General features: G+C 36.8%; 61 protein-coding genes and 1 pseudogene (2 of these 62 only partly in view). 23 read left to right on the forward strand and 39 right to left on the reverse strand.

What is annotated here, in order from left to right; all coding sequences use genetic code 11:
- The 3 genes from pyc to CKK03_RS13845 form a co-directional block, all read right to left on the reverse strand.
- On the reverse strand, positions 1-2,920 hold the 5' portion of the coding sequence (pyc, locus tag CKK03_RS13835) for a pyruvate carboxylase (RefSeq protein WP_099363133.1). Its footprint begins 521 nt before the window's first position; 2,920 of the gene's 3,441 nt are visible here — the first part of the coding sequence; its start codon is at positions 2,918-2,920; its stop codon lies beyond the left edge, outside the window.
- Between the two features lie 54 nt (positions 2,921-2,974).
- Positions 2,975-4,192: a putative lipid II flippase FtsW gene (gene ftsW / locus CKK03_RS13840; protein WP_099363134.1), complete on the reverse strand. Its 1,218-nt coding sequence runs from the start codon at positions 4,190-4,192 to the stop codon at positions 2,975-2,977.
- A 231-nt stretch (positions 4,193-4,423) separates the two neighbouring features.
- The gene (locus CKK03_RS13845) at positions 4,424-4,705 is read right to left on the reverse strand and encodes an Fpa/YlaN family protein (RefSeq protein ID WP_099363135.1); all 282 of its coding nucleotides are present in this window, start codon (positions 4,703-4,705) and stop codon (positions 4,424-4,426) included.
- A 221-nt stretch (positions 4,706-4,926) separates the two neighbouring features.
- Between CKK03_RS13845 and CKK03_RS13850 the strand changes: the two genes are divergently transcribed.
- Positions 4,927-5,418: a hypothetical protein gene (locus CKK03_RS13850; RefSeq protein WP_099363136.1), complete on the forward strand. Its 492-nt coding sequence runs from the start codon at positions 4,927-4,929 to the stop codon at positions 5,416-5,418.
- Positions 5,419-5,476: 58 nt separating this feature from the next.
- Here CKK03_RS13850 and CKK03_RS13855 read toward each other — a convergent pair whose 3' ends face one another.
- On the reverse strand, positions 5,477-6,805 hold the full coding sequence (locus tag CKK03_RS13855) for a PhoH family protein (RefSeq protein ID WP_099353579.1): 1,329 nt from the start codon (positions 6,803-6,805) through the stop codon (positions 5,477-5,479).
- A 217-nt stretch (positions 6,806-7,022) separates the two neighbouring features.
- Here CKK03_RS13855 and CKK03_RS13860 point away from each other — a divergent pair, with 217 nt between their 5' ends.
- Positions 7,023-7,622 (forward strand): YhcN/YlaJ family sporulation lipoprotein, encoded by a 600-nt coding sequence (locus tag CKK03_RS13860; RefSeq protein ID WP_425432866.1) that lies wholly within the window; start codon positions 7,023-7,025, stop codon positions 7,620-7,622.
- Positions 7,623-8,374: 752 nt separating this feature from the next.
- Positions 8,375-8,578: a YlaI family protein gene (locus CKK03_RS13865; RefSeq protein WP_099353580.1), complete on the forward strand. Its 204-nt coding sequence runs from the start codon at positions 8,375-8,377 to the stop codon at positions 8,576-8,578.
- 92 nt (positions 8,579-8,670) lie between these two features.
- On the opposite strand, the gene CKK03_RS13870 is transcribed toward CKK03_RS13865, so the two are convergent.
- From CKK03_RS13870 to typA, 3 genes are all read right to left on the reverse strand, one after another.
- Positions 8,671-8,955 (reverse strand): hypothetical protein, encoded by a 285-nt coding sequence (locus tag CKK03_RS13870; protein ID WP_099363137.1) that lies wholly within the window; start codon positions 8,953-8,955, stop codon positions 8,671-8,673.
- Between the two features lie 17 nt (positions 8,956-8,972).
- Positions 8,973-9,278, reverse strand: a complete 306-nt coding sequence (locus tag CKK03_RS13875; protein ID WP_099363138.1) for a YlaH-like family protein — start codon at positions 9,276-9,278, stop codon at positions 8,973-8,975.
- 64 nt (positions 9,279-9,342) lie between these two features.
- Positions 9,343-11,184 carry a translational GTPase TypA gene (gene typA / locus CKK03_RS13880; RefSeq protein WP_099363139.1) on the reverse strand — a complete coding sequence of 614 codons (1,842 nt, stop codon included), beginning with the start codon at positions 11,182-11,184 and terminating at the stop codon, positions 9,343-9,345.
- 151 nt (positions 11,185-11,335) lie between these two features.
- Here typA and CKK03_RS13885 point away from each other — a divergent pair, with 151 nt between their 5' ends.
- The gene (locus tag CKK03_RS13885; RefSeq protein WP_099353584.1) at positions 11,336-11,521 is read left to right on the forward strand and encodes a YlaF family protein; all 186 of its coding nucleotides are present in this window, start codon (positions 11,336-11,338) and stop codon (positions 11,519-11,521) included.
- Between the two features lie 30 nt (positions 11,522-11,551).
- Here CKK03_RS13885 and CKK03_RS13890 read toward each other — a convergent pair whose 3' ends face one another.
- Positions 11,552-12,346, reverse strand: coding sequence for an inositol monophosphatase family protein (locus CKK03_RS13890; RefSeq protein ID WP_099363140.1), 795 nt, complete (start codon positions 12,344-12,346; stop codon positions 11,552-11,554).
- 133 nt (positions 12,347-12,479) lie between these two features.
- Positions 12,480-12,668, reverse strand: coding sequence for a YkzI domain-containing protein (locus CKK03_RS13895; RefSeq protein WP_099353586.1), 189 nt, complete (start codon positions 12,666-12,668; stop codon positions 12,480-12,482).
- Positions 12,669-12,880: 212 nt separating this feature from the next.
- On the opposite strand from CKK03_RS13895, the gene CKK03_RS13900 reads away from it, so the two are divergent.
- Positions 12,881-13,516 carry a YktB family protein gene (locus tag CKK03_RS13900; RefSeq protein WP_099363141.1) on the forward strand — a complete coding sequence of 212 codons (636 nt, stop codon included), beginning with the start codon at positions 12,881-12,883 and terminating at the stop codon, positions 13,514-13,516.
- A gap of 77 nt (positions 13,517-13,593) precedes the next feature.
- Here CKK03_RS13900 and CKK03_RS13905 read toward each other — a convergent pair whose 3' ends face one another.
- Together CKK03_RS13905 and CKK03_RS13910 are read right to left on the reverse strand one after the other, a co-directional pair.
- Positions 13,594-13,857, reverse strand: coding sequence for a UPF0223 family protein (locus tag CKK03_RS13905; protein ID WP_099363142.1), 264 nt, complete (start codon positions 13,855-13,857; stop codon positions 13,594-13,596).
- A 12-nt stretch (positions 13,858-13,869) separates the two neighbouring features.
- Positions 13,870-14,829: an NAD(P)H-dependent flavin oxidoreductase gene (locus CKK03_RS13910; RefSeq protein WP_099363143.1), complete on the reverse strand. Its 960-nt coding sequence runs from the start codon at positions 14,827-14,829 to the stop codon at positions 13,870-13,872.
- A gap of 291 nt (positions 14,830-15,120) precedes the next feature.
- Here CKK03_RS13910 and CKK03_RS13915 point away from each other — a divergent pair, with 291 nt between their 5' ends.
- Positions 15,121-16,593: an aminotransferase class I/II-fold pyridoxal phosphate-dependent enzyme gene (locus tag CKK03_RS13915; RefSeq protein WP_099363144.1), complete on the forward strand. Its 1,473-nt coding sequence runs from the start codon at positions 15,121-15,123 to the stop codon at positions 16,591-16,593.
- A 53-nt stretch (positions 16,594-16,646) separates the two neighbouring features.
- Here the strand turns inward: CKK03_RS13915 and CKK03_RS13920 are convergent, their stop codons facing one another.
- Positions 16,647-16,763, reverse strand: a complete 117-nt coding sequence (locus CKK03_RS13920; RefSeq protein ID WP_099363145.1) for a GapA-binding peptide SR1P — start codon at positions 16,761-16,763, stop codon at positions 16,647-16,649.
- A gap of 280 nt (positions 16,764-17,043) precedes the next feature.
- On the opposite strand from CKK03_RS13920, the gene CKK03_RS13925 reads away from it, so the two are divergent.
- On the forward strand, positions 17,044-17,472 hold the full coding sequence (locus CKK03_RS13925) for a DUF1885 family protein (protein WP_099363146.1): 429 nt from the start codon (positions 17,044-17,046) through the stop codon (positions 17,470-17,472).
- A gap of 82 nt (positions 17,473-17,554) precedes the next feature.
- Here CKK03_RS13925 and CKK03_RS13930 read toward each other — a convergent pair whose 3' ends face one another.
- Positions 17,555-17,794, reverse strand: coding sequence for a hypothetical protein (locus tag CKK03_RS13930; protein ID WP_099363147.1), 240 nt, complete (start codon positions 17,792-17,794; stop codon positions 17,555-17,557).
- Positions 17,795-18,059: 265 nt separating this feature from the next.
- Between CKK03_RS13930 and CKK03_RS13935 the strand changes: the two genes are divergently transcribed.
- Positions 18,060-18,440: a thioredoxin domain-containing protein gene (locus CKK03_RS13935; RefSeq protein ID WP_099363148.1), complete on the forward strand. Its 381-nt coding sequence runs from the start codon at positions 18,060-18,062 to the stop codon at positions 18,438-18,440.
- 44 nt (positions 18,441-18,484) lie between these two features.
- On the opposite strand, the gene lpdA is transcribed toward CKK03_RS13935, so the two are convergent.
- The 5 genes from lpdA to CKK03_RS13960 form a co-directional block, all read right to left on the reverse strand.
- The gene (gene lpdA, locus CKK03_RS13940; RefSeq protein WP_099363149.1) at positions 18,485-19,894 is read right to left on the reverse strand and encodes a dihydrolipoyl dehydrogenase; all 1,410 of its coding nucleotides are present in this window, start codon (positions 19,892-19,894) and stop codon (positions 18,485-18,487) included.
- A gap of 6 nt (positions 19,895-19,900) precedes the next feature.
- Positions 19,901-21,193 (reverse strand): dihydrolipoamide acetyltransferase family protein, encoded by a 1,293-nt coding sequence (locus CKK03_RS13945; protein WP_099363150.1) that lies wholly within the window; start codon positions 21,191-21,193, stop codon positions 19,901-19,903.
- A 149-nt stretch (positions 21,194-21,342) separates the two neighbouring features.
- Positions 21,343-22,320, reverse strand: coding sequence for an alpha-ketoacid dehydrogenase subunit beta (locus CKK03_RS13950; protein ID WP_099363151.1), 978 nt, complete (start codon positions 22,318-22,320; stop codon positions 21,343-21,345).
- 3 nt (positions 22,321-22,323) lie between these two features.
- Positions 22,324-23,433: a pyruvate dehydrogenase (acetyl-transferring) E1 component subunit alpha gene (pdhA, locus tag CKK03_RS13955; RefSeq protein ID WP_099363152.1), complete on the reverse strand. Its 1,110-nt coding sequence runs from the start codon at positions 23,431-23,433 to the stop codon at positions 22,324-22,326.
- Between the two features lie 711 nt (positions 23,434-24,144).
- A complete protein-coding gene (locus CKK03_RS13960; protein WP_099363153.1) occupies positions 24,145-24,813 on the reverse strand; it encodes a YkyA family protein in 669 nt (222 codons plus the stop codon).
- 194 nt (positions 24,814-25,007) lie between these two features.
- Here CKK03_RS13960 and def point away from each other — a divergent pair, with 194 nt between their 5' ends.
- From def to rnjA, 3 genes are all read left to right on the forward strand, one after another.
- Positions 25,008-25,562 (forward strand): peptide deformylase, encoded by a 555-nt coding sequence (gene def, locus CKK03_RS13965; protein ID WP_099363154.1) that lies wholly within the window; start codon positions 25,008-25,010, stop codon positions 25,560-25,562.
- Positions 25,563-26,139: 577 nt separating this feature from the next.
- Complete coding sequence (locus CKK03_RS13970; RefSeq protein WP_099363155.1) at positions 26,140-26,349, forward strand: DNA-dependent RNA polymerase subunit epsilon; 210 nt, start codon at positions 26,140-26,142, stop codon at positions 26,347-26,349.
- Positions 26,350-26,355: 6 nt separating this feature from the next.
- Positions 26,356-28,023 (forward strand): ribonuclease J1, encoded by a 1,668-nt coding sequence (gene rnjA / locus CKK03_RS13975; RefSeq protein WP_099363156.1) that lies wholly within the window; start codon positions 26,356-26,358, stop codon positions 28,021-28,023.
- 103 nt (positions 28,024-28,126) lie between these two features.
- Here rnjA and CKK03_RS13980 read toward each other — a convergent pair whose 3' ends face one another.
- The 6 genes from CKK03_RS13980 to CKK03_RS14005 form a co-directional block, all read right to left on the reverse strand.
- Positions 28,127-28,792 carry a potassium channel family protein gene (locus tag CKK03_RS13980; protein WP_099363157.1) on the reverse strand — a complete coding sequence of 222 codons (666 nt, stop codon included), beginning with the start codon at positions 28,790-28,792 and terminating at the stop codon, positions 28,127-28,129.
- A 138-nt stretch (positions 28,793-28,930) separates the two neighbouring features.
- Complete coding sequence (locus CKK03_RS13985) at positions 28,931-30,748, reverse strand: ABC transporter ATP-binding protein (RefSeq protein ID WP_099363158.1); 1,818 nt, start codon at positions 30,746-30,748, stop codon at positions 28,931-28,933.
- A 14-nt stretch (positions 30,749-30,762) separates the two neighbouring features.
- On the reverse strand, positions 30,763-32,517 hold the full coding sequence (locus tag CKK03_RS13990) for an ABC transporter ATP-binding protein (protein ID WP_099363159.1): 1,755 nt from the start codon (positions 32,515-32,517) through the stop codon (positions 30,763-30,765).
- 181 nt (positions 32,518-32,698) lie between these two features.
- Positions 32,699-33,154 carry a TlpA disulfide reductase family protein gene (locus CKK03_RS13995; RefSeq protein WP_099363160.1) on the reverse strand — a complete coding sequence of 152 codons (456 nt, stop codon included), beginning with the start codon at positions 33,152-33,154 and terminating at the stop codon, positions 32,699-32,701.
- A 70-nt stretch (positions 33,155-33,224) separates the two neighbouring features.
- Positions 33,225-33,773 carry a peroxiredoxin gene (locus tag CKK03_RS14000; RefSeq protein ID WP_099363161.1) on the reverse strand — a complete coding sequence of 183 codons (549 nt, stop codon included), beginning with the start codon at positions 33,771-33,773 and terminating at the stop codon, positions 33,225-33,227.
- 271 nt (positions 33,774-34,044) lie between these two features.
- Positions 34,045-34,293, reverse strand: a complete 249-nt coding sequence (locus CKK03_RS14005; RefSeq protein WP_099363162.1) for a YkuS family protein — start codon at positions 34,291-34,293, stop codon at positions 34,045-34,047.
- 239 nt (positions 34,294-34,532) lie between these two features.
- Between CKK03_RS14005 and CKK03_RS14010 the strand changes: the two genes are divergently transcribed.
- Positions 34,533-35,981 (forward strand): RNA-guided endonuclease InsQ/TnpB family protein, encoded by a 1,449-nt coding sequence (locus CKK03_RS14010; RefSeq protein WP_099363163.1) that lies wholly within the window; start codon positions 34,533-34,535, stop codon positions 35,979-35,981.
- Positions 35,982-36,019: 38 nt separating this feature from the next.
- On the opposite strand, the gene ccpC is transcribed toward CKK03_RS14010, so the two are convergent.
- From ccpC to CKK03_RS14025, 3 genes are all read right to left on the reverse strand, one after another.
- Positions 36,020-36,898 carry a transcriptional regulator CcpC gene (ccpC, locus tag CKK03_RS14015; RefSeq protein ID WP_099353609.1) on the reverse strand — a complete coding sequence of 293 codons (879 nt, stop codon included), beginning with the start codon at positions 36,896-36,898 and terminating at the stop codon, positions 36,020-36,022.
- 116 nt (positions 36,899-37,014) lie between these two features.
- On the reverse strand, positions 37,015-37,452 hold the full coding sequence (cbpB, locus tag CKK03_RS14020; RefSeq protein ID WP_099363164.1) for a cyclic-di-AMP-binding protein CbpB: 438 nt from the start codon (positions 37,450-37,452) through the stop codon (positions 37,015-37,017).
- Between the two features lie 181 nt (positions 37,453-37,633).
- Positions 37,634-37,870: a YkuJ family protein gene (locus CKK03_RS14025; RefSeq protein ID WP_099363165.1), complete on the reverse strand. Its 237-nt coding sequence runs from the start codon at positions 37,868-37,870 to the stop codon at positions 37,634-37,636.
- Between the two features lie 181 nt (positions 37,871-38,051).
- Between CKK03_RS14025 and CKK03_RS14030 the strand changes: the two genes are divergently transcribed.
- Positions 38,052-39,008, forward strand: coding sequence for an MBL fold metallo-hydrolase (locus tag CKK03_RS14030; RefSeq protein WP_099363166.1), 957 nt, complete (start codon positions 38,052-38,054; stop codon positions 39,006-39,008).
- Between the two features lie 35 nt (positions 39,009-39,043).
- Here CKK03_RS14030 and CKK03_RS14035 read toward each other — a convergent pair whose 3' ends face one another.
- Positions 39,044-39,685, reverse strand: a complete 642-nt coding sequence (locus tag CKK03_RS14035; protein ID WP_099363167.1) for a DUF3993 domain-containing protein — start codon at positions 39,683-39,685, stop codon at positions 39,044-39,046.
- 306 nt (positions 39,686-39,991) lie between these two features.
- On the opposite strand from CKK03_RS14035, the gene CKK03_RS14040 reads away from it, so the two are divergent.
- On the forward strand, positions 39,992-40,855 hold the full coding sequence (locus CKK03_RS14040; RefSeq protein ID WP_099363168.1) for a metallophosphoesterase: 864 nt from the start codon (positions 39,992-39,994) through the stop codon (positions 40,853-40,855).
- A 29-nt stretch (positions 40,856-40,884) separates the two neighbouring features.
- Here the strand turns inward: CKK03_RS14040 and CKK03_RS14045 are convergent, their stop codons facing one another.
- Complete coding sequence (locus CKK03_RS14045) at positions 40,885-42,615, reverse strand: sensor domain-containing protein (protein WP_099363169.1); 1,731 nt, start codon at positions 42,613-42,615, stop codon at positions 40,885-40,887.
- Positions 42,616-42,795: 180 nt separating this feature from the next.
- Here CKK03_RS14045 and CKK03_RS14050 point away from each other — a divergent pair, with 180 nt between their 5' ends.
- Positions 42,796-43,263: a YkyB family protein gene (locus tag CKK03_RS14050; RefSeq protein ID WP_099363170.1), complete on the forward strand. Its 468-nt coding sequence runs from the start codon at positions 42,796-42,798 to the stop codon at positions 43,261-43,263.
- A 38-nt stretch (positions 43,264-43,301) separates the two neighbouring features.
- Here the strand turns inward: CKK03_RS14050 and CKK03_RS14055 are convergent, their stop codons facing one another.
- Both CKK03_RS14055 and CKK03_RS14060 read right to left on the reverse strand, forming a co-directional pair.
- Positions 43,302-43,952: a glycoside hydrolase domain-containing protein gene (locus tag CKK03_RS14055; RefSeq protein WP_099363171.1), complete on the reverse strand. Its 651-nt coding sequence runs from the start codon at positions 43,950-43,952 to the stop codon at positions 43,302-43,304.
- 25 nt (positions 43,953-43,977) lie between these two features.
- Complete coding sequence (locus CKK03_RS14060) at positions 43,978-45,246, reverse strand: PLL family lectin (RefSeq protein ID WP_099363172.1); 1,269 nt, start codon at positions 45,244-45,246, stop codon at positions 43,978-43,980.
- Positions 45,247-45,565: 319 nt separating this feature from the next.
- Here CKK03_RS14060 and CKK03_RS14065 point away from each other — a divergent pair, with 319 nt between their 5' ends.
- Positions 45,566-45,802 (forward strand): IDEAL domain-containing protein, encoded by a 237-nt coding sequence (locus CKK03_RS14065; RefSeq protein ID WP_099363173.1) that lies wholly within the window; start codon positions 45,566-45,568, stop codon positions 45,800-45,802.
- A 241-nt stretch (positions 45,803-46,043) separates the two neighbouring features.
- Here the strand turns inward: CKK03_RS14065 and CKK03_RS14070 are convergent, their stop codons facing one another.
- From CKK03_RS14070 to CKK03_RS14080, 3 genes are all read right to left on the reverse strand, one after another.
- On the reverse strand, positions 46,044-47,900 hold the full coding sequence (locus CKK03_RS14070) for a PAS domain S-box protein (RefSeq protein WP_099363174.1): 1,857 nt from the start codon (positions 47,898-47,900) through the stop codon (positions 46,044-46,046).
- A gap of 221 nt (positions 47,901-48,121) precedes the next feature.
- Positions 48,122-48,304, reverse strand: a complete 183-nt coding sequence (locus CKK03_RS14075; RefSeq protein ID WP_010282879.1) for a hypothetical protein — start codon at positions 48,302-48,304, stop codon at positions 48,122-48,124.
- Between the two features lie 151 nt (positions 48,305-48,455).
- A complete protein-coding gene (locus tag CKK03_RS14080) occupies positions 48,456-49,343 on the reverse strand; it encodes an NAD(P)-dependent oxidoreductase (protein ID WP_099363175.1) in 888 nt (295 codons plus the stop codon).
- A 137-nt stretch (positions 49,344-49,480) separates the two neighbouring features.
- Here CKK03_RS14080 and CKK03_RS14085 point away from each other — a divergent pair, with 137 nt between their 5' ends.
- Positions 49,481-49,582 (forward strand): YjcZ family sporulation protein, encoded by a 102-nt coding sequence (locus tag CKK03_RS14085; RefSeq protein ID WP_099363176.1) that lies wholly within the window; start codon positions 49,481-49,483, stop codon positions 49,580-49,582.
- Between the two features lie 107 nt (positions 49,583-49,689).
- Positions 49,690-49,773: pseudogene (locus CKK03_RS24245) on the forward strand (YjcZ family sporulation protein); the annotation flags it as partial.
- 63 nt (positions 49,774-49,836) lie between these two features.
- Here the strand turns inward: CKK03_RS24245 and CKK03_RS14095 are convergent.
- Positions 49,837-50,049 carry a hypothetical protein gene (locus tag CKK03_RS14095; protein WP_099363178.1) on the reverse strand — a complete coding sequence of 71 codons (213 nt, stop codon included), beginning with the start codon at positions 50,047-50,049 and terminating at the stop codon, positions 49,837-49,839.
- Between the two features lie 110 nt (positions 50,050-50,159).
- On the opposite strand from CKK03_RS14095, the gene CKK03_RS14100 reads away from it, so the two are divergent.
- The gene (locus CKK03_RS14100; protein ID WP_099363179.1) at positions 50,160-50,351 is read left to right on the forward strand and encodes a DUF5370 family protein; all 192 of its coding nucleotides are present in this window, start codon (positions 50,160-50,162) and stop codon (positions 50,349-50,351) included.
- A 59-nt stretch (positions 50,352-50,410) separates the two neighbouring features.
- Positions 50,411-51,091, forward strand: a complete 681-nt coding sequence (locus CKK03_RS14105) for a GNAT family N-acetyltransferase (protein WP_099363180.1) — start codon at positions 50,411-50,413, stop codon at positions 51,089-51,091.
- Between the two features lie 24 nt (positions 51,092-51,115).
- On the opposite strand, the gene ptsP is transcribed toward CKK03_RS14105, so the two are convergent.
- Together ptsP and CKK03_RS14115 are read right to left on the reverse strand one after the other, a co-directional pair.
- Positions 51,116-52,834: a phosphoenolpyruvate--protein phosphotransferase gene (gene ptsP / locus CKK03_RS14110; RefSeq protein ID WP_099363181.1), complete on the reverse strand. Its 1,719-nt coding sequence runs from the start codon at positions 52,832-52,834 to the stop codon at positions 51,116-51,118.
- Entirely contained in the window at positions 52,834-53,100 is a 267-nt protein-coding gene (locus CKK03_RS14115) for a phosphocarrier protein HPr (RefSeq protein WP_099363182.1), read from the reverse strand. The genes ptsP and CKK03_RS14115 overlap by 1 nt, the downstream gene beginning before the upstream one ends.
- 503 nt (positions 53,101-53,603) lie before the next feature.
- Between CKK03_RS14115 and CKK03_RS14120 the strand changes: the two genes are divergently transcribed.
- The 3 genes from CKK03_RS14120 (at position 53,604) to CKK03_RS24145 (ending at position 55,471) form a co-directional block, all read left to right on the forward strand.
- The gene (locus tag CKK03_RS14120; protein ID WP_180271251.1) at positions 53,604-54,401 is read left to right on the forward strand and encodes an HAD family hydrolase; all 798 of its coding nucleotides are present in this window, start codon (positions 53,604-53,606) and stop codon (positions 54,399-54,401) included.
- A gap of 101 nt (positions 54,402-54,502) precedes the next feature.
- Positions 54,503-55,270, forward strand: a complete 768-nt coding sequence (locus tag CKK03_RS14125; RefSeq protein ID WP_099363184.1) for an alpha/beta fold hydrolase — start codon at positions 54,503-54,505, stop codon at positions 55,268-55,270.
- A gap of 75 nt (positions 55,271-55,345) precedes the next feature.
- The gene (locus tag CKK03_RS24145) at positions 55,346-55,471 is read left to right on the forward strand and encodes a hypothetical protein (protein ID WP_257215775.1); all 126 of its coding nucleotides are present in this window, start codon (positions 55,346-55,348) and stop codon (positions 55,469-55,471) included.
- 40 nt (positions 55,472-55,511) lie between these two features.
- On the opposite strand, the gene CKK03_RS14130 is transcribed toward CKK03_RS24145, so the two are convergent.
- Complete coding sequence (locus tag CKK03_RS14130) at positions 55,512-56,729, reverse strand: DUF4129 domain-containing protein (RefSeq protein WP_099363185.1); 1,218 nt, start codon at positions 56,727-56,729, stop codon at positions 55,512-55,514.
- A protein-coding gene (locus tag CKK03_RS14135; RefSeq protein WP_099363186.1) for a DUF58 domain-containing protein crosses the window boundary here: on the reverse strand, positions 56,719-57,671 show its 3' portion. Its footprint extends 238 nt past the window's final position; the window shows 953 of its 1,191 coding nt (coding positions 239-1,191); its start codon lies beyond the right edge, outside the window; the stop codon is at positions 56,719-56,721. The genes CKK03_RS14130 and CKK03_RS14135 overlap by 11 nt, the downstream gene beginning before the upstream one ends.

Here is a 57,671-nt window from a genome sequence, read left to right on the forward strand (position 1 = left end):
TCTCTTTATTCGTTACATCGCGGTGTAAGCTATGTGTTAAAGTATCTTTTATCTCGCTAAAATTAACAGACTCTAGTAATTCTCCAGGGCGAACTGTAATTGGTTCGCGTCCTTTAAGGATAATTCGTTGAAGTTCCTTAGGGAAACCACCATGCGGTTGACCTAAAAATCCTTCAAAGAGTTCAACTACTGAATCAGGGAAATCTAGTGTTTCTCCTCTTTCATAAATATCATCTTCAGTCAGATTGTTTTGAACCATGTATAGCGCCATATCTCCAACTACTTTTGAAGAAGGGGTTACTTTCACAATGTCACCAAACATATCATTTACACGGCGATACATTTCTTTAACCTCTTCCCATCTTGTACCGAGGCCAACTCCCTTCGCTTGTTGTTGAAGGTTACTATACTGTCCACCTGGCATTTCATGCTGATAGATTTCAGTATGTGGCGACGTCATCCCACTTTCAAAATCGTGATAATATTTACGAGCACCTTCCCAGTAACGAGCTATCTCTTCATATGCTGTTACAGAAAGTTCAGGTTTTCTTTCTGTACCTTCTAATGCATATAATAATGAGTTTGCACTTGGTTGAGACGTAAGACCTGCCATTGAACTCACTGCTACGTCAACAATATCAACACCAGCTTCAATCGCTTTTGCATACGTAAAGAGTCCATTACCACTAGTATCATGTGTGTGTAAATGAATAGGAATTGAAACTGTTTCCTTCAATGCTGAGATTAAAGTATAAGCCGCTTGTGGCTTAAGTAAGCCTGCCATATCCTTAATTCCTAGCATATGTGCACCTGATTTCTCAAGCTCCTTAGCTAAGTCTTTGTAATATTGTAAATCATATTTTGAACGTGTTGGATCTGTTATGTCACCTGTGTAACAAATCGCTGCTTCTGCAATTTTTCCATTGTTACGAACAGAATCGATAGCAAGTGTCATACCTTTAACCCAGTTCAAGCTGTCAAATATACGGAATACATCGATTCCTGATTCCGCTGATTCTTTTACGAATTCACGAATTAGATTATCAGGGTAGTTTTTGTAACCAACCGCATTTGATGCACGAAGCAACATTTGGAATAAAATATTTGGTGCTTGTTTGCGTAATGTTGCAAGTCGATCCCATGGCTCTTCATTTAAGAAGCGGTACGCAACATCAAATGTTGCCCCACCCCACATCTCGAGTGAGAATAATTCTGGTAATAATCTTGCAGTTGGGTCTGCAATATGCTTAATATCATTTGTCCTAAATCTAGTTGCAAGTAGTGATTGGTGAGCATCACGGAATGTTGTATCAGTGAAGAGAACTTGTTTTTGTTCTTTTACCCAATTCACTACGCCTTCTGGACCATGTTGATCTAGAATTTGTTTGGTTCCTGAAGGTACTGGTTCATTATGTTTTACTTTTGGTAAAAACGGCTTATCAAACACGGGCTTTCTCTTCTTTTCGACGCCAGGGAAACCGTTGACAGTTACATTTCCGATATAGGAAAGCATTTTTGTACCACGGTCCTTTGGTTTAGGAAAGATAAATAGCTCAGGTGAAGAATCAATAAAGGATGTATCGTACTCTCCTGATAGGAATTTTTCATGTTTAACAACGTTTTCTAAGAACGGGATATTGGTTTTAATTCCACGGATTCTGAATTCCTTCAAGTTTCTGACCATTTTGGATGCAGCTTGTTCAAAAGTTAAGGCCTGAGTAGATAACTTAACTAATAATGAATCATAATATGGTGTGATAACTGCACCTTGGAATCCATTTCCTGCATCAAGACGAACACCAAATCCGCCACCACTTCGATAAGCACTAATTTTACCTGTGTCAGGCATAAAGTTATTTAAAGGATCTTCTGTTGTAACACGGGATTGAATTGCATACCCATGGGTTTTGATATCTTCTTGTGCCGGAATGCCAATCGCATTACTATGTATCGAATGACCTTCAGCAACTTGGATTTGTGTTTGTACAATATCAATTCCTGTAATCATTTCTGTAATTGTATGTTCAACCTGTACGCGTGGGTTTACTTCAATAAAGTAAAACTCACCTTTCGCAACTAAGAATTCAACAGTTCCAGCATTCAAATACTGTACATTTTTCATTAATTTGACAGCAGCGTCACAAATGTCTTGGCGTAATTTTTCTGATAACGATACACTTGGTGCTACTTCAACAACTTTTTGGTGGCGTCGTTGAACAGAGCAATCGCGTTCATATAGATGAACAATATTACCTTGACTGTCACCGATAATTTGGACTTCAATGTGCTTTGGATTTTCAATGAGCTTTTCGATATATACTTCATCATTACCAAATGCAGCCTTAGCTTCTGATTTAGCACGTTCGTATGACTCTTTTAATCCAGCCTTACTTCGGACAATCCGCATTCCACGTCCGCCACCACCAAGAGATGCTTTGATAATGACTGGATAACCGTGTTCTTCTCCAAATCGTACAGCCTCTTCTAAATTTTTCAATGGGCCATCACTACCAGGAATAACCGGGATCTCCGCTTTTTCCGCTTGATGTCTAGCTTTAACCTTGTCTCCAAACATATCTAAATGAGAGGATTTTGGTCCTATGAAAATAATATTCTCTTCTTCACATCTTCTTGCAAAATCAATATTCTCAGATAAGAATCCATAACCTGGATGAATTGCATCTACATCATTTTCTTTTGCGATTTCAATAATTCCTTCAATATCCAAATATGCATCAATTGGTTTTTTTCCTTCACCAACTAAATAAGCCTCATCAGCTTTATAACGATGGTATGAGCCTGCATCTTCCTTGGAATATATTGCAACTGTACGAATATGCAACTCCGTACAAGCCCTAAATACACGTATTGCGATTTCTCCACGATTGGCAACTAGTACCTTCTTGATGCGTTTCTCCATATAAATCCTCCTTTAAATAAGAACGTTAATTTATCATCAACATATAGATAATAGTTATCTATAAGAGACATAGTTTTTTTGATAAGTACGAGCTGGTTGATTTTGTGGTTTCTTTTCTTTTGTACTATACATAGAATGATAGTTTGTAAACATCGAAACATTGATTAGAATTCCCATAGATGCCATTAATAACAATAACGATGATCCACCATAACTAATAAATGGCAATGTAACACCCGTGATTGGAATAAGGCCCGTCAAACCACCTAAATTGATAAAAGTTTGAATGGCAACCATGGATGATATACCGACTGCTAGTAAACTGCCAAATGGGTCAGTACATTTTCTAGCAATTTGGAATCCTCGAAAAACAATATATGCTAACAATATTAATACAAATAAGACTCCAAATAAACCTAATTCTTCTGCAATAACTGCCATAATGAAATCGGTATGTGCTTCAGGAAGGTAATTAAACTTTTGAATACTTTGTCCAAGGCCAAGGCCTTTCCAACCACCAGCTCCTAAAGCAATGTAAGAGTTAACTAATTGATGTCCATCATCTTCCGCTTCCCCAAATGGGTCTAAAAATCCGACAAACCGACCAATTCTTTCTTGAGAAAAAATCTCATCTGATAGAAAGAAAATAACCGGTGATAAAAGTACAGCGGTTATGAGACCTAGCAACAATAATTTCCCTAAGCTTCTAATGCCCATCCCTGAACATACGATAACAGTTAAGGCAATTAATCCAATAATAAATGCTGTACCGTAGTCGGGCTGAATGGCAACTGTAATACAAATAAATAGAGTGAATATGATAGGTGGCATGACAGCCTTATCAAATTGATCGATATAGGATTGTTTTTTAGAATAGACTGCAGCAAGATAAATAATAACACTTAGCTTTGTAAACTCGGAGGGCTGAATTCCTCTTGCACCGACCATGATCCAGCTTTGGGCATTATTGGCTGTATGTCCAACGACAAATACCAATAAAAGCATTGCAACTGAACCTAGGACAATTAAAAGAAGAATTTTTTTTGTAGCATATAGTTTATAAGGTAAAATCATGGTTACGAAAAATGCAACTGCACCTACTAGTAAGGCCATCCTTTGTCTATCAAAAAAGAATGATGGGTTTTCTCCAAACTTAGGTGCTGAGGCAATGACCATGCTTGCACTATAGACCATGACTAGTCCAAAAGAACATAAAAGAAAAACAGCAAGTACTAAAGTATAATCATATGATTTTAAAATTTTCTTAAGCATTGGGCATCTTCCTCTAAATACAAGGTATAATTATTTATTGTACTATATTTTTGCAATATATATTGCAAAAAACCTGCATTTTCTTTTTATCTTATAACCTATTAAAACTAAATTAAGTGAAATCCTTTAATAAAAAATACTGTAAAATGCGAAAACTGTAAACCCAAATTATAAAAAAACTCAAATTATCCTAAAGTCATGATAATTTGAGTTAATTTATCTATAAAATTCCTACTTTCGGGTAGAAGCTTCATGTAGAACGGATAATTCACGCTCAAGTTTTGAGATGAGCTCTTTACCTTCATTGCTCTCTATTAATCCCAATCTTACCGCAAAGTCTATTTCTCTGGATAATCCGAACATTTGCGTATCCAGTACTTCTTCGTATAATGGGCATTGAGGCATTGTTAAATTATCCATTTGAACTTTGATAAGTTTTAATATTTTTTCAGCATCTGCTTGTAGTAAAGACAGTGCTTTTTCACGGTGATTCACCGAAATCTCTGAAGTCAATTCATAACCCCTCCGTTTGCGAAGCGATACCTAATCCTATCTATAAATATTAACCTGTATACAGTAAAATTGCAAGAATAAATAGAAAAGACTAGTACTCTTATAAAAGGAACTAATTAACAATTAGGCATTTATAAGGTTTCACTCCAATAATAAAAGTGCTGATACTTCCTATTACGTTTCAAAACCTCTATAATATTTATGAAAGGAATGATTTATCGATGATTATTATGATTGAAGGAAAGACTAAGTTTAACATTACACTTGATCCTAGTGTGTGGATTTTTGATGATCGTAGAGTAGATTTACTTACATATTTCGATTCAAATCAAAAAGTAGAAGAAGATTTAAGCGAATACACAAAGTCAGTTTCAAAGCATTGGGATAGAGAAATCCGCGAAGGTGCGATCTACCCTCCAACTCTTAAAACAGAAAAGAAATTTTTGAAAGAAAAAATTTTAACGGGTACATACGGTATTCCATTTGGTGATTTTATAAAAAATGCAGAACCATTAGAAGATGCTACAATTTTAAAAATCGTACAAAAGGAACAAGAAACAACAATTCCACTTAGTGAAGCATATGATGCGATCCTTGGATTTTCAAATGTAGGTAAACCATTACGTGAAGATGGTCCTGTCCATTTTTATTTTGGCAATGGCTCAAACCGTGAGAACCCAATAAAGCATATAACTCGTTTTATCATTGAATAATGAAAATAGAGCCTGTCACTAACCCTTTAATCGAGGAAACATGACAGGCTTTTATTATTTAAAGAATATCAGCAGCTAATTGGGCAAGGCCAGATCTTTCTCCCTTTACTAATCGAATATGCCCGCCTATTTTTTGGTCCTTAAACTTCTCTACCACATATGTTAAGCCATTATTGTATTCATCCAAATAGGGATGGTCAATTTGTTCAGTATCACCCATAAACACGATTTTACTTTTTTCCCCTACTCTAGTGAGGATTGTTTTTACCTCATGCTTGGTTAAATTTTGAGCCTCATCAATAATGATAAACTGCTCAGGGATGCTTCTTCCTCGAATATAAGTCAAAGCCTCCACCTCAATCGAACCCATTCCAGCTAAAATGGCATCAAGTTCTCCTGGCTTTTTCGTATTAAACAAATATTCAAGATTATCATAAATTGGCTGCATCCACGGCCTCAGCTTTTCCTGCTTTTCTCCTGGTAAGAATCCGATGTCTTTACCAACTGGTACGATTGGACGCGCGACTAAAAGCTTTTTATACTTGCCCATATCCTCTGTCTGCATCAAACCAGCCGCAAGGGCCAACAAGGTTTTTCCTGTACCGGCCTTGCCTATTAAAGTCACCAATGGAATATCATCTCTTAATAACAGCTCAAACGCCATTGTTTGCTGTACATTTCTAGGTTTAATGCCCCAAATATGATCCTGTTTAAAATTAAGCTTTCTAACGACTTTGCCTGTCTTATCGACGATTCCAATAGCAGATGAGGAACCTCCAAGGGCATCTTTTAATAAGATAAATTGATTTGGATAAAATGGGTGGTTAACTAACTCTGTAACGTGAAGCTCCCCTTTTTCATAAAAAAGGTCAAGTAGGTTACGGTTTATATAAATCTCGAGGAACCCCGAGTATATATGATCAACCTCAACGACACGGTCATTCAGAAAATCTTCAGATTGTAATCCTAATGCATCTGCCTTCACACGAACCAGTGCATCTTTACTAACTAAAATGACCTGTTTCCCATTTTCTTTTTCTTGTTCTTCTAATGAGAGATTTTTGGCAACAGCCAAAATGCGATTATCATTTGTTTTTTCAACAAAGATATCTTGTAATTCATGAAAGGATCTGTGGTTTAATTCAATCCTTAAGCTACCACCCGTTTCAAGCTGTATTTTTTCGTGGAGCTTCCCTGTTTTTCGCAAGTTATCAATGAGTTTTGAAACTTGCCTTGCATTTCTACCTATTTCATCCATATAACGTTTTTTTGAGTCTACCTCTTCTAACACAACCGCTGGTATAACAACCTCATTATCTTTAAATGAATATATTGCTCTGGGATCTTGCAGTAATACATTCGTGTCTAATACATAAATTTTCCCCAAAATCACGCCTCCTACTCAAGTCGGTTTCATTTTTTGTTTTAGGAGTGAAACAGGTTATCCATTCGAGTGAGAATTTTTTATTTTATTATATTAGCCAATCCTCTTTTTGTTCGTATAAGGACGACCTTTGATAAAAATATATGTCTGAATGCATAAAGATAGAAGAATAATTGAACAATAAAAAAAGAAAACACATTGAGCGATAGGAGGCAAAACGGTGAGATATATTAATATCCTTCTGTTCTTAACTATAATTTTTATTATTTCTGGTTGCGGTACAACAAATAATGCTGGAGAAAATGAGAAAGATACGCGTGTAAAAGTTCAAAATTCAGTTGAAAATCATGTTGACAGAAAAACAGGACAAGAAATCGCGAGTCATCTTGTCGAACTTGCGAGTAGTGTCCCGAATGTAAATGATGCAACCGCCGTTGTTCTTGGGAAGTATGCAATAGTTGGAATTGATGTGAATGCAAAATTAGAACGGTCAAGAGTACAAACGATTAAGTACTCGGTTGCTGAAAGTCTGCAGCATGACCCTCATGGAGCAAATGCAATTGTAATTGCTGACGCTGATACGTATGAGCGTCTAAAACAAATGAGAAAGCAAATTGAAGATGGACGACCTGTTACAGGTATTTTGGACGAATTGGCCCAGATTGTCGGCAGATTAGTCCCTGACATTCCAAGCGATTTAATTGATAATAACAATACAGAACCAACGAAAACCAATGATAACCAGCTTAAACAAGGAGAACAACAGAAATTTGATAAAGAGCAGGAAGATCAGTCCAATAATAAAATGGGTAATAAATAAAAGATATTGCAGCACGAGAAGATGGTTTCTCGTGCTGATTTTATTTTTGAGTATTTGTACTAAGTTTTTGTGATGATAAAGGACTAATAGCGTGAAATAAGTGAAAGTCGGTTTTGCTTTCATTAAGGTTATGAAGGACTTTACGCAAGTGTCTGGGCTGCGTGCGGGACTTCATCTATCCTATGAAGGACTTTACGCACCTGTCTATGCTTCGTGCGGGACTTCATCCATCCTCGGAAGGACTTTACGCAAGTGCCTGTGCTTCGTGCGGGACTTCATCTACCCTATGAAGTACTTTACGCACACGTCTATGCTTCGTGCGGGACTTCATCCACCCTATGAACGACTTTACGAACCTGCCTGATCTTCATTCGGGACTTCATCCTCCCCATGAAGGACTTTACGAACCTGCCTGAGCTTCGTGCGGGACTTCATCCACCCCCTTAAGGACTTTACTCACCTGACTGAGCTTGATACGGGACTTCATCCACCCTATGAAGGACTTTACTCACCCGACTGAGTTTCATGCGGGACTTCATCCACCCTATGAACGACTTTACGCACTGTCTGTGCTCCGTACGGGACTTCATCCACCCTATTGAAATCCATGATTCAATGTGGGTTTCCCCTCACCCCTGTTACAACTGACTAAAATAAAAAACTTCCTAAAAAAGACAAACTTTGTCAGAAAAGTGTGGGTTGTTGTATAATGGGAAAAAAGATACTTGATAATACTAGAGGGGTTCATAAAAATGAAAGTAAAATGTGTAATTTGTGATAAAATCGAAGACATCGAGGATGAATCAAGCCAAGCTAAACGTTTGAGAAATCGACCAATCCATACATATATGTGCCAAGAATGCCATGAGCGCATTGAAACAAGAACAAAAGAACGTATTGCAACAAATAAATTCAAGCTATACCGAAAAAAGAAAACAGACGATGATTGGTGGTAATTCATAATTCGGATTGCACCTGTTTATTGGGGTGACTGGCGCCCGAAGCTAGATATAAATAAAGGCCGAGCATATCCGCTCGGCCTTTTGTTTTATTCGTAGTTCTGATATCTATCAGGATGTTGCTGAATTTGGTCGTGCATGATGTCGATTAATTCAATCGGAAACCTTGCACTTTTTGCTTCCCCATCAATTGTATACTTCACAAAGTACATAACATCATCTTTTTCAATTTTGATATCCTTTAGTTTAAACTCATTCACTAAAATATCCTCAAAAAGATCGTACGTTTCCTTTGCGGCTTTATCATCAGGTCTTGCCTCAGCCACAACTTTAATCGTTAACCAATTATAGATTGCATCCTGCAAGGATTTCATTAAATTGCCCCCTTATCTTACGCTTCACTTTTCTTTGATTGGTGAAGTCGGATTTTATAAATGATTAAAATAAGAGCGGCAATCCCCAATCCTTCTGCTATTGGTAGGAATGCACCTAAAAACGTTAAAATTGTACACCCTAAGGCAAGAAATAAATAAATCACAATATTTTTTAACAATGGCAACTTCTTTGCAAAACCTAACTTAAAGACAATAATTGTCAAAAGCAAGATCACAATGTATAACATATTTGAACCGACACTTGGAGTTGTCGAACTATAGATTGTTTTTGCAACTGGCCACATATGTTCGTATACATCCATTCATACCCCTCCTTCTCACACTTTCCTAACATAAAAGTATCAGAAAGGGACAAGGTTCACAACATTATTGATTCACTTCAGCAAGTTTTTTTCGTTTTGCTGATTTTTCACGTTCATTCTTATCAAGAACTTTCTTACGTAAACGGATGGATTCTGGTGTTACCTCACAGTACTCATCATCGTTTAGGTATTCAAGTGATTCTTCTAATGACATGATGCGAGGCTTCTTCATAGTTGTTGTTTGGTCTTTGTTCGCTGAACGCATGTTTGTCATTTGTTTCATTTTCACGATATTAACGGTTAAGTCATTTTCACGAGTGTGTTCACCAACAATCATACCTTCATAAACTTCTGTACCTGGTTCAACGAAGATAGTTCCACGGTCTTCAACACCCATAATACCGTATTGAGAAGCTTTTCCTGATTCCATTGAAACAAGAACCCCTTGTCTACGTCCACCAACATTACCCGATGCCATTGGTTTGTAGCTATCGAAGGTATGATTCAAAATACCAAATCCTCTTGTTAAAGTTAAGAATTCAGTTGTGTATCCAATTAGACCACGTGCAGGCACCATAAAGATGAGTCGTACTTGACCATTACCATTGTTGATCATGTCTAACATTTCGCCTTTACGAGCTCCAATCGACTCCATAATGGAACCAGTGTGCTCTTCAGGTACATCGATTTGAACACGCTCAACTGGCTCACAACGAACGCCATCAATTTCTCTTACAATAACTTCTGGCTTCGAAACCTGAAGCTCATATCCTTCACGGCGCATATTTTCAATTAAAATTGATAAGTGCAACTCTCCACGACCAGAAACAACCCATGCATCTGGTGAATCAGTGTTCTCAACTCGTAAGCTTACATCTGTTTGAAGCTGTGAACGCAAGCGCTCTTCAATTTTACGAGAAGTTATATATTTCCCTTCACGTCCAGCAAAAGGACTATTGTTAACTAAAAACGTCATTTGTAGAGTTGGTTCGTCAATATGAAGGATTGGTAAAGCATCTTGGTGTTCAATTGGACATACTGTTTCACCAACATTGATATCTTCCATACCAGAAACCGCAACGAGATCTCCTGCTTTTGCTTCCTGGATTTCAATACGTTTTAAGCCTGAGAAACCAAATATCTTTGTCACACGGAATTGTTTAACACTTCCATCTAATTTCATTAAGGCAACTTGCTGTCCTACGTGCATGGTTCCTCTGAATACACGGCCAATTCCAATTCTACCTACATAATCATTATAATCAAGCAATGCTACTTGGAATTGTAGTGGTTCTTCACTATTATCAACTGGAGCAGGAATGTTTTCGATGATACAGTTGAATAATGCTTCCATATTTTCATCTTGTTGATGTGGATCTCTACTTGCAGTTCCATTTATAGCTGAAGCATACACAACTGGGAATTCTAATTGTTCCTCAGAAGCGTCAAGTTCGATAAATAAGTCAATTACTTCATCTACTACTTCTTCTGGTCGAGCAAAGTCACGGTCAATTTTATTAACAACTACGATAGGTGTAAGATTTTGTTCCAATGCTTTTTTCAATACAAAACGAGTTTGTGGCATACAGCCTTCATAAGCATCAACAACTAATAATACTCCATCAACCATTTTCATAATACGCTCAACTTCTCCACCGAAGTCAGCGTGTCCAGGTGTATCCATGATATTAATTCGTGTATCTTTATAATTAATTGCCGTATTTTTGGCGAGAATGGTGATACCACGTTCACGTTCTATGTCATTTGAATCCATCGCACGTTCTTCTACATGCTCATTTGTACGGAATGTTCCTGATTGGTGAAGCATTGTATCAACCAGTGTTGTTTTACCATGGTCTACGTGAGCGATAATTGCTATATTTCGTAAATCATTTCGTATAGTCACTATTTACACATCTCCTAGTATCAATTTAAGGATAAATTAATTTTTACATTTTTTTACTTTCGAAAAGAACCGGAACTAAAACATTATATACCAAACAGTAGAAATAATACACATTTATCTGTAAAATAAATTATGGAAAGGGGCCCATACTATGAAAAACGTAAATTTGCCAATGCTCTTGTTCGCGATTGCAACTGCAGTTTGCATAATGTTAATTGGAGTATCAATTGCTGAAAGAAGTCTGTTAGGTATTATTCTGTCTATTATTGCTGTAATTATTGTGACAGGTTTAGGATTTACCACAAAGAAAAAAATGCGTGAGAATGGCAGAATCTAAATTCTGCTTTCCTCACGCTTTATTTTGATTTTATTTCCTTTTTAAAAATTGGGTAAAGATTTCTTTATGTAAATTCGGTCTTGCAACAAATACACTGTTTTCCTTTAAGAAGTTTAATGGCTCTCCATCAAGTGTTGTTACGACCCCACCTACTTCATTTAAAAGAACAACCCCAGCTGCAAAATCCCAAGGTGATAAACGCATTGTAATGTAGACATCAATTCTGCCAGTCACAACATAAGCCAGCTCCAGTGCTGCTGAGCCATAAGAACGAGTGCCACGAACAGCATTGACAATCGGTATCAAAATTTTAGGATCAATTCGTTTATTTTCGGTTACCCATGTTGCATTTATGGCAACAATTGCTTTTTCCAGAGGGACTTCCCCTAACGGTTCAATTTTTGTGGCGTTAAAATACGCACCATGGCCTCTACGTGCATGATATAGCTCATCATGTACAACATCATAAATAAGGCCAATTTGCCCCACTCCATCTTCATATACTGCAACCGAAATGACAAAATTACGTTGTTGATGAATAAAATTCATTGTACCGTCAATCGGATCGATAATCCAAGTGATGCCATTTAAGGATTGGAGCTTATCTCCAAAGCCTTCCTCCCCAAGAATTTGGTGAGACGGAAATGTCTCATGAATCTTTCCAATAAAAAATTGTTCTGTTTCCTTATCCATGTTAGTCACGAGGTCATCTGGGTTTGATTTTGATTCAACTACAAGCTTTGTTTTAAAAGAATCCCGAATTCGCTCCCCCGCCTCTTTTATCCAATGTTTTGCATATTTATCTATTTCGTCCCAATTTACCATATCAGTACCTCACTTTTTTCATCTCAAAGGATAGTATGTGCTATGTATCTTTCTTTAAAAGCATACTTTACTTATTTATGGACATGCAAGCAATAAGGAAAGCGAACCATCTCAGGTTCGCTTTCGCACCTTTTTATACTTCAATTTTAATCATTTCTTGGCTTAATTTTTGTAATTTCTTTTTACATTCTGCTTTTTTCTCTTCATCTTTTTCAATCATCGCATCATAAAGGGTTGCCAATTCATAATCTACTTCTAAACGTAACACAGCCAAGCGTTTTTCTCCGTCTTTTCGCTTTAAGTCATTTATCACTTGTTTCAATTTCCGCACCCCTTTCCACTATTTCGATCTTCCACTTTCCCATATTGACTAATTCTGCTAGTTACTTTTATCTTATGAAAAAACTAGAGCATTGTAACAAATATGTGCGTATACCTAGTTAAGCTTTAAGTTCAATTTTCGAGCATGCTAGTTTAGCTTTTTAAATGTTTTTGCTAAAATATAAGAAGGAATATCATTAGGAGGAAAATTCAATGGCTTTTACAGGGTTTACAAAAGAAGACTTTAATGTGTTTACAATAGATGGACTTGAAGACCGCATGGATGCACTAATTAAACATGTTCGACCAAAACTAGAGGAGTTAGGGAATCATTTTGCCCCTACACTCTCGAGTCTCTCAGGAGATGAAATGTTTGCTCATGTTGCAAAACATGCAAGAAGGACGATTAATCCACCTAAAGATACTTGGGTAGCTTTTGCAAATAATAAGCGTGGGTATAAAATGCTGCCTCATTTTCAAATCGGATTATGGAATACACATCTAATTGTTTGGTTTGCTGTCATTTATGAGGCACCTATCAAGGCCGAATTTGGTCATGTATTAATGGAGCACTCGAAAAAAATTAGAGAAAGTGTCCCGAACCATTTTGTATGGTCAGTCGATCACACAAAACCAGAAACTCTTATACATCAGGAGTTGAGCGAACAAGAACTTGAATCAATGTTCACAAGACTACAAACTGTTAAAAAGGCTGAAATCCTATGTGGAATTAACATTCCTCGAGACGAAGTGGTTGATATGAACGCTGAAGAATTAGCACGAGTAATTGATGGAACTTTCAGAAAGTTACTTCCATTATACCAGTTAGCGCAAGAAAGTTCAAAGTAAGTTTCAAAAAGGAATTCAGTTTTCGACAAGCTTACATGACAAAAAGGATGTCTTATTTTAAAAGACATCCTTTTTGTTTACATTTTAATTATTTCCGTATTTTCTTTTGCTTTTTGAATAACACGGTATGCAGAATACCCGCTTGTTTCTTCAAATTCTCCACAAACTTGTTTTTCTTCTGCTTTGCTTGGGACAATTTCTTTAAAGCGTTTATAAGCCTGCATCATTTTTTCCCTTGCGATTCCCTTCTCATATGCACTTTCAACACATTCAAAAAAGGCAATCACATCGACTACCTCGTCTGTGCTCCATTCATATGAAATCGGGTATTGATAATCCAAACGACTTCACCTCTATTTACTCCACTTAGACCTAATTTGCTCAGCTTCAGTAATCATTCGCTCAAACAGCTCAGCGACTGTTGGTTCATCCTTGATGAGCCCCATTACTTGACCAGCCCAAGCAAATCCTCCATCTAGTTTACCATCATAGATATAGCTCATATTAGCTTGACCACTTATGTATGCCTTTAATCCTTCATATCCACTGTTTGCAGCTTCCAACTCTAGGATTTTTGAGGACCATTCATTTGAAATGACACGACCCGGCGCACCAAGTGATCGTTTAATTACGACTGTATCATTTTCTGTTCCTTGAATCAATGCATCCTTATATCCTTGATGGGCATGAACACATTCTTTCGTCGCAATAAAGCGTGTACCCATTTCAATACCTTCTGCACCCAAGCTTAACGCAGCCATCAAACCTCGACCATCACCGATACCACCAGAAGCGATAACTGGAATGGAAACTGCATCTACAACTTGCGGAATAAGAACCATTGTTCCAATATCCTGTCTACCAAGATGGCCACCACCTTCTTGACCAACTACCATAACAGCGTCTGCCCCTAACTCCTCTGCTTTTTCTGCTTGTCTTCTGGCAGCAACCAGAACAAGCTTCTTCATATTAACACCCTTTAATTGTTCAAAAATAGGAGCAGGATTTCCGCCAGTCATTGTGATAACAGGAACTTCTTCCTCAATTGCTACTTCAAGCATGTCCGAGAACGGTCTTCCATGTTGTCCAATCGCATAATTAACCCCAAACGGTTTGTTTGTAAGTTCTTTTACCTTTTTAATTTCAGTGCGAAGATCTTCTGGTGTGTCAAGTGACATCGCTGTGATTTGACCAAGACCACCTGCATTTGATACTGCTGCTGCAAGTTCCGAATAGGCTAAATACGCAAGTCCTCCTTGAATGATTGGATACTTAATTCCTAATAAAGTTGAAACCTTTGTTTCCCAATTCATAATACTCCCACCTTTCATTAATCCTTTTCGATATCACTACTTGAAACTCCTCTTTTTTTCCATTAGTCAAAGTTAAATCGCGAATTATAACTATCTGGTAAAAGTTATAAGCAAAGTTTAACAGTCCAAAAAAGGTTTAATAATTACTGGTTGTGACAATTTAAAAGTAAGAAATATTTTTATATGCAAACGGTAAGAGAAATGCTATAATTCATTTGTTTTATGTAGAAAAAAGTAGAATAAAACACTCGATTTTATTCTGAAATATAAATAAAGAGGTGTGGTTATCAATTGTCGCAAAATGAAACACCATTATTTACTGGTCTTGTTGAACACTCAAAAAAGAATCCAACTCAATTCCATATACCTGGACATAAAAAAGGCGCTGGGATTGATCCAGAATTTCGAAACTTTATCGGGGACAATGCCCTTTCAATCGATCTCATTAATATCGGACCCTTAGATGATCTCCATCAACCTAAAGGCATTATTAAGCAAGCTCAGGACCTTGCAGCTAAAGCCTTTGGTGCAGATCACACTTTCTTTTCCGTTCAAGGTACAAGTGGGGCAATTATGACAATGGTCATGGCTGTATGTGGACCTGGAGACAAAATTATTGTACCTAGAAATGTCCATAAGTCTGTTATGTCGGCCATAGTATTTTCCGGAGCAGTCCCAATTTTCATTCATCCAGAGATTGATAATAACTTGGGAATTTCACATGGAATCACCACAGACTCTGTTAAAAAAGCACTTGAACAGCATCCAGACGCAAAAGGATTACTTGTGATTAATCCAACCTATTTCGGCGTTGCTGCCGACCTAAAGAAAATTGTAGATATTGCTCATTCTTATGAAGTACCAGTACTCGTTGACGAAGCACATGGTGTTCATATTCACTTCCATGATGGGCTACCACTATCTGCCATGCAGGCTGGTGCAGATATGGCTGCAACAAGCGTCCATAAGCTAGGTGGTTCAATGACACAAAGCTCTATTTTAAATGTAAGAGAGGGCTTAGTGTCAGCTAACAGGGTTCAAACGATCTTAAGTATGCTCACAACAACGTCAACATCTTATTTATTATTAGCATCTTTGGATGTTGCGAGAAGACGCTTAGTAACTGAAGGATATGACCTGATTGAAAAAACAATTCAATTAGCCAACTATATGCGGGACAAGATCAATGAAATAGAAAAACTGAAATGTATCGGACGTGAAATTTTAGGCTCTAAAGCAACATTTGACTTCGATCCAACAAAATTATTAATTTCTGTAAAAGACCTTGGAATTACAGGTTCAGATGCAGAAGTTTGGCTTCGTGAAAAATATAATATCGAAGTGGAAATGTCCGACCTCTACAATATTCTTTGTATCGTAACACCTGGTGATACGAAGAAAGAAGCTGAATTACTAATTGCTGCACTTGCGAATTTATCAGACGAAGTTTCACATCTTTCAGAATCTAGAATTGTACCAGAAGTTTTACTTCCAGATATCCCGGTACTTGCTTTATCACCTCGGGATGCATTTTATTCTGAAACAGAAATTGTTCCATTTGAAGAATCCGCTGGCAGAGTAATTGCTGAGTTTATCATGGTGTACCCACCAGGCATCCCAATTTTTATCCCTGGAGAAATTATAACTGAGGAGAACTTAACATATATTCAAACCAATATTGAAGCAGGTCTCCCGGTCCAAGGACCAGAGGATTATGAATTAAAATACTTGCGAGTGATCAAAGAACACAAAGCCATTAAATAAAGACGAAAAAGAAGCATGCAATTTTTATTGCATGCTTTTAATTATTTATAAAGTTATTTCTCTTCGTGATTGCAATCGCAGTGGTCGCATGTTGAATAAAGTGTTGTAACCTTCTCATACTCAAAATGTTCAATTGTTTCACTACATGTTTGACAGATGATTGTACCCATTATTCAAAGCCCCTTTCGAAAAGTAGATTCTTAAACTTCCTTTGAAAACGTTTTATGTTATGTTATTTATATAATAGTATGTCACAATTGGTTCGTCAATAGTTAATTGTATAACATTTTAAATTCTTTTTAGTTATTTTTTATCATATTTGTCGAATTACGATGTATATTCACGTCATACAACACAAAGTTGTAAGTATTACCCATTAAATGCTAGAATAGTAGTAACTTAGAGATAGAAACATACATAATTAATCAATCTGGAGTAGGAGTGAAGAGTTTGGAAAACGCATTCATAAAGCTTGTTCCTGCATCAAACACACAAAGTGTATCACTAGATGTTGTAAATGATCTCTTTAGCTATTACAAGGAAATTACAAGTAAAACAGGACAGCAGCTAGATTGGGATTACGACAATGCTGCCTTTCCATACCACATAAAAGAGATAAACCAAGAACATAATTGGTTTTATTTAAAATCCGATCATCAAAAATATAATGCGATCGTGGTGGGCGTTGGCCAAGAGGAGCTTGAAAGTGAAAACGGTGAGACAATCGAGCAACCATATATCCAAGTCAGCCTTCCACAAGTGTCAACCACTGGCGATAAAGGAAAAGCTAATGAGTTCTGTAAGTTTTTAGCCAAAAAACTTGAAGGAGAATTACATCTATTTAACGGAAGAATCATGTATTTTTACAAACGAAAATAACCATTAAGGTTATCTGTTTTCTTTAGCTTTAATTATCTAGATTAAGGAAGAAAAGACCATATCATTAAGATGTGGTCTATTTCTATGTAAACGCCCAAAAAACTTTTTCAAATGAGAAAAAAAATAAAAACGAAATGGCTGTAATCAAGAAGGAACTCTTTCGTGTTAGTCCAATTTTGTTAGCGATTAAAAAAGCAAGATAACAAAAGATCCCCAATAAAATACCTTTCGCAAAAAGACTATCAGAACGTGATAACCATGTAACTAAAGAAAATGTACTCCATATTAATACCTGGATTAATCCAATTACATATACCTTCATGAAGAAACTCCCCTTTTATCAGCAATAAAGGAACTAAGACCTCGTGCGCATGCTTGTCTCTATGAATTTCTTTTTACTATATTAATTAATATGCACAGAAATATGGTAGTATTTTTCATTTATGTAACAAATCGATGACATTGGAAAGAATTTTATGAATACATGATAAAATGAATTTAAATTGAAAAATAGGTGTTTTGTATTATACAAATTTAGAAGTAAAGACCTATACTTTTGACTATTTTATGGAAGAGTGATTAACAAAATGAAAGCATTTACCCTAATCATACTTTCTTTTATTTTCCTTTCCTCATGTTCTTCATACCAAACGCAGCCTACATTGCCAGAAACCGAAGAAAAACAAATCATCTTTTTTTCCGATGAAGATAATCTTCACAATGAAAGTAATTATTATGATGCCTTACTGGAGCTTAGAAATAAATTCCCAACTGAAATCGCAAATATGAAGGTTGTTTCTTCTGAAGATAATAGATTGTATACGAAGTATAAAGTTGAAGAATATCCTTCTTTATTAATTATTGAACAAGATAAAGTCCTTGAAAAAATTGAAGGGAATGTCGACAAAGAAGAAATTATCATTCCCCTTGAAAACGTCTTGTCGACTTCAACAAGTTCAAAAAAATAAGTAAAAAAAATCGCCCAGAATTCGGAGCGATTTTTTTACATTTATTATTTCACAATGTGAATTGGAGATCCTAAAGCAACTTCCGCTGCTTCCATTGTAATTTCACCTAGAGTTGGGTGAGCATGAATTGTCATTGCGATATCTTCAGCTGTCATACCAGCTTCAACTGCAAGGCCTAATTCAGAAATAATATCTGATGCACTTTCACCAGCTACCTGAGCACCGATTAGTAGTCCATCCTCTTTACGAGTAATTAACTTTACAAAACCGTCAGTAGCATCAAGTGCAAGCGCACGACCATTTGCTGCATATGGGAATTTAGCTGCTACAATTTCAATTCCTTCGTCTTTTGCTTGTTGCTCATTGTATCCAACTGTAGCTAATTCAGGTTCAGAGAATACAACAGCAGGAATGCCTAAGTAGTCGATTTCTGATGGCTCACCAGCAATTGCTTCTGCTGCAATTTTACCTTCATATGAAGCTTTATGTGCTAATTGAGGTCCAGGAACAATATCACCGATTGCGTAGATATTACTTACACTTGTACGGCATTGTTTATCGATTTCAATTACGCCTCTTTCATTCATTTTAACACCAGCAAGCTCTAAACCAAGCTCATCAGTATTAGCACGACGGCCGACCATTACAAATACATAGTCTGCGTCAATTGAATGTTCTTCGCCTTTTGCTTCATACTTCACTGTTACACCATTTTCAGTCTCTTCTACACCTTTAGCAAGAGCCTTCGTGATGATTTCCGCACCTTTTTTCTTAAGGTTCTTTTTAACAATAGAAGTCATTTGCTTCTCAAAACCAAGAAGGATGTCATCTGCTCCTTCTAGAATTGTTACTTGTGATCCAAAGTTTGCATAAGCACCACCAAGTTCAATACCAATTACACCACCGCCGATTACAACGATTTTTTCTGGTACTTCCTTAAGTCCTAGTGCGCCAGTTGAATCAAGAACACGTTTTGAATATTTAAAAGATGGTATTTCGATTGGACGAGAACCTGTAGCAATAATTGCATTTTTGAAGTTGTAAGTTTGTGCAGAGTTTTCACTCATAACACGTAAAGAGTTTGCATCTACGAAATATGCTTCCCCTTGTACAACTTCAACCTTATTGCCTTTTAATAGTCCTGCAACTCCACCAGTTAATTTCTTAACAACACTATCTTTAAAAGCTTGAACTTTTGAAAAATCAAGTGTTACATTTTCAGCTTTGATTCCCATTGATTCAGAATTCTTAGCTGTTTCATAACGGTGTCCAGCGGAGATTAGCGCCTTAGAAGGGATACATCCAACGTTAAGACAAACACCACCAACAGTGTCTTTCTCTACAATCGTAACTTTTTGTCCTAGTTGTGCTGCACGAATCGCTGCAACATATCCACCAGGTCCAGCACCAATAACTATTGTGTCTGTTTCAATTGGGAAATCTCCTACTACCATGTTGTATTACGCCTCCATTAATAATAATTGTGGATCATTTAACAAACGTTTGATTTGGTTGAGTGCGTTCTGTGCAGTAGCACCATCAATCATACGGTGGTCAAAGCTTAATGATAAAGCAAGGACTGGAGCTACAACAATTTCACCATTTTTAACAACAGGCTTCTCTGCAATTCGGCCAACCCCTAAGATAGCAACTTCTGGGTGGTTAATAACAGGAGTGAACCATTGTCCACCAGCAGAACCAATGTTACTGATGGTACATGAAGCACCCTTCATCTCATTAGGAGCTAACTTGCCATCACGAGCTTTTCCAGCTAATTCATTGATTTCATTAGAGATAGAGAAAATTGACTTACGATCCGCATCTTTAACAACAGGAACAAGAAGACCTTTTTCTGTATCAGCAGCAATACCAATATTGAAGTAGTGCTTATGAATGATTTCGCTAGTTGCATCATCAAGTGATGTATTTAACGCAGGGAAATCACGTAATGCTGCAGTTAAAGCTTTTACGATATATGGTAGGTACGTTAATTTAATACCTTTTTCAGCTGCAACAGCCTTAAACTTCTTACGGTGTGCAACCAACTCTGTCACATCTACTTCGTCCATTAATGTAACATGTGGAGCTGTATGTTTTGAGTTAACCATTGCTTTAGCGATTGCTTTACGAATTCCACTCATCTTTTCACGAGTTTCAGGGTATTCGCCCGCAGGGATTGGTTGTTTTGCAGGTGCTGTCGCTGCTTCTGCCGCTGCTTTTGGAGCTTCAGCTGCAGGTGTTTCTGTAGCAACAGGTGCACCGCCAGAAGTGAACGCATCAATATCCGACTTCATTATTCTACCATTTTCGCCACTTCCTGCAACCTTTTTGATGTCAATTCCTTTTTCTCGTGCATATTTTCGAACAGAAGGCATAGCAATGATACGACGATTTTCATCAACGTCTGCAGCAGGTGCTGTTGCTTCTGGAGTAGCCGCAACTGGTTGTTCTTCTTGAGCTTCTTGTTTAGGAGCTTCGTCAGATTCATCGCCTTTAAATTTAAGGTCCTCATATCCAGGAGCATCAAACTTAATTAGTGTATCACCTACAATTGCAACAGTACCTTCTTCTACAAGTACTTCAAGTACTTTCCCTTTAACAGGAGAAGGGATTTCTACTACCGCTTTATCATTTTGGACCTCACAAAGAACATCGTCCTCATTTACTTCATCGCCTGGTTTTACAAACCATTTTACGATTTCACCTTCATGGATACCTTCACCGATATCTGGCAACTTAAATTCAAATGCCACGGTTTTCGCCTCCTAAAATTGTTAGTTTCTTGTCAAAGATGCCTTGGCGCATGTTTACTTTGTTGAACCTCTTATCTAGTGAACTCTCATACGCCACAGGCTTATTTATTCCGATAAGGATTGTTAATCCTCTTTTGATAAATTAATAATTAGAAGTTCATTACTTTCTTAGCTGTTTCAATTACATCCTTGAAGTTTGGTAACCAAACTGATTCTGCTTGTGAGAATGGATATACCGTATCAGCTGCAGCTACACGTAATACTGGAGCTTCTAAACTTAAGATTGCACGATCGTTGATTTCAGCAACAACGTTAGCTGCAATTCCAGCTTGTTTTTGAGCTTCTTGAACAACGATAGCTCGTCCTGTTTTTTCAACAGAACCAATGATTGTTGGAATATCTAACGGGCTTACTGTACGTAAGTCAATAACTTCTGCAGAAATGCCCTCTTTCTCTAACTCAGTTGCAGCTTTCAAGCACTCATGTACCATCGCACCATATGAAATCATAGTGATGTCTGTACCTTCGCGCTTAACTTCTGCTTTCCCAAGCTCAATTGTATATTCGCCCTCTGGAACCTCCTGGCGGAATGAACGATAAAGCTTCATATGCTCAAGGAAAACAACTGGGTCGTTATCGCGAATTGCGGAAATTAATAGACCTTTTGCATCATAAGGTGTTGATGGAATAACAACCTTAACACCAGGCTGTTGAGCAATTAGTCCTTCTAAGCTATCTGCATGAAGTTCTGGTGTATGTACACCACCACCAAATGGTGAACGAATAGTAACTGGAGCAGTGTAACGACCACCTGAACGATAACGCATACGAGCTAATTGGCCACTTATGGAATCCATTACTTCGTAAACAAATCCGAAGAACTGGATTTCTGGTACAGGACGGTAGCCCTGTAAGCTTAGACCAACAGCAAGCCCACCAATACCTGATTCAGCAAGTGGGGTATCAAATACGCGATCTTCACCGAATTCAGCCTGTAGACCTTCAGTAGCACGGAACACACCGCCGTTAACTCCAACGTCTTCACCGAAAACTAAGACATCTGGGTTATTCTTTAATTCTGTGCGTAACGCATCAGTGATTGCTTGAATCATTGTCATTTGCGCCATGGCTTACTTCGACTCCTTCGCTTTATAGATTTCCATTTGCTCCTCTAAATTTAAAGGAAGCTCTTCGTACATATGTGAAATAAGGTCAGTAACCTTTTGTTTAGGTGCTTCGTCCGCTTTTTTAATTGCGTTCTTGATGTCTTCTTTAGCTTCTTCAATGACTTGGTTTTCTAATTCTTCATTCCAAATACCTTTTCCTTCAAGGTACTTACGGAAACGAACGAGTGGATCTTTCTTTTCCCATTCATTGTCAAGCTCAGAAGTACGATATCTAGTTGGATCATCTCCAGCCATTGTATGTGGACCGTAACGGTAAGTCATGGTTTCGATCAATGTAGGACCTTCTCCATTAACTGCACGCTCACGAGCTTCTTTAACTGCAACATATACAGCAAGTGGGTCCATACCATCAACTTGGATTCCAGGTATACCAGCTGCAACTGCCTTTTGAGCTAAAGTATGAGCTGCTGATTGTTTTTCAACTGGAGTAGAGATAGCAAAACGGTTGTTTTGAACAATAAATACCGCTGGTGCTTTGAAAGCTCCTGCAAAGTTAATTCCTTCGTAGAAATCACCTTGTGAAGTACCACCATCACCAGTATAAGTAATTGCAATTGATTTCTTGCCACGCTTTTTCATGCCTAAAGCGACACCAGCACACTGTATGTATTGTGCCCCAATAATGATTTGTGGAGAGATAACATTAACACCTTCAGGAACTTGATTCCCATGAAAATGTCCGCGTGAGAATAAGAACGCTTGATATAATGGTAAACCATGCCAAACGATTTGAGGTACATCACGGTAACCTGGTAAAATGAAATCTTCTTTTTCTAATGCAAATTGAGATGCAAGTTGTGAAGCTTCTTGACCTGCAGTAGGTGCATAGAAACCTAAACGCCCTTGACGGTTTAACGAAATAGAACGTTGATCAAGGATTCTTGTATAAACCATTCTTCTCATTAATTCTTTTAATTGATCATCACTTAAATCAGGAACAGCATCTTTGTTAACTACTTCTCCTTCTTCATTTAAGATCTGAAACATAGGAAAGTTTTCAGCAACTTTATCCAGTTGCCCTTGTAAATCAAAGACATTTGCTTTTACAGCCATCTTTTCTCGCTTCCTTTCTTACCCTATTTTCTTTTATCAAATGCACCCTGACCATTTTACATACTAGTAAGGGGCTTTAACTTTATGATGGTGAAGAAACCAAGTATAAAGTTAAGAATGATACAAAACATACAGCATTAGGTTACCCAAAAATATATCTTTTCAAAGACATAATTAAGAGGAAGTTCAAAAAATCGAATAAATATGACGCATCGAATTTCTTCGTTGACTTGTTTCTCCGTTGCTCACGTATAAACTACATACGTTCCGCTACTCAAAACTGCGTCGCCTTGAAATTCTCGGTCCTCTTCATTCTCCTTTTTGAACAACCCACTATATCCATTAGGACTAAGTCTTTAGATGTAATAACTTTTTGTCATGTTCGAAAAGGATATTCTGACTCCTAAATGAAGCTGTATTAATTATTTTAGTAAAGCAATTAATACAACTGCTCCCTATCCATTTTCAAGTTTACAACAACGTAAGACACACGTCAAATTGTTTGTTTACTGTTTTATTACTTGTCCACCATTTTTTTTTGTTTTGTATAAATTCCCATTTTTACAAACTGTATCAGTACACATTTTGCATCTGTACTATAAAAACCTTACTTTTATATTGATTTTTTAAAATACTACTCCGATTATGCCCTAAAATAGCCAATACAAAAGGGCTATCAACACTGATAGCCCTTTCACAGTTTTTATATTGTTATTCTTCTTTAAAGACAACTTCTAGTCCGGCATTTTGATAAAAAGTAACCTTTGCTTTGTTGTATTGGTCCGTCAATTTGTTAAACGTTTCATTTGCTACAACTACTTTTTCGTAAGTTTCATTTATAAGAGTAATTTGTTGTTCCAATTCATCCAATGTTAATTCTTCATTTTGAAACATTTCATATAATTTTTTATCGTGCTCGATCGCTTCTTTATAGACTGTGTATAAATCCTCATAGCTTTCATAGCGCTCGTTCATTAACGACACTAGCTCATTCGCTTCTTCCTTTACACTGTCCTCTTTAATTTCAGAAATAAGTGCATCGACCTTTTGAAATTCCTTCTTGGAGGCTTCGATACTCTTTTGTTCATTGTTAATTCTAGTTTCGCGATCACTTACAATTGCCAATGCATCATTTGATAAGGAAACAATCTGATCAAATTCTTTCATACCCAATGTTAAAATTTCATCGTAAAGCTCTTTCTCTTTTTTCTCAAGCTCCACCAATGGGTTTTGTTGCTCTTCAAATTCCTTTTCAACTGTTACCACTTTTTCTAATGTCTCATAAATCTGTTCTTCAGGTGTGGGACCGCCCAAACACCCCATTAAGAGAAAACTCATACAAACACAAAGAAATACAACTTTAAACGTATTATTTTTCAATATCTGCTCCCCCTTAGCTACTTCAAATATACTATATTATAATACGATTTCATAACATTTTTTAGGTTTCAACTAAATATATGAGTTAGTACATGCTTTAGAACAGACTAGAGGCCTACTTTTATATTTAAAAATGAAATAACCTTTGTTAAACTTAAGATAAATATAAGCATCAAGATCAGGAAGTGATAAATGTGATAACAATGGATAATATTATCCGGGAAGGACATCCAACATTACGGAAGGTTGCAGATGAGGTTCCCTTACCCGCAACAGCGGAAGACCGCAAAATACTAAACGAACTATTACAGTATGTAAAAAACAGTCAGAACCCTGAGATTGCCGAAAAATACGGATTAAGACCAGGCATAGGGCTTGCCGCACCACAAATTAATGTGTCAAAGCGTATGATTGCTGTCCATTTAAAAGATGAAAATGATGAGCTACACAGCTATGCTTTGTTTAATCCAAAGATAATTAGTCATTCTATTAAAAAGAGTTATTTAACAACTGGCGAAGGTTGTTTGTCTGTTGACAGAGCTGTACCAGGTTATGTGCCACGTTACTCAAAAGTTAAGGTAAAAGGAACCACCATTGAGGGCGAGGAAGTAATTGTGAAACTAAAAGGTTTGCCTGCTATTTGTTTTCAGCATGAAATAGATCACTTAAATGGTGTAATGTTCTATGATCATATCAATGAAGAAGATCCGTTTACTGAACCTGACAACGCGATTCCTATCGAACGATAGAAAGTAAGGTTCGACGCGCTAAATTTTTAAGTACTTTTTGTTAAGTAGACTTGACATATTCATCTTCGGCTCATTTACCTTTCTTTTAATAGCTATGATAATTTGACCCTTTTTTCCACATAATAAGGACAAAACTTAAACCCAACAGCAACGTCCTTGAAATGTTTAAAGTTTGAGAAAAAAGGAGATGATAGTCATGCTAAAAAAGTTACGGAAAAAAATAATGAAGCAGTGGCAAGATTTATTAAAAAGGAAATCAATTGCGTAAAATTAATAACATTTAACTTACCTCGTAATGAAGTTGAAGCTAATAATGACGAAAAGAGCCCTTCGTTATGGAGGGCTTGTTATGTACTATCATGATCTTCAATGGTATAATAGACATTTAGGTGTACGGTTCAATGATTTTAACAAAAAATACATAGTAACCCCTAAACTAACCCCCTCTTCTTACCTATTAGCAATGCAATGTTAAGAAATATTTAGGAAAAGCAAGAAAAAACATGAAAAACTTGTTATATTTTTATATAATAGAAAAAGTTACTCTAACTTTCGGAAATTAAGGAGAGATTTGGCAATGATTTTTAAAGTTTACTACCAAGAGGATGTATTAGAAGTTCCAGTAAGAGAACATACAAAAACTTTGTATATTGAAGCAGAGTCTCAAGTTGAGGTTCGCCAAAAATTAAAGGAACGGAAAATTAACATTGAATATATTCAAAAGGTGGAAGGGGCCTATCTTGAGTATGAGCAACTAAATGAAGATTATAATGTATTGGAGATTTGATGAATTATGAAATTTGTAAAGAACGATCAAACAGCTGTTTTCGCCTTAGGTGGACTCGGGGAAATTGGTAAAAACACTTATGGCGTACAGTTTCAGGATGAAATTATCCTGATCGATGCTGGGATTAAATTCCCAGAGGACGAGCTGTTAGGAATCGACTATGTGATTCCCGATTACAGCTATTTAGTTAAGAACGAAGACAAGATTAAAGGTTTATTCATTACGCACGGTCATGAGGATCATATTGGTGGAATTCCGTATCTACTTCGTGAAATCAATGTACCGATTTATGGTGGTAAGCTTGCCTTAGGTTTAATTCGTAACAAACTTGAAGAGCACGGACTACTTCGCCAAGCAAAGTTGATTGAAATTAAAGAAGAAGATATTATAAAATTCCGCAAAACATCGGTTACGTTTTTTAGAACAACACATAGTATTCCAGATTCATACGGAATTGTTGTAAAAACGCCTCCTGGACAAGTCGTACATACAGGAGATTTCAAATTTGATTTCACACCTGTTGGTGAGCCAGCGAACCTTCAAAAAATGGCAGAAATCGGAAGAGATGGAGTACTATGCCTGCTCTCAGATAGTACAAATGCGGAAATACCACATTTTACAATGTCTGAAAGACGCGTAGGAGAAAGTATTCAGGATATCTTCCGTACGGTAGATGGCCGTATCATATTTGCTACTTTTGCATCTAATATTCATCGCCTACAGCAGGTGGTTGAAGCCGCTGTTCAAAACGATCGAAAAATCGCAGTATTTGGAAGAAGTATGGAATCAGCCATCACAATTGGATATGATTTAGGTTATATTCAATGTCCAAAGGATACGTTTATTGATGCTAACCAAATCAACCGTCTCCCAGCCAATAAGGTTGTAATTCTTTGTACTGGAAGCCAAGGGGAACCAATGGCTGCCCTTTCAAGAATTGCAAATGGTACACACCGACAAATTCAAATCATTCCTGGGGACACAGTCGTATTTTCATCATCGCCTATTCCAGGGAATACATTGAGTGTTAGTCGAATCATCAATATGCTTTACCGTGCAGGTGCCGATGTTATTCATGGACCATTAAGTAACATCCATACATCAGGTCACGGTGGCCAAGAGGAGCAAAAATTAATGCTTCGTCTCATGCAGCCAAAGTATTTTATGCCAATTCATGGTGAATACCGGATGCAAAAGATGCACGCGAAATCTGCTGTAGATTGTGGTGTATTTGAAGAGAACTGCTTTATTATGGACAATGGAGAGGTTCTTGCTTTAAGTGAGAATGAAGCATCTGTTGCAGGTAAGATTCCATCAGGAAATGTGTATATTGATGGTAGCGGTATTGGTGATATCGGAAATATTGTATTGCGCGACCGCCGCATTCTTTCTGAAGAAGGTCTTGTGATCGTTGTCGTAAGTATTAATATGAAGGACTTTAAGATTGCTGCAGGTCCTGACTTAATTTCTCGTGGATTTGTGTATATGCGTGAGTCTGGAGATTTAATCAATGATGCACAGAGTCTTATTACGAAGCATTTAAATAAAGTAATGGAGCGTCGCACGACCCAATGGTCTGAAATTAAGAATGAAATTACAGACACACTTGCACCGTTCCTTTATGAAAAGACAAAACGCCGTCCAATGATTTTACCAATCATTATGGAGGTTTAAGCTAGTCCATTAACCCTTGTCATATTCAATGTTGATTCCCACTGAGGTTTTCCTCAGTGGGTTTTTAATATCTCCATAAAAAAAACGCCTCATGCTGAGACGTTTATTCTTCAATTAGATTTTTTTCGAAGCGGCTAATGTCTGTGTCAGCCCCGATGATAATTAGGATATCCCCTTTATGTATCTGCTCAGTTGCTGATGGGGAAACAATGATGTCTTTTCCCCTTTTCATCGCAACGATGGTTACCCCATATCTCGCACGTACATCTAATTCAATTAAAGACTTCCCATCAATCTTTTTCCCTGCAACAATTTCAATAATACTATGCTCATCAGAAAGTTCCAGATAATCCAAGACATTGTTAGAAATAATATTATGGGCAATTCGTTTTCCCATATCTCGCTCTGGATGTACAATCCGATCTGCTCCAATTTTACTTAAAATTTTCTCATGATAGTCGTTTTGTGCTTTTACCCAAATTTGCTTGACCCCTAATTCCTTTAGGATAATGGTCGTTAATATACTCGCTTTCAGGTTATCCCCGATGGCAACAATGACTAAGTCAAAATTTCGAATCCCTATGCTCTTGAGAACTGATTCATCCGTTGAATCGCCAACAACTGCATGAGAGGCTATCGTAGAAAATTCATTCACTTTATCTTCATCAAGGTCCATGGCCATAACTTCCATGCCTTCTTCACTTAATGCGCGGCATATGCTACCTCCAAAACGTCCAAGACCTATTACCGCAAACTCTTTTTTGTTCACTACCTATTCCCCCATCAAATTGAGATACCTTAGATTGTATCATAACTAATCTATAATTTGGAAGCATTACTGTCACCCTTCTCATAGTGCACTTAAAGCAAAAAAGGACTAGGGTCTCCTAGTCCTTCTTAAGGTTTTCTACATGGCCTCAAGCATCTTAAACTGTGCTTTTACTAATCCAAAATATTCACCTTGCTGATTCATTAATTCATGGTGATTTCCTTGTTCAATGATTTCACCATGATCCAATACAAAAATATGATCCGCTTCACGAATAGTCGATAGCCTATGGGCAATGATGATTGCTGTACGCCCCTTTAATAATTGTTTTAAAGCCTGTTGAATTTTGACTTCTGTTTCGGTATCAATACTTGCAGTTGCTTCATCTAAAATTAAGATTTTAGGATCTGCAAGAAGCGCACGAGCGAATGATAATAATTGTCGTTCCCCAACTGATAAGATATTCCCTCTTTCCTCAACTTCCGTGTCATACCCATTTACAAGTTTCTCAATAAACTGATGGGCACCCACTGCTTGTGCAGCGGCTATTATCTCTTCATCCGTTGCGTCTGGTCTCCCAAACCTAATATTGTCTTTTATCGTACCAGAGAAGATAAACGTATCTTGTAGGACTACACTTATTTGAGAACGAACATTCTGTAGAGATAATTCTCTAATGTTGATTCCATCGATTTTTACTTCCCCACCTGTTGCATCATAGAAGCGGCTAATCAGGTTAGCAATCGTCGTTTTACCTGAACCAGTATGACCTACAAGGGCAATGGTTTGACCTGCGTCTATCGTCAAGGAAATGCCTTTCAAGGCTTTTCGACTTTCGTCATATGCAAATTCCACTTGATCAAATTCAATCTTGCCTTTCATATCAGACAAGTGAATTGGGTTTTCTTTTTCACCAACAATTGGTTTTTCATCAATAAATTCGAAAATACGTTCAGAAGAAGCCATCCCCACAAGTAATTGATTATATACTTGACCTAATCGTGAAATAGGCTCCCAGAACATCCCTAAATAGAAGGCAAAGGAGACGAATACCCCAATTGTTAGTCCGTCAGCTTGGATTAGCGTAGCCCCGAACCATATCAAAATTGCTGTTCCAACCGCATTTGTCATTTCTACAAATGGACGGAACATCGCATTTTTCTGGGTAGCATCTCTCCAACTCTCAAAATTTTGATTATTAATACCATCAAAGAATTCAATATTTTCTTTTTCCTGAGTAAATGCTTGTGTCACACGAATCCCTTGAATACTTTCGTTTAAATGCGAGTTAAGCATCGATTGCTTGATTCTTACTGTTTGCCAAGATCTTCTAATTTTTCTTCTTAATTTAGTTGTAATTAAGACCATCAGTGGCAGGATAATTAAGATTGCCAATGTAAGCTTTGGACTTAGACCGAAAAGAATAAAAATGACTCCAAATAGGAGCACAAAATCCATTAATAGATTAATAACCCCATTTGTGAATAATTCCTGAAGCGAGTTCACGTCATTTAGAATTCGAACTAAAATAGAACCTGCTGAACGCTTATCAAAGAATCGATGCGAAAGACCTTGAACATGTGTAAAAAGATGCTTTCGTAAGTCGTATATAATATTTTGACCAAGCATATTGGTCCATTTGATCCGATAAATGTTCGCAACATAATTAATCGCATATAACCCAGCAATCGTAGTAACTAAGACCAGTAATAAATCTGTATCTTTATTCGCAATCGCGTGGTCAATTGTATATTTCCCAATTAAAATAGGAGCGATCAACCTTACAGCGGTTGTTAATAAAACCATGATGATTGCTAAAGGCAATAAACTTTTTGAATATGGTTTCATATAGCCTAATAATCTGAGCATTTGTTTCCAGTTAAACGGTTTTTCAATTGCTTGGTCCGTCGAATAATGGAACCGATGTTTTATATCTTGTTTTTCATTTTTTGACATTTAATCTCACCTACCTAACCTACTTTTGACTGTAGGACAACTTTTTGATCCTTATACTGAATATCATAAATGCGTTGATATGGTCCTTCATTTTTCAATAATTCCTCGTGTGTTCCACGCTCAACGATGGTTCCATTATCTAATACCAAAATTTCATCCGCATGTTTCAACGAAGAAATTCGATGTGCAATGATAAATGTAGTCCGCCCCTTCATTACTTCCTTTAAGGCCTGTTGAATTGAAAATTCAGTTTCCATATCCACTGCGCTTGTTGCATCATCTAAAATGAGAATACTAGGATCAATACAGATTGACCTTGCTATCGCAATTCGTTGCTTTTGTCCACCTGATAATCCCATACCACGTTCACCAAGCATCGTGTCATAGCCATTTGGAAGCTCCATAATAAACTCATGTGCTTGGGCTCTTTTTGCTGCATCAATAATGTCTTCCATCGAAGCATTCGGTTTGCCATAAGCAATATTTGCACGAATTGTGGATGAGAATAAGAATGATTCCTGCATGACAAATCCAATATTACTCCTTAACGTAGAAATGGAATAGTCTGAAACATCTCTTCCATCAATAAAGACTTGACCTTTTACCGGCTCATAAAATCTTGTCATTAGCTGAGTAATACTTGTTTTCCCAGAGCCTGTTGCCCCTATTAACCCAATAACCTTGCCTGGTTCAGCTGTAAATGAAATCGACTGTAATGCTGCCTCATCATCTTCTGTATACTTTAAAGTAACATCTTTAAATTCTACATGCCCCTGCAAGCTATCACTGTTAACAACATCCTTTTGATCGATAATTTTCTCATCTGCTTCAAGGATCTCGAGTAAACGTTCGCCAGATGCCTTCGCTTGTGAAAACATATTAATAATAAAACCAAGGTTCATAATTGGGTTGAGCAGGTACCAAACTAAACTAAAAAATGCAACGAGTTCCCCATATGATACTGACCCACCAATTACTAAATATCCGCCATAAGATAGTAAAGCAACAACACAAACATTTCCAATAAACTCCATTAACGGGAAAAACTTTGCCCAAATCTTTGAGGTAGCAAGCGAAACATCTCGGTAATCTTCATTGGAATCGTTGAATTTATTGATTTGAAACTCTTCTCGTGATAATGACTTTACCGTATTAATTCCGCTGATATTTTCTTGTACATTTGTATTCAAGCGGCCAAATGTTTTCCTCACCTTTCGAAATGCTGGATGGACTCGCTTATCAAAACGATAAACAACAATCGCGAGAAACGGTAACGCCATAATTGTTACCAATGTTAGTGGAATGGAATACGAGAACATCACGATTAAACTGAAAATAATTAAAAGTGTAAAACGAAGTAGTTCCGCAAATCCAAATGAAAGGAAGAATCGAATCCCCTCAACGTCGGCAGTTAAACGCGACATAAGGTCTCCTGTTTTTGCATTATCATAATAACTAAAAGGTAATCGTTGTAGCTTTTCATATAATGCATTTCTTACCTTATAAACAGCCGTTATACCAAATAAATCCCCCAGATACTGGTTGAAATATGTAGCTACCCCTTTAATTAGCATGATGGCAATAAATCCGAATGCTAGATATGGTACATACTGATAATTTCCTGCCCGGATAACCTCATCTATGGTTACCTGAAGCACGATTGGATAGACAACTGTTATTCCTGTGACAAAAATCATGGCAAATAATGACCAGAAAAAATATTTCCGGTATGGCCAATAAAACCCCTTTAATTTCCTAAAAGTATCCATATAAGTCCCCCCTCGGTGTTCCATAAAAAATATTTCCATAAAAAGCTAAAATGTACGTAACATATAATATATCGGTTTTCGAAATAAATATCTAGTGCATTTTCAGAAAATGTTAAATATTTTATTTAAAAATAAATAAGGCTAAGTCAAATTGACTCAGCCTTATTAGCAAACCTCATTTTTATTCAGCATTTTGAGTTTCTTCTAATACGCGGTTAACACGTTTGGTTAGCATCTTCATGCCACTACCGCCTGCTTGGAAATGACGAAGCTTGCCTTCCTTATCAAATACATAATAAGCAGGGACATATTGGTTTTCGAACTTATCATTTAATTTAAGATCACTATCAACAAAGATTGGTTGAGTGATATTATGCTGTTCGGCAACTTGCTTGATTTCATCTAAATCAAGATCATTTTCTGACCTTGGCATATGAACAGCAATAACATTTAACTTGTCCTGATATTGGTCACGGAATTCATTCACCTGCGGCATTGCTTCTTTACAAAGACCACAGCTGATTGACCAAAAATGAATGAGGGTTGGTTTTTCACCAACAAGGTCTGCTTTACTAACTTCACCATTTAACCAAGCTTTTTCTCCATCAAGCTCAGGCAATTGATCACGTAATTTCATCGATTTGATCCTCCAAATTATGGATTAAAGGGCCTAACATCCGTTAGACCCTGTTGTTATTTGTTATCTATTAGACATTAAGTGTAGCTTGGCCAGGCCTCCAGTTAGCAGGGCAAAGGCCACCAGTCTGTAATGCTTGAAGAACACGTAAAGTTTCGTCAACATCACGACCAATGTTGTTGTGGTTAACGACAGAATACATCATTTCCCCTTCTGGGCTGATGATGAATAGACCACGTAATGCAATACCTTCTTCTTCAATAAGAACACCGTATTCTTTAGAAATAGCATGGTTAGTGTCTGCAGCAAGTGGATAGTTAAGATCCCCTAATCCGTTGTCTTTACGGTCAGTGTTAATCCATGCTAAGTGAGTATGAATTGTATCCGTAGAAGCGCCGATAACGATAGCGTCTAGGTCTTCAAACTCATCGTAACGATCAGACATTGCTGTAATTTCTGTAGGACATACGAAAGTGAAGTCCATTGGATAGAAAAATAATACTGTCCACTTATCGTTTTTCATGTTCTCTTCAAGACTAACTTTACCAAATTCTTTATTTGGCATAACAGCGTCCATTTCAAAACGAGGAGCTTGTTTACCTACCATACGTTCTGCCATATGTAAGACCTCCAAATATTTTTTATAAGTAGATTGATAACGCTAACACCAATATCCAAGTATAACCAGCTTTATACGGTTTATACATGGGGTAATCGCTATCAACAATGACTAGTTTAACAAAGAGGTGGCTGTCGATTCAAGTAAAATGAAGTCGTTTTTTTAAAATTATACAATCTTTACAATTTTATAATATATTATTTGAAAAACGGTGGATTCATAAAAAAAGACTAGGTGAAATACCTAGTCCCGTCATTTCGTCTTTCATTATTTACGCCTGTCCTAAACGACTTTCTACTTCTTGACAAACCTGGTCAGCAGACAGTCCGTTTGCTTCAATGACTGGCCCTTTCATGACAGTATCAGCCATTCCCATCACATTCGAATCTAAGCCTGTAACAACACAGCAGTCACAGTTTTGTGCATCACTTTCCTGTTTTAACTGAACAACTTCATAGCCTTTTTCTTGAAGAGCCTGCTGAACATTTGTTAGAGAACCTTCAACACCAATTTTCGCCATTAATCATCCACCTCCTCATATATGTAATTTGTCACAATCAGACTGTGATTATTCTACACATATTCGTGGATTGAATTCATTTATAGTTGCGGTTTTTATAAAATATTTTATTTACTAGCCAAGAACACCCGTTACTTCAGTTGTGGGATGAATTGGCTAGTTTTTGTTTTTTGAATGAAATTTCATTTGACGAACAAGCGTTCCCTTTGATAAAATAAAGGCGAAGAGGAGGTGAGACAATGGAAGGAATAAAGGAATATAGAACATATCAAATTAGAATTAAAAAAGGGCATAAACTGTACGAGTATTTTGATAAATTATGTATGAATAGCAACAATTTGTATAACACAACCAACTTTTACATTAGACAAGTGTATACAGCTATTAATAATAAGAAAAATCTTCAACCATTACAAAAAGAAGTGATGGAAACCATCTACCAAAACCTCAATAAAATGAATGATAAACAAACCATCGCTTATTTTAAAAAGCTTCGAAAAGAAAAAACTAGACCAAATGAAATTAGAAAAGAAATGATATTAAATCTGTTTGAGGCACCATCAAAGGAAAAGTCCTTTCTAGGATACAACTTTCTAGATTGCTTGTTTAAAACCATCAAACAAAAAGATTATTATTCCCTACCAGGGCAGATTAATCAACAAACCATAAAAAATGTTGTACAAAATTGGAAAAGTTTCTTTTCTAGCTTGAAAGATTACAAGGAGAATCCACATAAATATAAAGAAAGACCTTCTATACCTGGATATTTACCGAAGGGAAGTAGAAAAGAAGTAGTACTGTCGAACCAAATATGCAAGATAGTTGGTGAAAAGTTTCTTAGATTTCCAAAGACGAAAACACAGCTTAATATCGGTAAGTTGGTCAATCTGAAGGGTACATTTCAACAAATACGTATTGTTCCTAAATACGGTGATTTCATAGTTGAGTTGATCTATCTCGTAGGTGATAAGCGTGAAGTCGTAGCAAAGAAAGAACATTGTATGAGTTTAGATTTAGGTGTGGACAATATTGTAACCGCTGTTTTTAACCTTAAAATTGTACCAATCCTTTTCAAAGGGGGAAAAATTAAAGCGATTAATCAGTGGTACAACAAACTAAGAAGCCTATACTATGCTGCAATTAGAAATGGAAAAGGTCCTAAAGAAGGTGGTTTTCACTCAAAACGTCTAGTGAAATTAGAACGTGATAGACATTTAAAAATCAAAGATCTCCTTCATAAAGTGAGTTTTAACATTGTAAAAATAGCGAAGGCGCATCAAATTGATACCATTGTGATTGGTAAAAATAAAGAATGGAAACAAAATAGTAATTTGGGTAAGGTGAACAATCAAAAGTTTGTTCAAATCCCCCACACCTTGTTAATTGAACTTATTACATACAAAGCGAATGCGAAAGGCATAGCAGTTATTGTTACTGAAGAAAGTTACACTTCGAAAGCAAGTTTTCTAGATGGAGATCATATTCCGACCTTCAATCCGGGGAATAAAGAACCACATATCTTCAGTGGAAAACGAGTTCATCGAGGGATGTATCATTCAAAGCATAACATTTTGTTAAATGCGCATGTAAATGGAGCAGCAAATATTCTAAGAAAAGTAGTCCCGAAGGCTTTCGCCAACGGGATAGCGGCTGTGTGTTCCCAGCCACTTGTGGTCAATGTACAATAGTACCAACCCTGAAACTCGTGACTTTAGTCATGAGAGGCTCATAAAGAATCTATGTTTTCTTTAATCATCTCAACAAATGCTTGGACTTGTTTAAGTTCAAATGCATAATCATAACCGACCAACCATGTATCGCGTTTCATAGGTTCGTTATTCTCGTTCATTAAAGGAATTTTATAAATGTTTTTCGTTTCATCATCATTTAAAGTGACAGATGGCAAAATCGCATAACCAATTCCATTTAGGGTCATTTGCTTACATGTTTCAATTTGGTCAACCACGATGGTCCGACGTGGTGTTGATTGAAAGGTGCGGTGCCACCATTCCTGAATTTCTTGATAATAGGTTGAGTCACTTTTAAATTGAATAAACGGTCGATCTGTTTCCCACACCTGTTCGATTTTTTGGATTTCTGTATCAACCATATACATCGTATCGGTTAATAGATGGTGTTTGGCACCTTTCCAGTCGGGTTTACCACGGATGATCCCAATATGAACAGTGTCATCATAGAGATTTTTTAATATTTCACTACTCCAGCCGGTAATTAAGGAAATTTTAGCATGTGGATATTTATTAACATATTTTTTTAATACCTTTGGAAGCCAATTTTGTCCAATAATGGACGCACAAGCAATTTTAAGGGTGCCGTGCACTTCTTGATTGAGTCCTTGTAGCTGCTCCCGTATTTTTTCTTCCTTCTCAACAACCTCTTTTGCAAAATCAATTATTTTTTCTCCAGCAGGTGTTGGTGTGAGTCCTTTTTGTGAACGAATAAATATTTTTGTATTCCATGCTTTTTCAATCGATTGTAAGCGCTGGGATAACGCAGGTTGTGTAACAAATAAACGTTCAGATGCTTTTCGCATATTTAATTCAGATGATAGTACCACTAATAATTGAAATTCGGAAAATTGCACATTGTTTCCTCCTGCACACAGGTATAAGTTTTACTTATAGTATAAATGATTTATTAAAAATTATCATTATACACCTAAAAAAATCCTCCCTAACAGCATGGAGGATTTCAGATAACTTATTTAATTTTTAATTGCTTATTGAATTGTTTTAAAATAGCACGACGGGTAAAAATTCCTTCAAATACTAAATCGTCATTTTCAACACAGACAAATGATTGATCGATGACTAATTGAAGACCCTTTATGACATTATCATTTAAATTTAATCGCGGGATTTCCCTGTTCATTACTTCTTCAACCTTCATTTTCTCTAGACGTTCAAATTCAATTCGTTCTAATCCAAGGATCGAGTCTAGAATATGTGTTGAACTAATCAAGCCATGCAGCTTATACTTTGGGTCCAATACGGGAACTGCGGTATATCCCGTTTTTGTAAGGACAAGTAGTGCGTGCTCTAAGCTATTCCCGATTTGAACGTGAGCTACTTTATCTGCAGGAATAAGCAAGTTATTAATTGTTGTTTCAAATAGATTTTCATTTTGAAGACCAAACATGTAAGCCTCACAACCTCACATTGTAATTGTTTTCATATATTACCAGATTTCATTTTTCATTCTCCTCTTTTATTTTACCATAATTTTAGGGGGAGAACTTGTATTATTTAAGGGTGATTTAGAGTTAGTACTTTAGAAGGAAGAAAAAGGCTCAGCACAGTGCAGAGCCTAAGAAGTGTGATTAGCTAATTAAATCGAAAATTTCAATTGCAATCATATCAATATTATCGAATTGATATGTTTTGGGCTTTTCCCCTTGCTGGTATACTTCGAGTTCAAATGTAGTTGTTTTGTTAAAATACTTAACACTACATTTTCTTTCACCATTTACTTCAAAAAAACGTTGTGGGGGCTCCCCACCGTTTGCATTTTCCTGAAGGCTAATAAGACGAGATATGATTCCTTGTAACTGTGACATATGTAGCCTCTCCTTTCTCTACTTTTAGGATTGAGCAATATCCTCTCTTCTATCCACGGTATTGACCATTTTTCTCACGGACTTTTATATTCAGAATATTTCTTTCAATACCTTTACAGTAACCACTATGTAACAATACAATAAAATTAGCGATGAAACAATAAAAAAGTGGGAGGAGAACATGGGAAATCTTACACAACTAAATGAGCGAATATTTCTAATTGACGCACATGATTTGGGGAGAAAGGCTCGAACAGGTTCTTACATAATGAAAGAGGAGAAAATTACAATTGTTGAAACAAGTGCAAGTCCTTCTATACCGTACATTTTAGAGGGGCTTAAAGAGCTAAACATTGATCCAATTGATGTTCAGTATATAATTGTAACTCATATTCATTTAGACCATGCTGGAGGAGCAGGCCTCCTGTTACAGCATTGTCCAAATGCAAAAGTCGTTGTCCATCCTAAAGGAGCAAGACATTTGGCTGAACCAAGTCGATTGATCGCTGGAGCAAAGGCTGTATATGGAAAAAGTTTTGATTCTTTATTTGATCCAATTTTGCCAATTCCTGAGGAAAAGTTAATTGTAAAATCAGATCAGGAAGAGCTCGAAATTGGCCGGAATTGCAGCCTTGTTTTTTATGATACACCAGGCCACGCCAATCATCACTTTAGTATTTATGACCCTGTTAGCAACGGAATTTTTACAGGTGACACAATCGGCATTTATTATCATGAACTAGTCAAAGATAATATTGAACTGTATTTGCCTTCGACATCTCCTAATCAATTCCGTCCTGATGCAATGCTCGAATCTGCAAAAAGAGTGAATGATCTTGGAGTCTCGGCTATTTATTTTGGCCATTACGGGATGTCAACAAATGTGAATGAAGTGTTCGATCAACTCCGTCTATGGTTACCTATTTTTGTGAATGCTGGGAAGCAATCGTTTATTGAACATCCTTCAGCAACTGAAGTTGAACATAAAAATTATATTAAGGAATTGATTTTAAAAGAAATCACTACTTATCTTGATGACAAGAATGTTCCAAGACATCATGAAGTATACGAAATTATTAGTCTCGACCTTGATATTTGTGCGATGGGAATTGTTGATTCCCTTCAAAAAGAAAAATAGAAATCCCAATTGGGATTTCTATTTTTCTTTGGTATTTAGAAGATGCCTTGATAAAATCCAAAATGAATGAATGTTCGATTATCCATTTCAAGTAAGGAATAAATCGTGGTTTTAAAGGGATTCCACGTTAAAAATGCTGAATCCTGGTTAATTGTTTCCTTATGTGTAACAGTCTCTTTTACAGAAGGAGCTTCATCTTGTAATTGTAAATCCGTAATAAGCCAGTTTGAGTTTATTTTTTCAATTGTGATGACTTCATAATGATCTTTATAAGCAACCGGACCTGACTCTGGGGCTTTAAATAACTCATAGACAAAAACCTTCTTTTCGTTTTGATCGAATAAAATTTTTGTTTCGTCTGTATACGAATAAAACGGAACAAAGTAGAGGGCAAAATCAGATCCATACACAATATACCCATCTTTTTCCTTTATTAAATTCTCCTCTAAAAATGTGTTTGCATAATCTGAATGAAAAAAAGGGGCAAGAACTTGTTGAACTTCTTCATAGGTACGAAATTCAGATGTTAGTGAAGATTGCGCTTGAAACGCTTCTTGTAAGAATGTGAACACTTCCTCTTGTGTAAGAGGTTGATTAGATGACGCTTTAGCTGTTGGAATAGAAACTAGTCCGATTAAACAAATGACAATGAGTAGTAGTGAGATTCGCTTGCTCAAATTATCATCCTTTCATTAAATGACTGGTTATGTACAAGTACCCTCATTTTAACAAGTTCTAAAGTGCCCGTGGATATGAATCGTTCGTTAAATAATTGCAGATTTTGACATGTTTATTTATATACAAACAATAAATTCATAAATCTAGTGAAAAAAAGAATGAATTTTGACATACAAGCTGAGAAAACCCTTACGTAATTAGTATTGTTTACAACTGTAATACATATTTAAAATTTAAGTGAATATGAATATGCTACACTAGTCTCATAGCTTCAATTGATTATAAAGAATAGGTTGGCGGTTAGGATGGCAAAAAAATATACAAGACGACAATTTATTAAACGGGCGTTTGCCACAGCAGCAACAGCTGCAATTGCGTCCTCTTTCGGGTATTTGTATGCTCGATATTTGGAGCCGAAACAGCTAGATATCACGTCTCATAAAATTGTACATCCTACTATTCCAAAAGACTTTGACAATCTAAGGATTGTCCAATTTAGTGATACTCATCTTGGGCATTATTACACACTAGAACAACTTACTCATCTCGTCGATCAAATAAATACCTACAAACCGGATCTTCTATTTTTCACAGGAGATTTAATGGATGAGCCTAATAAATATGCAGCTGCCAATCATCTCATCCCGATCCTAAAACGGTTAGAAGCTCCTCTTGGGAAATTTGCCATTTACGGTAACCATGACCATGGGGGTTACGGATCTGAGATTTATAAACAACTAATGGAACAAACCGATTTTACTCTCTTAATGAACAGTTCGAAGGAAATTTACTTGAGAGATTCAAAAATTACCATTGTGGGATTAGATGATGTCATGCTTGGACGTCCTAGTTTTGAACAAGCCTTTCAAAACGTAGATTCGTCTAGTTATACAATTCTACTTGCTCATGAGCCGGATATTGCTGACCGAGCAGCTGAAGTGGGAGCGCATTTGCAATTATCAGGTCATAGTCATGGTGGACAAATTCAGCTACCATTTGTGGGACCATTAATTACTCCCCCGCTTGGAAGTATCTATTATGAGGGTGCCCATGAAATTGGTGCTACTAAAATGTTCCTCTATGTCAATCGCGGACTTGGTACAACTAGACTTCCATTACGATTTCTAGCAAAACCTGAAATCTCCATTTTTACATTACAATCGAAATAACGAAAGAGGATGACCCTTAGGCCATCCTCTTACTTATTAGTTAAATAATGCTCAATCAACTCATCTTCTGGTATTGGTTTACTAAAGAAATAGCCTTGTACTTTATGACACCCCATAATCTTGAAAAACTCAACCTGTTGTTCCTCTTCAACCCCTTCAGCAATCACTGAAAGTCCTAAACTTTGGGCTAAGTGAATGATTGTAGTTGTAATCGCAGCATCCTTTTCATCACGGAGAACATCTTTTACAAAGGACTTATCGATTTTTAATGTATCGATTGGAAGTTTTTTTATATAGCTTAAGGAAGAATAGCCTGTACCAAAGTCATCCACGGCAATTCGAACTCCAATTTCCTTTAATTTCGCCAATGTAAGCATCGTTTTCTTTGGGTCTAACATGGCTCCCTCGGTAAGCTCAATTTCAATACTACCTGGATAGATTTGATTCTCCTCAATATTCCGTTGAATCATATTTACTAATTCAGGTTGTTGGAATTGTTTTGGTGATAAATTAATACCAACGGATACAGTCCCATATCCACTCTCTTTCCAACGCTTTAAATTCTGACAAACTGTGTGAATTAGCCATTCTCCAATTGATAAAATGAGTCCGGTATCTTCGGCTATCGGTATGAATTCAGCAGGTGACACAAACTCTAGTGTCGGATGATTCCATCTTAACAAAGCCTCAAAGCTAGTCACCTTACCTGAACTAAGGTCCAACTGTGGTTGATAGTAGATTTCAAGTTCATTTTTCTCAATAGCCCTTCTAAGACCTGTCTCAAGGTGCATCAAATGGGAAGACTGCTTCTGTAAATCAGTACTATAAAATTGATAGAGCGCCCTGCCTAATTCCTTGGCACGATACAAGGCTGTATCGGCATTTTTCACTAAAGTATCAACATCATTGCCATCAGTTGGAAAGAGACTAATTCCAATACTTGCTGTAATAAAGAATTCCTTTTTTTCTAGTATGAAAGGCTTTTCAAACATTCGGTTCAGTTTCTCCGCAAATGCCTCGGAATGCTCTCTTGATGAATTTGGAACAATGATGATAAATTCATCCCCGCCTTGACGGAAAACCTTATAGCCTCTTTGACTAATTGAAGATAACCGTCTGCCAACTTCTTTTAATAAATGGTCCCCCGCTACATGTCCCATAGAATCATTGAAAAATTTAAAACGATCAAGATCTATGAACATTAATGCAAATTGCTGATCAAGCTCTATTGCTTCTGCAACCGCGTTATCTAATTCCTTCTTTAATGAACTGCGATTAGGTAAACCAGTAAGTTGATCATGATAAGCCATATAGGTAATCATTTCTTTGTCGGCAACCCTTGCAGAGATGTCACGAGTGACACTTACGATGAATAGAATATTTCCTTTGTCATCAAAGACTGGGGTTAAAAGTGATTCACCGTGTACAACTTTATTATCTGGTAGAATCACAACATCCTGAAACGAGACTGCCTCCCTTTTCTCCAAAACAGATTTATATTGTGTATGCAAATGATCAGCCGTTTCTTTAGGTAACACCTCGTAAAGTGTTTTCCCAAGGCTTGAGTTCGTTAATTTTGCATGCCCCTTCGCTTCTTCATTTAAGAAGACGTAGGTAAAAATGTCGCCTTCTTCTACTTTCATGACATATATTAAATCCTTGATATGTTTAAGGATAATTTCAAAGATGATTGCTTCAATTTTCTCACCAAAGTGGCTAAATTGCTTATCCTTCAAAATTACATGATTAATGTTGTTCATGAGACCATTCCTTGCTACAGATTAATATTTATCTCTTCGGCATACATCGACAAAAACCTTTAATTTTTCAATAATTATTTTTATATAATCACTTCAAAGATTTAACGAGAACGATATGCTTGATGAATTTGTCAAAATACACTACTACCAGTATAATAAAAGATAGAAAGGAGAGAAAGTATGAAAAAACAGGTAAATCAAGCCCCGCTTGAACCAAATGTGGACAACCTAGCACGTGCCATATTTGTTGTAAACCGCCATGCCAAAACGGCTACTAACCCAAAATTCTTATACTTACTAAAACGAAAAGCACTAGAAAAGCTTATATCCGAAGGGAAAGCCAAAAAGGAAGGACTACATTTTTCCAGAAATCCGAAAAATAGTCAACAGCAATCCGATGTCTTAATTTCAGCCGGAGACTATTATTTTCACATGCCTCCTACAAAAGAAGACTTCTCTCGCCTACCACACCTTGGACAATTGAATCAGACATATCGAAATCCAAAAACCTATCTATCACTTTCTCTAGCAAAAAGCCTGCTACAGCAATACGTTGGAATTGAAGAAAAAACCGAGAATACGAACCGACCAAACAAACGAACATACCAAAAACCCGTATTCAAAAAACTAGGAGAAAGCTATCGGTAAATTCCATTAAAAAAACCAGGACGATGTACCTGGTTTTTTTAATGTAGGTAATTTAAAGCCCGCTGGTCAGCTAAATTTGTATTAATTGGACAGTCTTCCGAATCTCTTCCATATTGCCAAACCCATACATTTGCCTTACATTTTGGTGATATTGGTTTGTATTTAGGTGCATTTCGTTCCTTTGTCACCCCAGGCTCAGGTTCAGCACTCCAAAGGATTGTATGAACAGCTACCTGTTTATTTTTTCGGACAGCCTCACAATAAGCTACAGCAAAATCGCCTTTGACGGGATCGTTGTATATCCCTGGACGGAATCCACTTGGGTAAATCGATTCCACCCACCCCCGAATCCAAGCATCGTCTACAGCAAAAAAACGTTTTACATTTGCAAACAACGCTACATTGTTTGGAATGCCAAGACGTCTTGCATTAAATACTGCATTTCTTGCAGCAAGCTGCCCTTTTTCATATCCTATTGCATCAGAAAAGACATTATAGATGGGCAAAACCTTGATTCCTCGGTTCCGTAAGAATGAAATTTCTGCTCTTGTTAATCCTGCTGAAACATCGGGAACTTCACTTAAATAACGGCCCCAGAATTTCGGGTTCCCAAATTTAGATTTTACACATGTATATAGCTCTTCATCAGCAGTTACCGCTGAATCCACTCCCCACACATATCTAGGCATATCCACAACCCCTGTTCAATTGAAATTATGATTTCCATTTATGGATAAGTTGGTTGTTTTCTCCTCTAGCGAATACATCAATTCGATTTCGATTCCATGAGGCTGAGGATGGTTCGGAAGTCAATTTACCACCAAGGTCCTCCCATTCATTCCAACGGCTTCCATCCCAATTTTTTAGATATAAATGATCGTCTGTACCTTTTACAAAAACATCAAGATTATTAGGCTCTCTTGAAGATGCAGCTGGACTTGAAGTTAATTGCCCACCAAGATCTTCCCAATTGCTCCAGCTTGAGCCATCCCAATACTTATGATAAAGGGCTCTATTTTCACCTCGTGCAAAGACGTCGATACGATTTGGCCCCCACGACACTGCTCCAGGTGCAGACGTAAGAACACCACCTAGGTCCTCCCACTCACTCCAACTATCCCCATCCCAATATTTATGATAAAGATGGCGATCTGTGCCTCTTCCGAATACATCTAGGCGATTTTCAGCCCAAGATGAGACAGCAGGTGATGATGTTAAGACTCCACCCAAATCTTCCCACTCACTCCAAGTGGATCCGTTCCAATATTTATGAATCAAGTGGTTATTCTCACCACGAGAAAACACATCTACCCTGCCAGGTCCCCATGAGACAGCAGCTGGTGAAGATGTTAAAGTACCTCCGAGGCTTTCCCAATCTGTCCAATTAGTTCCATTCCACATCCGCCGATACAACACACGGTTTCTTCCACGCACATAGACATCTAACTGATTTCTTCCGGGTACAGTAACAGAAGGTCCAGATGTTAAGTAGCCTCCAAGATCTTCCCAATCACTCCAACTCTTTTCAGGTGAAAAGCCAATATTTTCATAAGTAAGCCGAATAATCGCTTTAAATATTCTTTCAAGCTCACGTTCCGGAATTCGGTAAGGCGATAACACACCAAAGACCCAGTTAGCTTGACGACGAAATGCCTGATACGTTTGATTCACTTTTTGATCTAAAGAACCTGAGAATTGATTTTGAGTCATCAACGTGTACATGACAAGTTTCATAGCTATATACTGCGATAAACTACGGTTTACATTAAATTCAGCTAATTGATCATAGTAAGGCTTTAAATTTTTTCGTACTTCTTTCCATACATTCTGAAATTCTTCTGTTTGTCTTTGCTGCTGGTCTGTAGTGGGGGTATTTATATAATTAGCCTGTTGGTAGCCATTTGCGGGATAATAAGGATAATAATAGTTTGGAACCACGCGAGTGTAAGGATTCATTGGATATCCACCATATGGTTGATTCATGACAGGTACCTCCTTTTATTCTTTTAACTTTATTCAGCAAAACTGAAAAAAGTGAAAAAGTTGTTCATTTCATACTATGAAATTTATTAGGAAAGTAGCCCATTTTTTCATATTCCGCGAACCATATATCCAAGTTTGCCAATTCATCTAAATTCTGACATATCCAAATTTTCTAAAAAATACTTTACTTTTTGCCTAATTACCTTCATAATAGAAAGACAACTAGAAATTATTAAATGAAATGATTCTGGTTACATGTATAAGGTGAAGGGGTTTTTGATTTATAAAGAAGTGAAAAAATCAAAGGAGTGATTAAGTAATGAACCATTTTAACAAAGAGCAAAAGAATGAGGTAGTCGTAATTTCTCAAACGCCTGATGAAGAAATGTATGAAAAGGTAGCCGAAATGGTTCTCATCCAATCACAGGCCTCCTTTAGAAAAGAACAATTACTTAAACAAATCGACCAATCACTTATTAACAAAGATGAAACATTATTTATGGAACTTACAAAACAATATAATATGTTACTGTCTCAACATAGCTTTTTACAATAGATCAAATGCGCCTTGGCGTATTTGCGAGCCCGATTTTTTTCGAGCTTGCTCGAAAACTTACCTTTGAAAAATCGTGGCATCCGCCGGAGGCTTTAACTTTATTCAGCCGGTATTTGAAATGACTTCTCTTTTTACAATTACTTTTAATACTATAGATTTTCAACTGAATAAAGTTAATTGGCTGGTGCGAAATGCACTAGCCTTTTATTTTTCCTATTAAAAACGGTGTAACTTCTAAGAGTTACACCGTCTCATTTACACGTGGAAGCTTTATCTCAAAGGTTGTTCCTTCATTTTCTTTGCTATCGACCTTAATTTCACCGTTATGATTTTCAATAATATTATAACTAACCATAAGGCCAAGCCCCGTTCCTTTTTCCTTCGTTGTGTAAAAAGGCTCCCCGATTCGCTCAAGGATCGATTTTGGTATCCCACACCCCTCATCTATAAACAAAATATAAATGGAGTCGTCCGTAACCATTGTACGAATAAAAATATTACCGCCCTTTTCCATTGCATCGATGGAATTCTTAATAAGATTAATAAAGACCTGCTTTATCTGATTTTCATCGCATGTAATAATGGACTCTTTATTCATAAAGTCGATGTTGATTTGGATACCTTGGAGGATAGCTTGCGTCTCGAGCAATGTTACAACATCCCGCAAAATGATTCGGATATCTTTATTTTTGAATTTAATTTCTGATGGCTTTGCCAGTAACAATAGCTCACTCAAAATCAATTCAATTCGATTTAGTTCTGAAAAAATAATATCGAAATAGTTTTGTTTACCTTTAAAATCATTATGAAACAATTGTAAAAACCCTTTTATAGCGGTTAATGGATTTCTAATTTCATGTGCAATACCAGCAGCAAGTTGTCCGGCGATGGACAGTTTTTCAGATTTAATCATTAATTCTTCTGCTTTGATTCGATCAGATATGTCACGAATGATTACTTGAACAGCATCTTCTCCAAAATAAGTAGTTGGAATCCCGATTAATTCTGTATAGACCTGCTTTCCTTGGATCGTATACCAGGATTGCTTGCTAAAATTAAATTCTTTTTTTTCAGCATTTACAATTTCGATAAAATCTCTGACCTGATCGTGATTTTCTGGATGGAGAAAGGTATATATATTTTTTCCAAGCATTTCTGTGTAGCTATTCGCCCCAAACATCTTTACACCTGAGTCATTGATAAAGACCCAATTGTTTTGATAAATAACCGCGATTGTATCGATAGAATTCTGGACAATTCGCTGATATCGTTCACGACTTCTATGGATAATATCATGAAAGGACTTTCTTGATGAAATATCATGTAGTACAAGATATTCATAGATTTCATCATTTATATAAATCGGTACTTCTTTTACTTCAACAAAGATTTCATCATTATTTTGTTTCTTCCACTTTTGTTCAATAATACCCAATCGATACCCGCTTTGTAGCTGTTGAATTCGTTTCTCTACAACTTCATGGAATTCTTGATTGATAAATGAATAAATCGAGTTTCCCAGTACATCCATAGGATTCTGAATTTCGAGTAAGTTCGTAACTTCATTATTCATATATAAAATCCTACCGAATTTAGAAATGATAATTGGAAATGGAGCCTCATCGATTAGAATGGATGCATCTTTTAATCGATTTTGATGAAGTACAATTTCCGAATTAACTGATGACAATAGGTTATTAGTAGGGATTTCCTCGTGTGTCCGACTATTTTCAGGCTCGACTAGCACTCTCATTTTCAATAAAATTTCGTCATATTCGAAGGAATCGGAGTAATAAACAGGTTCAACAGTTGTTTCGAACCAAATAAATTCTTCGTTTGTCTTCATAACCCTAAGTGCACAAACTGAAACTTCATGCTTATTGAAAAAATAGCTTTCAAGCATGAATCGGTCATCCTTATGGATAATGTTTTTAATGGAAGATCCAATTAGTGTTTCATTTGTGTAACCTAAGATTTCTTTACAATTACTTGATATATAGAGAATTTTACTGTTTACCGTAACTGTTAACACAAGATTAACCGAGCATTGTGTTTGTGGTAATTGCTGTTGAGCACTAGTTTGATTGCCAAACTCCATGTGTTGAACCCCCTCCCTTTCGATTTAGACGTATCCTTAAGATCGAAAATATCTATTTATAATTTTATAATGGTAACCATTTTTTTACTATACTATTACATTAATTTAGGGTTTAGTTCATATCCATAGGTAGAAAGACCTGTTTTAAGCTATAAAAGCAATTCATCACTATCCATATGTTAAAAATACTCGACAAGCCCTGCCTGTCGAGTTTGTAAGTATTAAAGTCCACCTTCATATTTACCGTCATTCTTAGAGGCTTTTTCTTTTTTCGCTTTTTTCTTATGTGCTTTGTTCGCTGCTGCGCTACCAAATTCCTTACCGAACTCAGTATCTGTTACAGCTGAATCAAAGCCTTTTTTGTTTTTTTGTTCAGGATCATTCTTTTTATTACGCTTTGCCATATTTGAGTGCACCCCCTTAGAGATAATCATCATTATTTTCTTCTCCTAGAGGGTTTCCTATGCAACAATAGGTAACTGCACATGAGCTTGTTAGTGAATAAATTTCGTTATGACTTTAAGCAAGGTCGTGGACAAAGATCCCTTTGTCTCATTAATCCCACAGTTTGTAGATGGCTTGAGTTCCGCTGTTTTCTTCGCCCTTTCCGGCTAGTTCCTCATACATTTGTATTGCAAGTTCTAGGCCTGGTGTATCCATTCCCATTGCTTTTGCTTCTTCAAGCGCAATTCCCATATCTTTAATGAAATGTTTGATATAAAAACCTGGTTCAAAATTGCCTGCTATCATTCTTGGGGCAAGATTACTTAATGACCAACTTCCAGCCGCTCCTGTTGAAATACTTTTTAAAACCGTTTCAGGGTCGAGACCAGATTTTTTAGCATAAACCATTGCTTCAGCGACACCAATCATATTGGAGGCAATTGCTATTTGGTTACACATTTTTGTATGTTGGCCAGACCCCGATGGACCTTGATACACAATATTCTCTCCCATAATCTCAAACAGCGGCTTGCAAGCTTCAAATACCTCTTCATCCCCACCAACCATAATAGCTAACCTTGCTTCTTTTGCACCAACATCTCCGCCAGAAACAGGCGCGTCTAAGGAATACAATCCCTTTTGTTTGGCTTCTTCGTAGATTTTAGTTGCTAAAGACGGAGTTGAAGTTGTCATATCAATAAAATATGTTCCTTCTTTTGCATGTGCCAAAAGACCATTTTCACCAAGGTAGACCTCTTCCACATCGTAGGGATAGCCAACCATTGTAATGACGATATTCGCTTCAGATGCGATATCTGCTACAGACTGTTTCCAAACGGCTCCTTGTTTCACAAGTTCTTCCGCTTTTTCTTGCGTGCGTGTATAAACAAGAACCTTATATCCTTTCGAAAGGATATGGCCTGCCATACTTTTTCCCATAACACCTATTCCAATAAACCCCACAACCGCATTTTCATTTAACACATCTTTATGTACCATCACGTTATCTCCCTTATTTTTTTATTTTTATCATATCATATAATTCCAAAAAAAATCTGGGAAAATTGGGGATTTGTACCTTACGAAAACGGCGCATGTTCCATAGGATATAACAAATAGATATGGAGGTGTTCTAAATGAGTGGAGGAAATTGCGGAGGATATGGATCAGGCTTTGCTTTGATTGTTGTATTGTTCATTCTATTGATCATTGTTGGAGCTGCTTTTGTAGGTTACTAATTCTTTAAGACAATTAAAGATTAATGATAAACTAGAAAGGGAGATGTATAATGAGCTGCGGATGTGGATTTGGTGGATACGGTTATGGTGGCCATGGTTATGGTCGCGGTGGCTACGGATTTGGTGGAGGCTTTGCGTTGATTGTTGTATTGTTCATTCTTCTAATCATCGTCGGAGCTGCTTGGTTCTAAGATAACCAATTAACAGTAACACGAAGGAAGCCAGCAACTTTAAATAGTTGCTGGCTTTTTACATTACTCTCCTTCAAAAGTATCCTGGAACTTCTTCATTTCTTTATCCACTTTAGGCTTCATATGATAAGGATTCTTCGGTTGAACTATGTTTTCTGTATTCACATCAGACCTAATCCCTATTTGATTTCCTGCAGTATCATCATTGATAATACCTTCATAGCGTCCATCGAAATGAGGGTCTCTTTCATGATAATCGCGATCATTGTCTGGCATTTTCCTCTACCTCCTCACCATTAACGTGGCGTGTTTTATCAAAAATATGTACTTTTTACACAATAAAGAGGAACAATAAGAACAAGATTAAGAAAAGAGGAGAGATTGTAATGGGTGCGATTGATCGCGAAGGCTATCGGTTTGAAACAGAATATAGTGTCATTAGTCAAAAAGGGGCAATTCATGTCTATCGGGATGGTGAATTTATCAAGGAATTGTCTTTCTCATTTAGAGGGGAGCAACCAGATCCTGCTTTAATAGAAAATGTGGTTGATGAGTTTTTTGATACACACCAAGAATAGAATAGTTTTACTTCTCATCACTTTGAATGTAACGTACAATGTGGATGTGAGGTGATAACATGTATCGAAAAGAAATTTATGTGTTTGATGGAAATACACCTAAAAAGTGCGTAATTCGTAATTATCAAGAAAATGATTTTGATAACCTGATTCGTGTTCAACGAGAAAGTTTCCCTCCACCATTTCCTTCTGACTTATGGTGGAATAAGGAACAATTACATAACCATGTGACACTATTCCCTGAGGGTGCCCTATGTGTCGAGATTGACGGACGATTATGTGGTTCAATGACTGGATTAATTGTTCAATTTGACCCTAGTCATCCACAACATACGTGGGAGGAAATTACAGATAACGGATACATACGAAATCATACTTCAGATGGAAACACTTTATACATTGTTGATATTTGTGTGAGCCCAGCCTATCGAAAATTCGGCCTGGGAAAATGGTTGATGCAGTCGATGTATGACGTTGTTGTACATTTAAAATTAGACCGTTTATTAGGTGGCGGGCGAATTTCCGGATACTCTAAATACTCTAAAGATTTGAGTGCCGAAGAATACATTGAAAAAGTAATGACAGGTGAACTAAAAGATCCCGTGATTACCTTTCTTCTTCGTTGTGGACGCAGTCCTGTCCAGCTTATTGAAAACTACCTCGATGATGAGGAGTCCTGTAATTATGGGTTATTAATGGAATGGAAAAACCCTTTTCAATATAAAAGAAAACGAGTCTAAATAAGAATTAGACTCGTTTTTTCTTTAGTTCATGAAGTTTGCTTTTACAAATTCAACTACTTCTTCTGTTGTGCTCATAGAAAGAATCTTTTCTTTGAAGCTTGCGATTTCAGCTTTAGAAAGCTTCTTGATTTGAGTTCTTGCAGGTAAGATTGATGTTGCGCTCATACTGAATTCGTCTAATCCTAATCCTAACAGAATTGGAATTGCGATCGTATCCCCGGCCATTTCTCCACACATGCCTGCCCACTTGCCTTCCTTATGAGCCGCTTCAATCACCATTGAAATGAGTCTTAAGATTGATGGAGAATATGGCTGATAAAGATATGAGACGCGCTCGTTCATTCGGTCAGCAGCCATTGTATATTGAATTAAATCATTTGTGCCAATACTAAAGAAATCCACTTCTTTTGCAAATTGGTCAGCTAATACAGCAGTGGAAGGAATTTCTACCATTATTCCGATTTCAATTGTATCAGATACAGAAGTTCCACTCGCTACAAGCTTTTCTTTTTCATCAAGTAAAATCGCTTTAGCTTGTCTAAACTCATCAAGAGTTGCAATCATTGGGAACATGATTTTTAAGTTCCCATATGTACTTGCACGAAGTAGCGCACGTAATTGTGTACGGAAAATATCCTGTTCCTCTAAGCAAAGACGAATCGCTCTAAATCCTAAGAACGGATTTAATTCTTTCGGAAGATTTAAGTATGGAAGCTCTTTATCCCCACCTATATCTAGTGTACGAACGACAACAGGCTTACCTTCCATTTTTTCAAGAACGGTTTTATAGGATTCGAATTGCTCTTCCTCTGTAGGAAGTTGGTCACGACCCATATAAAGGAACTCTGTACGATACAGTCCAATTGCTTCTCCGCCATTTTCGAGAACTCCTTTTACATCTTCTGGAGTTCCGATATTGGCAGCAAGTTCTACATGCTCCCCGTCACTTGTAACAGTTTTTTCATTTTTTAGTTTAGCCCATTCAGTTTTCTGTGCTTCATATTGCTCTTTCTTTTGACGGTACTGAGCTAAAACTTCCTCAGATGGATTAACAATGACAGCACCATCAAGTCCATCAACAATAACCATTACCCCATTTTCAATATCAGAAGTAACCGTTTTTGTTCCAACTACTGCTGGAATCTCCATGGAACGAGCCATAATCGCAGAGTGTGAAGTACGGCCACCAATATCAGTGGTAAAGCCTTTTACATAATTTCGATTTAATTGAGCTGTGTCTGAAGGAGTCAAATCTTCCGCAATAATGATGACTTCTTCTGAAATCATACTTGGATTAGAGATGGTCACTCCTAGTAGATGAGCCAAAACACGTTTTGTTACATCACGAATATCAGAAGCTCGTTCTGCCATATATTCATTGTCCATTCCTTCGAACATGGTAATGAACATATTCGCTACTTCCTGTAACGCAAACTCTGCATTCACATTTTCAGAGTTTATTTTATCTTTAATAGGATTAAGGAGTTCTGGATCGCTTAATACAAGAAGATGGGCTGAAAAAATTGCCGCTTTGTCTTCCCCTAGTTCAACATTTGCTCGATCCTTAATCGCTTCTAATTCTTCTTTTGATTGATTAACTGCTTCTTCAAAACGCTTAATTTCGGCATCCTTGTCACTAATTGTTTGTCTTTCAACAGTTAAATCAGGATGCTCTAAACGAAAGCTTTTTGCGATTGCGATACCTGCTGAAGCAGCAATTCCTTTAATCATTTCAGACATTATTCACCAAGTCCTTCATTTGCTATAATTTCTGTCAAGTTAGCGATTACTTCTGCTTCGTCAGAACCTTCTGCAACGATTTTAACCTCTGCGCCTTGTCCAATTCCAAGAGACATAACACCCATAATTGACTTAAGGTTTACGGACTTTCCGTTATATTCTAATTGAATGTCTGAGTTATATTTACTAGCAGCCTGTACCAATACTGTTGCTGGACGTGCATGAATTCCTGATTCACTTGTAATTTTAAATGTTTTTTCTGCCATGATTATTTCCCCTTTTCACTTATTTTAATAATAATTACTTGTAGTATTTGTTCGTTTCCGGTAGATATGTAAAGAAAGAGTATTATTGTGTTCCCTAAATGCAATAAATAAAGGCATGAGAAAGACGATAAAACCTATGCAAAAAATGGGATTCTTTGCCTATAGCTTTTACCACTACTTTACTCATGCCTGATCGAATCAGTAACACGTAATACATTATAAATATGTAAATTTTAGATTTAGATTTGGTTAACATGCTCTTACCTTTTATACCTAACCTTTTACACGAAAAGTATAGCATAGGAATAGAACTTATTTCAACAGAAAGGCAAATAATCGTTTTAAAACGAAAATTGAGAAAGTTTTTCATTTACAATAACTTATTAATCGAATGTACTATTCTTTACAAACAATGCATTTAAAGATTACAATCCTTAATGGTAGTCATGTATAATAAGCAAATATTGTATTTTATCTACATAATAAAGTTGGAGGTGCTTAAATTGATCAAACTGATCGTTAGTGATTTAGACGGAACACTACTGCGGGAAGACAATTCTGTAAATCCTGAAGATACTAAAGCATTAACCAAGGCCGCACAAGATGGACTTCAAATTAGCATTGCCACGGGTCGAATGGATACTGAGATAAAGGAAGTATTAAAATCGATTGGGCAAAACTTTCATCGAATTAGCCAAAATGGGGCATTTGCCTCAACCATAGATGATCGGTCCATTTTTTCTCGTACCTTCACAACCGAAATAGCAGAAACAATCTATCATAAAGTATTGAATTCGAAGTTCGTCACGATTGTCTGTAGCTATGACACGAATTACACCCATGAAAATAATGAGTATGTTGAGGGTGTTCAAAAAAGAATGTTCCATCCTATCATCATTGATCCAGAAATTAGTACGAAGTTTAGAGAAATTAAACCATCAAAGATTACCCTGATTGGTTTCGAAAACGATATTTTCGAGACGTACGAAACACTTTCTAATGATTATTCAGATGAAATTGATTTGTTCATTTCCGAAAAACATGTTTTAGATATTATGCCAAAGCAAATCAGTAAAGGGAATGCAATAATAAAACTTCTCGAGGATCTTTCATTAAAACCAGAGGAAATTGCATGCATTGGGGATTCGTTTAATGATATTCCGATGTTCCGCTTAACTCCTTACAGTTTTGTGATGGAGACTGCACATGACGAAGTGAAAAAAGAAGCAAAATTTGTGGTTCAATCTGTGGCCGAAGCGGTTGAAATGATTTTAAAAGAAAATAGTAAACAAACTGTTTAAGTAGACTCGAAGAAATTCGAGTCTTTTTTATGTAATAAAAGAAAGCATCTAACCAAAAACTAAACAAAATCATTTGCACTGATTTGTTGGAGGAAGAAGAGATGCCCTATATAACATGTACGAACCAGACCCAAATCTATTATGAAAGCCATGGTGAGGGGAAACCAATTGTTTTCATTCACCCTCCTGGCATGGGACGTGTAACCTTTAAATTGCAACAACCCCTTTCAAAAAAATTTCAAGTCATTACATTTGATCTACGTGGAAATGGGAATAGTGATCCAGGAACTGAGGATATCACCATTTCATTATTAGCAACTGATATTCTGCAACTGATAGATCAACTATCACTCGAAAAAGTCGTTGTATGCGGTTATTCAAATGGCGGATCCATTGCATTGGAATTTGCCCTTTCCAATCCCGAACGTGTTGAAGGCATCATATTAATTGGTGGTTTTTCAGAGGTGAACACATTTTTATTACGGTCAGAATTTAAGCTTGGAATCTCCACCGTTAGAATGAAAGGATTATCTGTTTTAGCAAAGGTATTAGGGAAGGCACATGGTACAAAGAAAGAATATAAAAAGGAAATTGAACAATATGTAAAAAAATCAAATGTAAATATTCTCTATCAAATGTACATAAGAGGACTCGAATATAATTGTTCGCATCGATTAAAAGATATAAAAGTACCTGTTCTACTAGTTGATGGTTCCTTCGATTTCTACATGCACTCCTATCAACGTTTTTTAGAGAAGGAAATTCCAAATGCTGAGAGGGTCTTTGTTAATAAAGCTAGACATCAAGTACCGACGAGACATGCACATACATTCAATCAATTAATTGAAACATTCATGGAAAAACTATAAAAGTTCGTTCATTTTATACCGTAAGATAACACATAATAATAATCGAACAAAAATTTTAATAAGGGGGGCAACATAATGGCTAAAAAAGGAAGACAAAATAAGGTAAGCCAAGAAGTGGCAAACCCAACTGTTTCTCATAACGAAGAATTTGGCGAAGAAATTGGCGGAACACCTAAAAAACAGAAAAAGAAGAAAAAATAAGTAACATGAAAAGAACCTGGACACCCAGGTTCTTCTTTTTTCATTTCAGCTTCTTTAACGATTTAATCTTCTCTTTTACCTTCTGAACGATCTCCTCACAAGCCTTGTTTTCCTCATCGGTCAATACTTCATCCCCATAACGTACTCTCTCATAGAGTTCAACAAGTCGGTAGTCAAGGAAATGGTTTCTTCCTAACCATTCTGATACGCTTTCATGATGGTATCGTCCAAATCCATGCTTTGCTGCGAGCACTTCGAGTTCAAGGATAAGCTTTCGTACTTTTATTTGTGGTGTCTGTCGTTTTGGACGTCTCCATTTTGCAGTAGGGCTTGTAACCCCTTCTGTAATCGTTGCATATTGGTATACGTCGCCAACCACAGCAGCTTCTTTTACAAATCTCTTTTTTGCTAGGAAGAAAAGAATCACTGCTAATAGAAGTAGGCCAAGAATAGATAGATAAAACCAAATATCAAAGCTGCCGATCAGCTCAAAAAGTGGATTTTTCTTTTCTGATTCTTCCCAGTTCAAAGTTCCAACACTTTCACCCTGAGAACCTCTATAGGAATCGATATTTTCGACAGCATTAAAAAGTGGCTTTGAAACCCAGTAAAAGCCAGCTCCAATAATGGACGTAACCAAAGACAAACCTTTAACAAGAACGATTGGAAAAATAACCGCGACACCAATAGCACCCACAAACAAGCCACTAAACAGCCCGACAACAGACCAGGAGTTCTGTTTTGTAGCGATTGTTTTCTTCACGAGTGAACTTGTACTTACACTGTTTAGTATTTTTCCAATCATAAAGAAAATCAATTGAGTCACAAGTAAATATAAGATAAGGTCACTGTGGACATACCCTTGGACCTTTGCTGCAAAATAAGTTAACCCACCAAATAGTAAACTACCATTTAAAATCATAGCTTCTGTCAGCTTAGGATTCTTGTGGTAATGGATAATAATTCGATAACAAACAACAGCCGCAATCACAATACTTTGACCAAAAGATAGCCCTATTTCACTACTAACAAGGGCAAGCAATGGAACGATTAACATAATGAAAAAATACGGGGTATTTGATTTCATCAGTGATAACAGGAATGCTATAATGACTGCTCCGCCGCCCGTAAGAAACAGAAATGGTATAATGGGCGGCAAATAGTCAGTGTGAATATAGAACAACATTAGTAAAACATAGAGAAGGATCATCTCCATTACGTATTGATACGACTTAAGTAAAGACTGACTAAATCGCATGGGAATCCCCCCTTCTCATTGCCAAGGATGCCTTTTGTAAATAAATGGAGTCATCATTCTCAATTAGTTTAAAACAATCGACACCTTTTCTTGCAAACCTACTCAGGATCAGTTGCTCATTCTCTTCTATTTCACCTATCACAATGACGTAAGGTGAAAGTTGTTGCTGTCTTTCGATTGCATGGATCATAAAATGAAATGGAATTGTTACACTATGCTTACTAAGTCTAGCAATTAATTCCAGTGCTTTCGCTAAGTGTTCCTTTCCTTTGCCTATTGGTAGGTGGATAAAAGGGGTTCTCCCTGCCCTTCTGACATTAACGAACACTTCAAATGGAATGTTTTTTAATGTTGCTGCTTCAAGCATATACGTTAACCCGCTTAAATAATCTTCTAGTTTTCGTTCGCGCACATTGATTATTATTGTCCAAGAGAATTGAGCTGTTTTATCAAAAATCTTCGTTTGTAATTGATTTGTACGTGCACTCGCTTTCCAGTGCACCCGGTTAAATGGATCAGTTGGTACATAACCTCTCGTTCCGATTATTTGTGTCATATCTTCAAAAAATGAACTCCGAATTGGATACTCTCCCTGATTTTTCGGGACAATTTTCTCAATCCCTCCAACCGTTTCCGGCGAAGAAAAAATAATCGTTTCAAAGGCAACCGGTTTCGTATATTGAAGATATGCCTCACCAAAGCCAAATAAATGAGGGATTCTTAACTCAATCGTACGGATTTTCGCAACTCCCCTTTGCTTCCCTTCAAAAGGCAGCATTGTGGTTTGAGCCTGTCTTCCTATTAGATTAAGTGGTAAGGTTAGTTCGATTTGTTCTGTCTCTAGTATTTTTCTTTCGTTCTGAAATCCTACTACGTGATCTACAGTTAGCCGAATTTGACCATTTATGATTGGTAAACGACCTTCTTGCTTTAATGTGAGTG

It is taken from the genome of Fredinandcohnia onubensis, assembly GCF_002734215.1.
Lineage (GTDB): Bacteria > Bacillota > Bacilli > Bacillales > Bacillaceae_L > Ferdinandcohnia > Ferdinandcohnia onubensis.

What these genes read in the sequence shown, in the direction of transcription:
- ftsW (WP_099363134.1), bottom strand. Translation starts at nt 4,192, where the DNA reads ATGCTTAAGAAAATTTTAAAATCATATGATTATACTTTAGTACTTGCT.
- CKK03_RS13850 (WP_099363136.1), top strand. Translation starts at nt 4,927, where the DNA reads ATGATTATTATGATTGAAGGAAAGACTAAGTTTAACATTACACTTGAT.
- CKK03_RS13865 (WP_099353580.1), top strand. Translation starts at nt 8,375, where the DNA reads ATGAAAGTAAAATGTGTAATTTGTGATAAAATCGAAGACATCGAGGAT.
- CKK03_RS13870 (WP_099363137.1), bottom strand. Translation starts at nt 8,955, where the DNA reads ATGAAATCCTTGCAGGATGCAATCTATAATTGGTTAACGATTAAAGTT.
- CKK03_RS13875 (WP_099363138.1), bottom strand. Translation starts at nt 9,278, where the DNA reads ATGGATGTATACGAACATATGTGGCCAGTTGCAAAAACAATCTATAGT.
- CKK03_RS13885 (WP_099353584.1), top strand. Translation starts at nt 11,336, where the DNA reads ATGAAAAACGTAAATTTGCCAATGCTCTTGTTCGCGATTGCAACTGCA.
- CKK03_RS13890 (WP_099363140.1), bottom strand. Translation starts at nt 12,346, where the DNA reads ATGGTAAATTGGGACGAAATAGATAAATATGCAAAACATTGGATAAAA.
- CKK03_RS13900 (WP_099363141.1), top strand. Translation starts at nt 12,881, where the DNA reads ATGGCTTTTACAGGGTTTACAAAAGAAGACTTTAATGTGTTTACAATA.
- CKK03_RS13910 (WP_099363143.1), bottom strand. Translation starts at nt 14,829, where the DNA reads ATGAATTGGGAAACAAAGGTTTCAACTTTATTAGGAATTAAGTATCCA.
- CKK03_RS13920 (WP_099363145.1), bottom strand. Translation starts at nt 16,763, where the DNA reads ATGGGTACAATCATCTGTCAAACATGTAGTGAAACAATTGAACATTTT.
- CKK03_RS13930 (WP_099363147.1), bottom strand. Translation starts at nt 17,794, where the DNA reads ATGAAGGTATATGTAATTGGATTAATCCAGGTATTAATATGGAGTACA.
- CKK03_RS13935 (WP_099363148.1), top strand. Translation starts at nt 18,060, where the DNA reads ATGAAAGCATTTACCCTAATCATACTTTCTTTTATTTTCCTTTCCTCA.
- lpdA (WP_099363149.1), bottom strand. Translation starts at nt 19,894, where the DNA reads ATGGTAGTAGGAGATTTCCCAATTGAAACAGACACAATAGTTATTGGT.
- CKK03_RS13950 (WP_099363151.1), bottom strand. Translation starts at nt 22,320, where the DNA reads ATGGCGCAAATGACAATGATTCAAGCAATCACTGATGCGTTACGCACA.
- pdhA (WP_099363152.1), bottom strand. Translation starts at nt 23,433, where the DNA reads ATGGCTGTAAAAGCAAATGTCTTTGATTTACAAGGGCAACTGGATAAA.
- CKK03_RS13970 (WP_099363155.1), top strand. Translation starts at nt 26,140, where the DNA reads ATGATTTTTAAAGTTTACTACCAAGAGGATGTATTAGAAGTTCCAGTA.
- rnjA (WP_099363156.1), top strand. Translation starts at nt 26,356, where the DNA reads ATGAAATTTGTAAAGAACGATCAAACAGCTGTTTTCGCCTTAGGTGGA.
- CKK03_RS13985 (WP_099363158.1), bottom strand. Translation starts at nt 30,748, where the DNA reads ATGTCAAAAAATGAAAAACAAGATATAAAACATCGGTTCCATTATTCG.
- CKK03_RS13990 (WP_099363159.1), bottom strand. Translation starts at nt 32,517, where the DNA reads ATGGATACTTTTAGGAAATTAAAGGGGTTTTATTGGCCATACCGGAAA.
- CKK03_RS13995 (WP_099363160.1), bottom strand. Translation starts at nt 33,154, where the DNA reads ATGAAATTACGTGATCAATTGCCTGAGCTTGATGGAGAAAAAGCTTGG.
- CKK03_RS14000 (WP_099363161.1), bottom strand. Translation starts at nt 33,773, where the DNA reads ATGGCAGAACGTATGGTAGGTAAACAAGCTCCTCGTTTTGAAATGGAC.
- CKK03_RS14005 (WP_099363162.1), bottom strand. Translation starts at nt 34,293, where the DNA reads ATGGCGAAAATTGGTGTTGAAGGTTCTCTAACAAATGTTCAGCAGGCT.
- CKK03_RS14010 (WP_099363163.1), top strand. Translation starts at nt 34,533, where the DNA reads ATGGAAGGAATAAAGGAATATAGAACATATCAAATTAGAATTAAAAAA.
- cbpB (WP_099363164.1), bottom strand. Translation starts at nt 37,452, where the DNA reads ATGTTTGGTCTTCAAAATGAAAATCTATTTGAAACAACAATTAATAAC.
- CKK03_RS14025 (WP_099363165.1), bottom strand. Translation starts at nt 37,870, where the DNA reads ATGTCACAGTTACAAGGAATCATATCTCGTCTTATTAGCCTTCAGGAA.
- CKK03_RS14030 (WP_099363166.1), top strand. Translation starts at nt 38,052, where the DNA reads ATGGGAAATCTTACACAACTAAATGAGCGAATATTTCTAATTGACGCA.
- CKK03_RS14040 (WP_099363168.1), top strand. Translation starts at nt 39,992, where the DNA reads ATGGCAAAAAAATATACAAGACGACAATTTATTAAACGGGCGTTTGCC.
- CKK03_RS14045 (WP_099363169.1), bottom strand. Translation starts at nt 42,615, where the DNA reads ATGAACAACATTAATCATGTAATTTTGAAGGATAAGCAATTTAGCCAC.
- CKK03_RS14050 (WP_099363170.1), top strand. Translation starts at nt 42,796, where the DNA reads ATGAAAAAACAGGTAAATCAAGCCCCGCTTGAACCAAATGTGGACAAC.
- CKK03_RS14055 (WP_099363171.1), bottom strand. Translation starts at nt 43,952, where the DNA reads ATGCCTAGATATGTGTGGGGAGTGGATTCAGCGGTAACTGCTGATGAA.
- CKK03_RS14060 (WP_099363172.1), bottom strand. Translation starts at nt 45,246, where the DNA reads ATGAATCAACCATATGGTGGATATCCAATGAATCCTTACACTCGCGTG.
- CKK03_RS14065 (WP_099363173.1), top strand. Translation starts at nt 45,566, where the DNA reads ATGAACCATTTTAACAAAGAGCAAAAGAATGAGGTAGTCGTAATTTCT.
- CKK03_RS14070 (WP_099363174.1), bottom strand. Translation starts at nt 47,900, where the DNA reads ATGGAGTTTGGCAATCAAACTAGTGCTCAACAGCAATTACCACAAACA.
- CKK03_RS14075 (WP_010282879.1), bottom strand. Translation starts at nt 48,304, where the DNA reads ATGGCAAAGCGTAATAAAAAGAATGATCCTGAACAAAAAAACAAAAAA.
- CKK03_RS14080 (WP_099363175.1), bottom strand. Translation starts at nt 49,343, where the DNA reads ATGGTACATAAAGATGTGTTAAATGAAAATGCGGTTGTGGGGTTTATT.
- CKK03_RS14085 (WP_099363176.1), top strand. Translation starts at nt 49,481, where the DNA reads ATGAGTGGAGGAAATTGCGGAGGATATGGATCAGGCTTTGCTTTGATT.
- CKK03_RS14095 (WP_099363178.1), bottom strand. Translation starts at nt 50,049, where the DNA reads ATGCCAGACAATGATCGCGATTATCATGAAAGAGACCCTCATTTCGAT.
- CKK03_RS14100 (WP_099363179.1), top strand. Translation starts at nt 50,160, where the DNA reads ATGGGTGCGATTGATCGCGAAGGCTATCGGTTTGAAACAGAATATAGT.
- CKK03_RS14105 (WP_099363180.1), top strand. Translation starts at nt 50,411, where the DNA reads ATGTATCGAAAAGAAATTTATGTGTTTGATGGAAATACACCTAAAAAG.
- ptsP (WP_099363181.1), bottom strand. Translation starts at nt 52,834, where the DNA reads ATGTCTGAAATGATTAAAGGAATTGCTGCTTCAGCAGGTATCGCAATC.
- CKK03_RS14115 (WP_099363182.1), bottom strand. Translation starts at nt 53,100, where the DNA reads ATGGCAGAAAAAACATTTAAAATTACAAGTGAATCAGGAATTCATGCA.
- CKK03_RS14125 (WP_099363184.1), top strand. Translation starts at nt 54,503, where the DNA reads ATGCCCTATATAACATGTACGAACCAGACCCAAATCTATTATGAAAGC.
- CKK03_RS24145 (WP_257215775.1), top strand. Translation starts at nt 55,346, where the DNA reads ATGGCTAAAAAAGGAAGACAAAATAAGGTAAGCCAAGAAGTGGCAAAC.
- CKK03_RS14130 (WP_099363185.1), bottom strand. Translation starts at nt 56,729, where the DNA reads ATGCGATTTAGTCAGTCTTTACTTAAGTCGTATCAATACGTAATGGAG.